This window comes from Ferrimonas sediminum (assembly GCF_900100175.1).
GTDB lineage: Bacteria > Pseudomonadota > Gammaproteobacteria > Enterobacterales > Shewanellaceae > Ferrimonas > Ferrimonas sediminum.
This window is the reverse complement of the sequence record NZ_FNEM01000007.1, coordinates 115,344-173,014: the sequence shown is the minus strand read 5'-3', so window position 1 is coordinate 173,014 and position 57,671 is coordinate 115,344. Positions and strand designations below refer to the sequence as shown.

At 59.3% G+C, this 57,671-nt stretch carries 48 protein-coding genes and 4 tRNA genes (1 of these 52 only partly in view); 26 read left to right on the top strand and 26 right to left on the bottom strand.

Annotated elements, in window-relative coordinates; genetic code table 11:
- Window positions 1-231 precede the first annotated feature (231 nt).
- The 3 genes from BLT77_RS10530 to pepA form a co-directional block, all read right to left on the bottom strand.
- Entirely contained in the window at window positions 232-3,078 is a 2,847-nt protein-coding gene (locus BLT77_RS10530; protein ID WP_090365228.1) for a valine--tRNA ligase, read from the bottom strand.
- A 17-nt stretch (window positions 3,079-3,095) separates the two neighbouring features.
- On the bottom strand, window positions 3,096-3,545 hold the full coding sequence (locus BLT77_RS10525; protein ID WP_090365227.1) for a DNA polymerase III subunit chi: 450 nt from the start codon (window positions 3,543-3,545) through the stop codon (window positions 3,096-3,098).
- Between the two features lie 134 nt (window positions 3,546-3,679).
- Window positions 3,680-5,185 (bottom strand): leucyl aminopeptidase, encoded by a 1,506-nt coding sequence (gene pepA, locus BLT77_RS10520; RefSeq protein ID WP_090365226.1) that lies wholly within the window; start codon window positions 5,183-5,185, stop codon window positions 3,680-3,682.
- 237 nt (window positions 5,186-5,422) lie between these two features.
- On the opposite strand from pepA, the gene lptF reads away from it, so the two are divergent.
- Together lptF and lptG are read left to right on the top strand one after the other, a co-directional pair.
- Complete coding sequence (lptF, locus tag BLT77_RS10515; RefSeq protein WP_090365225.1) at window positions 5,423-6,526, top strand: LPS export ABC transporter permease LptF; 1,104 nt, start codon at window positions 5,423-5,425, stop codon at window positions 6,524-6,526.
- On the top strand, window positions 6,526-7,587 hold the full coding sequence (gene lptG / locus BLT77_RS10510) for an LPS export ABC transporter permease LptG (protein ID WP_090365245.1): 1,062 nt from the start codon (window positions 6,526-6,528) through the stop codon (window positions 7,585-7,587). The genes lptF and lptG overlap by 1 nt, the downstream gene beginning before the upstream one ends.
- Window positions 7,588-7,640: 53 nt before the next feature.
- Here lptG and BLT77_RS10505 read toward each other — a convergent pair whose 3' ends face one another.
- Window positions 7,641-7,886 carry a GlsB/YeaQ/YmgE family stress response membrane protein gene (locus tag BLT77_RS10505; protein WP_090365224.1) on the bottom strand — a complete coding sequence of 82 codons (246 nt, stop codon included), beginning with the start codon at window positions 7,884-7,886 and terminating at the stop codon, window positions 7,641-7,643.
- 83 nt (window positions 7,887-7,969) lie between these two features.
- The gene (locus BLT77_RS10500) at window positions 7,970-8,467 is read right to left on the bottom strand and encodes an RDD family protein (protein WP_090365223.1); all 498 of its coding nucleotides are present in this window, start codon (window positions 8,465-8,467) and stop codon (window positions 7,970-7,972) included.
- Between the two features lie 577 nt (window positions 8,468-9,044).
- On the opposite strand from BLT77_RS10500, the gene BLT77_RS10495 reads away from it, so the two are divergent.
- Together BLT77_RS10495 and BLT77_RS10490 are read left to right on the top strand one after the other, a co-directional pair.
- Complete coding sequence (locus BLT77_RS10495) at window positions 9,045-10,721, top strand: methyl-accepting chemotaxis protein (protein ID WP_090365222.1); 1,677 nt, start codon at window positions 9,045-9,047, stop codon at window positions 10,719-10,721.
- A gap of 106 nt (window positions 10,722-10,827) precedes the next feature.
- A tRNA-Leu gene (locus tag BLT77_RS10490) sits at window positions 10,828-10,914 on the top strand.
- 129 nt (window positions 10,915-11,043) lie between these two features.
- Here the strand turns inward: BLT77_RS10490 and gltS are convergent.
- Entirely contained in the window at window positions 11,044-12,270 is a 1,227-nt protein-coding gene (gene gltS / locus BLT77_RS10485) for a sodium/glutamate symporter (protein ID WP_090365221.1), read from the bottom strand.
- Between the two features lie 349 nt (window positions 12,271-12,619).
- On the opposite strand from gltS, the gene BLT77_RS20610 reads away from it, so the two are divergent.
- The 11 genes from BLT77_RS20610 (at window position 12,620) to BLT77_RS10430 (ending at window position 23,517) form a co-directional block, all read left to right on the top strand.
- Entirely contained in the window at window positions 12,620-16,684 is a 4,065-nt protein-coding gene (locus BLT77_RS20610) for a response regulator (RefSeq protein WP_090365220.1), read from the top strand.
- Window positions 16,684-17,523 carry a CheR family methyltransferase gene (locus tag BLT77_RS10475; RefSeq protein WP_090365219.1) on the top strand — a complete coding sequence of 280 codons (840 nt, stop codon included), beginning with the start codon at window positions 16,684-16,686 and terminating at the stop codon, window positions 17,521-17,523. Before BLT77_RS20610 ends, BLT77_RS10475 begins: the two co-directional genes overlap by 1 nt.
- Window positions 17,524-17,531: 8 nt before the next feature.
- Window positions 17,532-18,110 (top strand): chemotaxis protein CheB, encoded by a 579-nt coding sequence (locus tag BLT77_RS10470; protein ID WP_090365218.1) that lies wholly within the window; start codon window positions 17,532-17,534, stop codon window positions 18,108-18,110.
- A gap of 2 nt (window positions 18,111-18,112) precedes the next feature.
- A complete protein-coding gene (locus BLT77_RS10465) occupies window positions 18,113-19,144 on the top strand; it encodes a diguanylate cyclase (protein ID WP_090365217.1) in 1,032 nt (343 codons plus the stop codon).
- Window positions 19,145-19,237: 93 nt separating this feature from the next.
- The gene (locus BLT77_RS10460; protein ID WP_090365216.1) at window positions 19,238-20,005 is read left to right on the top strand and encodes a DUF4198 domain-containing protein; all 768 of its coding nucleotides are present in this window, start codon (window positions 19,238-19,240) and stop codon (window positions 20,003-20,005) included.
- Window positions 20,006-20,014: 9 nt separating this feature from the next.
- Entirely contained in the window at window positions 20,015-20,626 is a 612-nt protein-coding gene (gene cbiM, locus BLT77_RS10455; protein WP_090365215.1) for a cobalt transporter CbiM, read from the top strand.
- Window positions 20,623-21,159, top strand: a complete 537-nt coding sequence (locus BLT77_RS10450) for a hypothetical protein (protein WP_090365214.1) — start codon at window positions 20,623-20,625, stop codon at window positions 21,157-21,159. Before cbiM ends, BLT77_RS10450 begins: the two co-directional genes overlap by 4 nt.
- A complete protein-coding gene (gene cbiQ / locus BLT77_RS10445) occupies window positions 21,156-21,917 on the top strand; it encodes a cobalt ECF transporter T component CbiQ (protein WP_090365213.1) in 762 nt (253 codons plus the stop codon). The genes BLT77_RS10450 and cbiQ overlap by 4 nt, the downstream gene beginning before the upstream one ends.
- On the top strand, window positions 21,914-22,627 hold the full coding sequence (locus BLT77_RS10440; RefSeq protein ID WP_090365212.1) for an energy-coupling factor ABC transporter ATP-binding protein: 714 nt from the start codon (window positions 21,914-21,916) through the stop codon (window positions 22,625-22,627). Before cbiQ ends, BLT77_RS10440 begins: the two co-directional genes overlap by 4 nt.
- Window positions 22,628-22,748: 121 nt before the next feature.
- A complete protein-coding gene (locus BLT77_RS10435; RefSeq protein WP_090365211.1) occupies window positions 22,749-23,057 on the top strand; it encodes a DUF134 domain-containing protein in 309 nt (102 codons plus the stop codon).
- Between the two features lies 1 nt (window position 23,058).
- Complete coding sequence (locus BLT77_RS10430) at window positions 23,059-23,517, top strand: NifB/NifX family molybdenum-iron cluster-binding protein (protein ID WP_090365210.1); 459 nt, start codon at window positions 23,059-23,061, stop codon at window positions 23,515-23,517.
- A gap of 39 nt (window positions 23,518-23,556) precedes the next feature.
- On the opposite strand, the gene BLT77_RS10425 is transcribed toward BLT77_RS10430, so the two are convergent.
- Genes BLT77_RS10425 through BLT77_RS10415 form a run of 3 tightly spaced genes read right to left on the bottom strand, consistent with a single transcriptional unit; the run spans window position 23,557 to window position 26,053 of the window.
- Window positions 23,557-24,012 carry a MarR family winged helix-turn-helix transcriptional regulator gene (locus BLT77_RS10425; RefSeq protein WP_090365209.1) on the bottom strand — a complete coding sequence of 152 codons (456 nt, stop codon included), beginning with the start codon at window positions 24,010-24,012 and terminating at the stop codon, window positions 23,557-23,559.
- Window positions 23,975-24,991, bottom strand: a complete 1,017-nt coding sequence (locus tag BLT77_RS10420; RefSeq protein ID WP_090365208.1) for a DUF2955 domain-containing protein — start codon at window positions 24,989-24,991, stop codon at window positions 23,975-23,977. Before BLT77_RS10420 ends, BLT77_RS10425 begins: the two co-directional genes overlap by 38 nt.
- Before the next feature lie 12 nt (window positions 24,992-25,003).
- The gene (locus BLT77_RS10415; RefSeq protein WP_090365207.1) at window positions 25,004-26,053 is read right to left on the bottom strand and encodes an HlyD family secretion protein; all 1,050 of its coding nucleotides are present in this window, start codon (window positions 26,051-26,053) and stop codon (window positions 25,004-25,006) included.
- 134 nt (window positions 26,054-26,187) lie between these two features.
- Here BLT77_RS10415 and BLT77_RS10410 point away from each other — a divergent pair, with 134 nt between their 5' ends.
- Together BLT77_RS10410 and BLT77_RS10405 are read left to right on the top strand one after the other, a co-directional pair.
- Window positions 26,188-26,688 carry a hypothetical protein gene (locus BLT77_RS10410; protein ID WP_090365206.1) on the top strand — a complete coding sequence of 167 codons (501 nt, stop codon included), beginning with the start codon at window positions 26,188-26,190 and terminating at the stop codon, window positions 26,686-26,688.
- A 766-nt stretch (window positions 26,689-27,454) separates the two neighbouring features.
- Entirely contained in the window at window positions 27,455-28,219 is a 765-nt protein-coding gene (locus BLT77_RS10405) for a TetR/AcrR family transcriptional regulator (RefSeq protein ID WP_090365205.1), read from the top strand.
- Here BLT77_RS10405 and BLT77_RS10400 read toward each other — a convergent pair.
- From BLT77_RS10400 to BLT77_RS10375, 6 genes are all read right to left on the bottom strand, one after another.
- Window positions 28,216-28,824, bottom strand: coding sequence for a superinfection exclusion B family protein (locus BLT77_RS10400; RefSeq protein WP_090365204.1), 609 nt, complete (start codon window positions 28,822-28,824; stop codon window positions 28,216-28,218). The genes BLT77_RS10405 and BLT77_RS10400 overlap by 4 nt on opposite strands.
- Window positions 28,825-28,932: 108 nt before the next feature.
- The gene (locus BLT77_RS10395) at window positions 28,933-30,597 is read right to left on the bottom strand and encodes a flagellar assembly protein A (RefSeq protein WP_090365203.1); all 1,665 of its coding nucleotides are present in this window, start codon (window positions 30,595-30,597) and stop codon (window positions 28,933-28,935) included.
- 104 nt (window positions 30,598-30,701) lie between these two features.
- A tRNA-Leu gene (locus BLT77_RS10390) sits at window positions 30,702-30,788 on the bottom strand.
- A gap of 103 nt (window positions 30,789-30,891) precedes the next feature.
- A tRNA-Leu gene (locus BLT77_RS10385) sits at window positions 30,892-30,978 on the bottom strand.
- A 17-nt stretch (window positions 30,979-30,995) separates the two neighbouring features.
- A tRNA-Leu gene (locus BLT77_RS10380) sits at window positions 30,996-31,082 on the bottom strand.
- Window positions 31,083-31,181: 99 nt separating this feature from the next.
- Window positions 31,182-32,204, bottom strand: a complete 1,023-nt coding sequence (locus tag BLT77_RS10375) for a methyltransferase (protein WP_176819272.1) — start codon at window positions 32,202-32,204, stop codon at window positions 31,182-31,184.
- 258 nt (window positions 32,205-32,462) lie between these two features.
- On the opposite strand from BLT77_RS10375, the gene BLT77_RS10370 reads away from it, so the two are divergent.
- A complete protein-coding gene (locus BLT77_RS10370) occupies window positions 32,463-34,874 on the top strand; it encodes a putative bifunctional diguanylate cyclase/phosphodiesterase (RefSeq protein ID WP_176819271.1) in 2,412 nt (803 codons plus the stop codon).
- A gap of 63 nt (window positions 34,875-34,937) precedes the next feature.
- Here the strand turns inward: BLT77_RS10370 and gshB are convergent, their stop codons facing one another.
- From gshB to metK, 7 genes are all read right to left on the bottom strand, one after another.
- Window positions 34,938-35,888, bottom strand: coding sequence for a glutathione synthase (gene gshB / locus BLT77_RS10365; RefSeq protein ID WP_090365200.1), 951 nt, complete (start codon window positions 35,886-35,888; stop codon window positions 34,938-34,940).
- A 12-nt stretch (window positions 35,889-35,900) separates the two neighbouring features.
- The gene (gene rsmE, locus BLT77_RS10360; RefSeq protein WP_090365199.1) at window positions 35,901-36,632 is read right to left on the bottom strand and encodes a 16S rRNA (uracil(1498)-N(3))-methyltransferase; all 732 of its coding nucleotides are present in this window, start codon (window positions 36,630-36,632) and stop codon (window positions 35,901-35,903) included.
- A 10-nt stretch (window positions 36,633-36,642) separates the two neighbouring features.
- Window positions 36,643-37,320, bottom strand: coding sequence for an endonuclease (locus BLT77_RS10355; protein ID WP_090365198.1), 678 nt, complete (start codon window positions 37,318-37,320; stop codon window positions 36,643-36,645).
- 64 nt (window positions 37,321-37,384) lie between these two features.
- The gene (locus BLT77_RS10350) at window positions 37,385-37,864 is read right to left on the bottom strand and encodes a SprT family zinc-dependent metalloprotease (protein WP_090365197.1); all 480 of its coding nucleotides are present in this window, start codon (window positions 37,862-37,864) and stop codon (window positions 37,385-37,387) included.
- Complete coding sequence (locus BLT77_RS10345) at window positions 37,864-38,682, bottom strand: ion transporter (RefSeq protein ID WP_090365196.1); 819 nt, start codon at window positions 38,680-38,682, stop codon at window positions 37,864-37,866. Before BLT77_RS10345 ends, BLT77_RS10350 begins: the two co-directional genes overlap by 1 nt.
- 19 nt (window positions 38,683-38,701) lie before the next feature.
- On the bottom strand, window positions 38,702-39,847 hold the full coding sequence (locus BLT77_RS10340) for a hypothetical protein (protein WP_090365195.1): 1,146 nt from the start codon (window positions 39,845-39,847) through the stop codon (window positions 38,702-38,704).
- A 111-nt stretch (window positions 39,848-39,958) separates the two neighbouring features.
- Window positions 39,959-41,113 carry a methionine adenosyltransferase gene (metK, locus tag BLT77_RS10335; protein WP_090365194.1) on the bottom strand — a complete coding sequence of 385 codons (1,155 nt, stop codon included), beginning with the start codon at window positions 41,111-41,113 and terminating at the stop codon, window positions 39,959-39,961.
- A 551-nt stretch (window positions 41,114-41,664) separates the two neighbouring features.
- Between metK and speE the strand changes: the two genes are divergently transcribed.
- The 3 genes from speE to tkt all read left to right on the top strand — a co-directional run bounded on the left by speE (window position 41,665) and on the right by tkt (window position 46,581).
- The gene (gene speE, locus BLT77_RS10330) at window positions 41,665-42,525 is read left to right on the top strand and encodes a polyamine aminopropyltransferase (RefSeq protein WP_090365193.1); all 861 of its coding nucleotides are present in this window, start codon (window positions 41,665-41,667) and stop codon (window positions 42,523-42,525) included.
- A gap of 13 nt (window positions 42,526-42,538) precedes the next feature.
- Entirely contained in the window at window positions 42,539-44,437 is a 1,899-nt protein-coding gene (speA, locus tag BLT77_RS10325) for a biosynthetic arginine decarboxylase (protein ID WP_245709919.1), read from the top strand.
- 152 nt (window positions 44,438-44,589) lie between these two features.
- Window positions 44,590-46,581, top strand: a complete 1,992-nt coding sequence (gene tkt / locus BLT77_RS10320; protein WP_090365191.1) for a transketolase — start codon at window positions 44,590-44,592, stop codon at window positions 46,579-46,581.
- A 68-nt stretch (window positions 46,582-46,649) separates the two neighbouring features.
- On the opposite strand, the gene BLT77_RS10315 is transcribed toward tkt, so the two are convergent.
- Window positions 46,650-47,126 carry a DUF2947 family protein gene (locus BLT77_RS10315; protein WP_090365190.1) on the bottom strand — a complete coding sequence of 159 codons (477 nt, stop codon included), beginning with the start codon at window positions 47,124-47,126 and terminating at the stop codon, window positions 46,650-46,652.
- Window positions 47,127-47,319: 193 nt separating this feature from the next.
- Between BLT77_RS10315 and BLT77_RS10310 the strand changes: the two genes are divergently transcribed.
- From BLT77_RS10310 to BLT77_RS10290, 5 genes are all read left to right on the top strand, one after another.
- Window positions 47,320-49,686, top strand: a complete 2,367-nt coding sequence (locus BLT77_RS10310) for a phosphoketolase family protein (RefSeq protein ID WP_090365189.1) — start codon at window positions 47,320-47,322, stop codon at window positions 49,684-49,686.
- A 285-nt stretch (window positions 49,687-49,971) separates the two neighbouring features.
- Entirely contained in the window at window positions 49,972-50,985 is a 1,014-nt protein-coding gene (gene epd / locus BLT77_RS10305) for an erythrose-4-phosphate dehydrogenase (RefSeq protein ID WP_090365188.1), read from the top strand.
- 31 nt (window positions 50,986-51,016) lie between these two features.
- Entirely contained in the window at window positions 51,017-52,195 is a 1,179-nt protein-coding gene (locus tag BLT77_RS10300; RefSeq protein WP_090365187.1) for a phosphoglycerate kinase, read from the top strand.
- Window positions 52,196-52,281: 86 nt separating this feature from the next.
- Window positions 52,282-53,349, top strand: a complete 1,068-nt coding sequence (gene fba, locus BLT77_RS10295; RefSeq protein WP_090365186.1) for a class II fructose-bisphosphate aldolase — start codon at window positions 52,282-52,284, stop codon at window positions 53,347-53,349.
- A gap of 192 nt (window positions 53,350-53,541) precedes the next feature.
- Window positions 53,542-54,270, top strand: a complete 729-nt coding sequence (locus BLT77_RS10290) for a DUF481 domain-containing protein (protein WP_090365185.1) — start codon at window positions 53,542-53,544, stop codon at window positions 54,268-54,270.
- Here the strand turns inward: BLT77_RS10290 and BLT77_RS10285 are convergent.
- The 3 genes from BLT77_RS10285 to srmB all read right to left on the bottom strand — a co-directional run.
- Entirely contained in the window at window positions 54,245-56,344 is a 2,100-nt protein-coding gene (locus BLT77_RS10285) for a PAS domain-containing protein (protein WP_090365184.1), read from the bottom strand. The genes BLT77_RS10290 and BLT77_RS10285 overlap by 26 nt on opposite strands.
- A gap of 83 nt (window positions 56,345-56,427) precedes the next feature.
- Complete coding sequence (locus tag BLT77_RS10280; RefSeq protein ID WP_090365183.1) at window positions 56,428-57,024, bottom strand: TatD family nuclease-associated radical SAM protein; 597 nt, start codon at window positions 57,022-57,024, stop codon at window positions 56,428-56,430.
- Between the two features lie 46 nt (window positions 57,025-57,070).
- On the bottom strand, window positions 57,071-57,671 hold the end of the coding sequence (gene srmB, locus BLT77_RS10275; protein ID WP_090365182.1) for an ATP-dependent RNA helicase SrmB. The gene runs 614 nt beyond the window's last position; only the last 601 of its 1,215 coding nucleotides appear in the window; its start codon lies off the right edge, out of view; the stop codon is at window positions 57,071-57,073.

Here is a 57,671-nt window from a genome sequence, read left to right as displayed (position 1 = left end):
CCTTGCGAACGCGAGGGCCCAGCGTCTTTGGTTTTGGTTTTGGTTAAGAAAGCCACTGGATTCTCGCCTACGCAAGAATGACGAAAGGCACAGCCACTGGGTACCCGCGTGCGCGGGCACGACGGAGGGAAGGCCTGTCGCCCTTGCGAACGCGAGGGTCCAGTGTCTTTGGTTTTGAGCAATAAAAAAAGCCACCGTATGCGGTGGCTTTTCTGTATCTGGAGTTAGAGCTTACAGCGCTTTGAGCTGTTCTTTCTGCTCTTCCAGCTTGCTGATGTCGCGCTTGGCTTCATCCAGCTTGGCTTGCTCCTTGGCTACCACAGCTTCAGGCGCCTTGGCCAGGAAGCCCTGGTTGGAGAGTTTTTTCTCCACTCGCTCGGCGTCCTGAGCCAGCTTGGCGATCTGCTTGTCGATACGGGCCATTTCGGCAGCCACGTCGATGAGGCCGGCCATAGGAATCAACAGCTCCATTTCGCCAATCAGCTGAGTGGTGCACATCGGCGCGTCACCGGACAGCACCTCGATGGACTCCAGGTTCGCCAGACGGTTGAGGAAGGTGCGGTTGGTTTCCACCCGGGTCAGATCCTGCTCGCTGGCGTTCTTCAGCAGTACGTTCAGCGGCTTGGACGGGGCGACGTTCAGTTCGCCACGGATGTTACGTACCGCGACAATGAACTGCTTCACCCACTCCAGATCCGCTTGAGCGTCGGCGTCCACCAGGGCGGCGTCGAAGCTTGGGAATTCACGCAGCATGATGGTGTCGGCTTCGATGCCCACCAGCTTGGAGACGGTCAGCCAGATCTCTTCGGTGATGTACGGCATCAGCGGGTGCAGCATTCGCAGCATCCCTTCCAGCACGGTCAGCAGGGTGTGGCGGGTGCCACGCTGCTGGGCGTCGCTGCCGGAGCTCAGAACCGGCTTGGTCAGCTCCAGGTACCAGTCACAGAACTGGTTCCAGGTGAACTCGTAGGCGATGTTGGCGGCGATGTCGAAACGGTAGCCTTCCATCGCTTCGCGGATGTTCTTCACGGTGTCGTTGTACTGGGCCAGAATCCAGCGATCCGCCAGAGACAGTTCCAGCTCGCCACCGTTGAAGCCACAGTCGTGCTCTTCGGTGTTCATCAGCACGTAACGGCTGGCGTTCCACAGCTTGTTGGCGAAGTTGCGGTAGCCTTCCAGACGGTTCATGTCCCAGTTGATGTCACGACCGGTGGAGGCCATGGCGGCCAGGGTGAAGCGCAGGGCATCGGTACCGTGAGGGGCGATGCCGTCAGGGAACTGTTTGCGGGTGCTCTTCTCGATCTTGGCGGCCAGCTGAGGCTGCATCATGTTGCCGGTACGTTTCTCAACCAGGGATTCCAGGTCGATGCCGTCGATCATGTCCAGCGGATCCAGGACGTTGCCCTTGGACTTGGACATCTTGTCGCCGTTTTCGTCGCGAATCAGGCCGGTCACGTACACGGTTTTGAACGGTACCTGAGGCTTGCCGTCTTCATCTTTGATGAAGTGCATGGTCATCATGATCATTCGGGCAACCCAGAAGAAGATGATGTCGAAACCGGTTACCAGTACGTCGGTGGGGTGGAAGGTCTTCAGATCTTCCAGGTTGTCCGGCCAGCCCAGGGTGGAGAAAGTCCACAGGGCGGAGGAGAACCAGGTGTCCAGCACGTCGTCGTCCTGACGCAGTACGGCGTCGGCGGCGATGTCGTTGTTGGCGCGCACTTCGGCTTCGTTGCGGCCGACGTACACCTTACCGGATTCGTCGTACCAGGCCGGAATGCGGTGGCCCCACCACAGCTGACGGGAGATGCACCAGTCCTGAATGTCGCGCATCCAGCTGAAGTACATGTTTTCGTACTGCTTTGGCACGAACTCGATGTCGCCGTTCTCTACCGCTTCGGTGGCGGTTTTGGCCAGCGGCGCGGCGCGCACGTACCATTGGTCGGTCAGCATCGGTTCGATCACCACACCGCCACGGTCGCCGTAAGGCACCTGCAGCACGTGGTCTTTGATCTCTTCCAGCAGGCCCAGCTCTTCAAACTCGGCAACCACGGCGCGACGGGCGGCAAAGCGCTCCATGCCGTGGTATTTGGCCGGCAGTTCGTCGCTGTAGCACTCGGAGGCTTCACCGTTGAAGTCGAACACTTCGGCGGCGTCACGAATGTCGCCGTTGAAGGTCAGGATGTTGATCATCGGCAGCTTGTTGCGCTTGCCTACTTCGTAATCGTTGAAGTCGTGGGCCGGGGTGATCTTCACACAACCGGTGCCCTTCTCCATGTCGGCGTGTTCGTCGGCGACAATCGGGATGCGACGGCCAACGATGGGCAGCAGCAGCTCTTTGCCGATCAGATCTTTGTAGCGGGGATCTTCCGGGTTCACGGCCACACCGGTGTCGCCCAGCATGGTTTCCGGACGGGTGGTGGCTACGACAATGTAGTCTTTGCCATCGGCGGTGGTTACACCGTCGGCCAGTGGATAGCGGAAGTGCCACATGAAGCCCTTCTTTTCCTTGTTTTCCACTTCAAGGTCAGAGATGGCGGTGTGCAGCTTAGGATCCCAGTTCACCAGGCGTTTGCCACGGTAGATCAGGTCGTCTTCGTACAGGCGCACAAACACTTCCTGAACCGCTTTGGACAGGCCTTCGTCCATAGTGAATCGCTCGCGATCCCAGTCCACGGAGGCACCGAGGCGGCGCAGCTGTTTGGTAATGGTACCGCCGGACTCGGCTTTCCAATCCCACACCTTATCGATGAAGGCGTCACGACCCAGTTCCTGGCGAGTCTGGCCCTGAGCGGCCAGTTGGCGCTCTACCACCATCTGGGTGGCGATGCCGGCGTGATCGGTACCGACCTGCCACAGGGTGTTTTTGCCCTGCATCCGCTGGAACCGAATCATGGTGTCCATGATGGTGTCCTGGAAGGCGTGACCCATGTGCAGGCTGCCGGTAACGTTCGGCGGCGGGATCATGATGCTGTAGGCGTCTTTGCTGGTGTCGCCGTGAGGCTTGAAGTAACCCGCATCTTCCCAACGCTGATAATGGCGCTGTTCAATCGAGTTAGGATTGTAAGTCTTATCCATGGGTGTTCCGAAATCAGTTAAAACGAAAGCGGCTGCTTGGCCAGGTCATGGGTGGTCAGGGCCACCTTAAGCTGTCGGTAGGCGCGAAAGCGCTCCCGAGCCTGAACCTTGGCATCGTCTGCAGCCGGCACAAAATCGAAAATTTGGGCAAATTCTACCGCAAATTGCGGCACAGTGGCGGACAGGTTTATTAAAACTGGCCGTTTTTTTGAGCTGAACTGGTCATTATGACCGATTTCCACCGGAGCGCCACCCCTGGGGCCCTCGCCAACCAGGTTATGGGGCACGAACCGCTGCGGGTCAAATTGCCACAACTTCTCGTCGATCTCATGGCTCTGGCTCTGATCCTGGCAGTGAATGTACACCGGCTGGCCGCGGCGGTAGCAATCGGACGCCAGCAGACAGGCCAGGGTCAGGTGATCCGGCTCGGCATCGGGCGCCAAAACATAGAAGGTGGCATTGGCCATGATCGGTGGGCTTCCTCTGTGGTGAAGGCGTTATTCTACCCGGTTCATGCGGCCAGGGACAGGCGGTCGCTCCGGGCTGCCATGATGATAAAAAAAGGGCGCCCAACGGCGCCCTGATTCGGTGTCGCGACCGCTTACTCGGCGTCGAGTTCGCCGGTCTTGGACAGCAGGAACTGGGTCAACAGCGGTACCGGACGACCGGTAGAACCTTTGTTGGCGCCACTTTCCCAGGCGGTTCCGGCGATGTCCAGGTGCGCCCAGCTGTACTTCTTGGTAAAGCGGGACAGGAACGCGGCGGCGGTAATGGTACCGGCCGGGCGGCCACCCAGGTTGGTCATGTCGGCAAACGGGCTCTTGAGCTGGTCCTGGTAGTCGTCCCACAGCGGCATACGCCAGCAGCGGTCACCGGCCTGATCGCCGGCGTGTTGCAGGTCGTGAGCCAGGGAGTTCTGGTTGGACAGCAGGCCGGAGGCGTGCTTACCCAGGGCGATGACGCAGGCACCGGTGAGGGTGGCGGTGTCGATCACCAGCTCAGGGTCGAAACGCTCGACGTAGGTGAGGGCGTCGCACAGCACCAGGCGGCCTTCGGCGTCGGTGTTGAGCACCTCCACCGTCTGGCCGGACATGGTGGTAAGAATGTCACCGGGACGGTAGCTCTTGCCATCGGGCATGTTTTCACAGCCGGCCAGCACGAACACGATGTTGGTGTTCAGGCCCAGCTCGCACACCGCCTTCATGGTGCCCAGCACCCCGGCGGCGCCGCCCATGTCGTACTTCATCTCATCCATGCCTTCCCCGGGTTTCAGGGAGATGCCGCCGGAATCGAAGGTCAGGCCTTTGCCCACCAGTACGATGGGGCGCTGATCGTCGCTGCCGCCCTGGTAGTGGCATACGGTCATCAGCGATTCGTTTTCACTGCCGCGGCCCACGGCCAGGTAGCTGTTCATGCCCAGCTCGGCCATCTGCTCTTCGCCAATCACTTCCACCCGCAGGCGGTCGTACTGTTCTGCCAGCTGGCGGGCCTGGCTGGCCAGGTAGGCTGGGTTGCAGATGTTGGGTGGCATATTGGCCACGTCGCGGCACATCTTGCTGCCGGCGGCCACACCCAAGCCATGGGTGATCGCCTTTTCGCCGATGGTCAGCTCGCGGCGGGTCGGTACGTTGAACACCATCTTGCGCAGCGGCCGGCGGGTTTCGTCCTTTTTGCTCTTCAGGGCGTCAAAGGTGTACAGGGTGGATTGGGTGGTCTCAATCGCCTGGCGCACCTTCCAGTAGGTGTCGCGTCCCTTAACGTGCAGTTCGGTCAGGAAGCACACCGCTTCCATGGAGCCGGTCTCGTTGAGGGTGTTGATGGTTTTGGCGATGATCTGCTTGTACTGGCGCTCGTCCAGCTCCCGCTCTTTGCCACAGCCAACCAACAATACGCGCTCGGACAGCACATTAGGTACATGATGCAACAGCAGCATCTGACCGGGTTTTCCCTCCAGGTCGCCCCGTCGCAGTAGGTTGCTGATGTAGCCGTCGCTGATGCGATCCAGCTGCTCACCTACGGCGGACAACCTGCGCGGTTCAAATACGCCTACGACGATGCACGCGCTACGTTGCTTCTCTGGGCTACCGCTTTTTACACTGAACTCCATGCCATCTCCCGGTTTCGTAAAGACAAAGCGTGTTAATTGTTAGATAATGGTCCCTTTATCGGCTTCTGAAAGCTCCATTGCAAGATGAGTTTTGCTAAACTCCTTGCGGCGTTGCTTGTTCCCTTCACTGGGATCAGAGGGCCCGGGCTGGTTACAAAAACATCTGAAAGTAACCAGTTTACTTAAATAACTTCTCGTTTCCAGAGAAATTACAAGTTTGCAAGTTGAGCTCCGACTTTGATTATCTTTCGCTACTTGTTGAAGGAAGCGTTTAGAGCACAGATTGCCGTATTGGCTGTGCTGGTTTCCATTTTTGTTAGTCAACAATTTGTCCGCATTCTGGCGGATGCCGCCGAAGGCCAGTTGCCAGGGAAGCTGATTGCTACTCTGGTGGCTTTGAACATGCCTGAATTGTTGTCGTTAATCCTACCATTGTCGCTGTTTTTGGGGATTTTGCTTGCCCATGGCCGTCTGTACGCCGACAGCGAGATGACCGTGTTGCACGCGGTGGGGGTGTCCGAGTGGTACGTTACCCGGGTGACCCTGGTGCTGGCGGTGATCATGGCCATCCTGTCCGGGGTGATCGCCATTAACGTGGCGCCCTGGGCCAAAGAGACCGAGTATCAGGTGCTGGAGAAGGCGGAATCGGAAGCCGGACTGGCGGCGCTGGTGCAGGGCCGGTTTCAGCAGGCGTCCAATGGCAAGGCGGTGATCTACGTCGAAGGTTTGTCCAAGGGCAAGCTGGAGAACGTGTTCGTGGCCATGCTGCCGCCCAACGACAAGCCCGACAGCGAAACCTCCATCGTGATTGCCGAAGCCGGATCCATGGTGGAGGAGCGCAACGGTTCGCAGCGGCTGCAACTGAGCCAGGGTACCCGTTACAACATGTTCTCGGGCACGCCGGAGTCCAACCAGATCACCTTTGATACCTACCAGATGGAGATCAAAGAGCAGGAGGTGGACAAGAAACGGCGCAAGTTGTCGGCCTACTCCATGACCCAGTTGTTCGAAGAGGGCACCCCCCACGCCTGGGCCGAGATCCACTGGCGGCTGGCGGTGCCGTTGGCGATTCCGTTGCTGACGTTGATCGCGGTGCCCATGGCCCGCACCAACGTGCGCCAGGGTAAATTTGCCAAGATGATGCCGGCGATCCTGATGTACCTAGGCTATTTCGCCCTGATGATGGCCGGTCGAAAGGCCATCGAAGATGAGGTGATTCCCGCCACCGTTGGCATGTGGGGCATCCATCTGGCGGCGTTGGTTATCGGCATTATCCTCATTGGCCGCGGTCGCCCAACGGGCAAGAAGATCGTCGCTAAGCTGGTGGGGGGCAAGTCATGATCAAGATCCTTGATATGTACATTGGTCGCACCATTATCAGCACCTCGGCCCTGTGCCTGCTGGTGCTGACCGGTCTGTCCGGCCTGATCAAGTTTGTCGACCAGTTACGTTACGTCGGTCGCGGCGATTTCGACATCTTCGATGTTGGCCTGTATGTGCTGTTTCTGGTGCCCCGGGACATCGAGATGTTCTTCCCCATTGCCGCCATGCTGGGAGCGTTGATCGGCGTCGGCATGCTGGCCTCCAGCTCCGAGCTGGTGGTGATGCAGGCGGCGGGGATGTCCAAGTTTGAGATCACCATGTCGGTGATGAAGACCGCCATCCCGCTGATGTTGACCATTATGCTGGTGGGCGAGTACGTGGCGCCAGCCTCCGAGGCCACCGCCAGAGAGATGAAGGCACAGAAGATCTCCGGCGGGGATCTGATTGGCGGTGCCCGCGGCTCCTGGGCCAAAGATGGCGACAGCTTCGTCAACATCGGCCGGGTGCAGGACACCGGCCATCTGGCCAACATCACCATCTACCACTTCGGCAAAGACAAGCACCTGGATGAGGTCACTTTCGCTAAGCAGGCGGTGTTTGACGGCGATGCCTGGCGCATTATCGACATCACCGATACTCGGCTGACCAAGCCGCAGGTGACCGTGACCCACCGGGAACAGGGGCGCTGGAAGTCGACCCTGACCCCGGACAAGCTGCAGGTGGTAACGGTACATCCGGAGTCGCTGTCCATCAGTGGGCTGCTGGATTATCTGGATTACCTCAAAGTGAATCAACAGGATCCGACCCGCTATCAGTTGGCGCTGTGGCGCAAGGTGGGTCAGCCGGTCACCGTGGCGGTGATGATGCTGTTGGCACTGTCGTTTATCTTCGGTCCGCTGCGTACTGTGACCATGGGCGCCCGGATTTTGTTGGGGGTGATTACCGGCTTCGGCTTCTACCTGACCAGTGAGATTTTCGGCCCCATGAGTCTGGTGGCCAACTTGCCGCCGTTTCTGGGGGCCTTTCTGCCGGCGATGCTGTTCGCGGCGGTGGCCATCTACCTGCTGCAGAAACGCTAGCGATACGCATCACTCCAAAAAAGGCGCCCCGAGGCGCCTTTTTTGTGGCTGGGCTATTTCATCTTGTTGTAGATAAACAGCACCAGCAAGGCCCCGAGGGTGGCGACCACCAGGCTGTTGATGTTGAAGCCGGTAACGGCGCCAAATCCCATCAGGGTGGCCAGGAAGCCGCCGACCACGGCGCCGACAATCCCCAGCAGGGTGGTCATGATAATGCCACCGCCATCTTTGCCAGGCATGATCCACTTGGCCAGTATGCCCACTGCCAGCCCCAGTACGATCCAGGTCAGTATGGCCACGGTATTTTGCCTCCCTGCGTTGATTTTCCTCTACTAAGAGTAGTCGAGTGCCGCCCCGGTAAGGGGAAAACGGTGCCTGAGGATTACTGCCCCAGACGGGCTCGGTTCTGCTCGATGCTCAGCTCCACCAACTCGGTGTGGCTCCACTTATCGTGCAGGCTGCGTTTGTCGTCGCTGAACACCATGGTCAGGGCCATCAGCCCACAGCCGGAGGTGATGATGCGGATCAGCGCCTGGTGCCAGCTGATCAGGCTGCCATCGATGTTCTGCAGCTTCAGCCGCCAGGCGCGCATGCCGATGGTCTGGCCGCTTTTCTGCCAAAAATAGCTGAAAAACAGCATGACGCCGGCCCACTTAAAGCCCTCGTTGGCCAGGGTCCAGCCGGTGCTGCTCTGCAGTATGTCGATGGCATGCTGTTGTTCTGGGTTACTGATGATTCCCTGAGACACCAGGGCGCCAAACACCATAAAGAACACCGCGCCAAACGCCATATACACCGCCAGGCCCAGCAGGCTGTCGTAGAGCAGGGTGGCCAGGCGGCGCTTGAGACTGGCTCGGGGGGCGTTGGCGTGTGGGTGCATGGGAAAACTTCCTTATTACTGAACTGACCGCAGTGTATCAGAGTTCGTCGCCGAGCCTGAAATTGTGGCGGAGATCACGCCGGCTGGTGAGGGTTTGGCCATATTGAGCACGGATTGGAGCTGTTCTGCGAGATGGGTTCAAAGTCACCGGTGATTCCGGGCGATTCGCTTTTAGTCGATGACAATTTTGTGACAAATTACACTCGCCCCATTAAACGGTCGCTTTGGGAGATGGATGACTTATTAACGCGCTTTTTTTGAGTTTTTTAGCCGTTCTTGGCTCGAATCGGTGATCTAAGATTTATTTCTTTTTTTCAATGAATTAAGTTTTTTTGCGACGACATGGCCAGGGGGAAGAGCGGCGCCTTGCGGCCAAACTGGCCGGATCTGTATCAAGTTCATCGCCTGCCGGTCGATAACAAAGCTATTACCAGGACAGGGAGATCTGGAAGTCAGAATCACAAGGTTGTGAAGTTCAGGCACCCCGCATTTTTTTTTGCGAGCGGGGCAGGGCAACGGTTGCCATCAAAGGGTATAGACCCGCACAGCATAACTATGTGGTTAATGGAGAAAGTGTATGAAACGACTCGGATTAATGGGCAAGATGTTGTTATTGGCGGCGTTGCCGTTAATTCTGACCATCGTGGTCGTTTCGGGCAGCTCGGTGTACTTCAAGGCTCAGACTCTGGAAGAGCAGGTGGCCACCTTCACTCAGGACCTTCGTGACCAGAAGATCAAGCAGGTGGAAGATGCAGTGACCATCGCCGTTGGCGTGGTCCGCAATCAGATTGCCGCCCAGCCGGGTCGCGACCCGCTGGAAGTGGTCAGTGAAACCCTGGCCAAAATCGAATTTGGTGATGGCGGTTACTTCTTTGTGTACGACATGGGCGGCACTAACCTGTTCCATGGCCTGAAACCCGAGGTGGAGGGCAAAAACCTCATTCACCTGAAAGATCCCAACGGCACCCCTTTTATTGTTGAGCTGATCAACGCCGCCAAGCGTGGCGGCGGCACCTCCTCCTATTTCTACCAGAAGCCCGGTGTGGCCAACCTGGTTGAGAAGATCAGCTATGTGAAGCCCCTGGATGAGTTCGGCTGGTGGTTGGGCACCGGTGTCTACGTGGACGAAATCGATGCCGCGGTGGCGTCGTTCAAGTCCGATGCCGAGGCCATGGCGCAGAAAGAGACCACCACCAACATTCTGGTGTCCGTGGTCATCATGGCGCTGGCGGTGGTGGGCATCATCATCATCTCCCGTCGCACCGTGCGTCCGGTCAACGACATGCTGGTTAACCTGCAGGAGATTGCCCAGGGTGAAGGCGATCTGACCAAGCGCCTGGAGGTGACCGGCGAGGATGAGATTGCCCAGTTGGGTCAGGCCTTTAACCAGTTCACCTCCAAGCTGCAGGAGACCATCAGTCAGGTGGCCGATGCCACCGAGCAGGTGGGCATGGCGGTGGACAACATCAATAGCCAGACCTCCACCATTACTCAGCAGTTGGCGGTGCACAACGACGAAACCGAGCAGGTGGTGACCGCGGTGACCGAGATGAGCACGGCGGCGGCGCAGATTGCCGGCAACGCCAACCAGGTGGCCGATGCCACCCAGGCGGCCACCGACGACGCCAACACCGCTCAGGATAAACTGGGTAACTCGGTGAACTCCATCAATGAGCTGGTGGGCGAAGTGGACCTGGCGGCCCAGCACATCGACCGTCTCAGCGAGCAGTCGTCCAAGATTCACAGTGTGCTTGGGGTGATTGGTGACATTGCCGATCAAACCAACCTGCTGGCGCTGAACGCCGCCATTGAAGCGGCCCGGGCCGGTGATCAGGGGCGGGGCTTTGCGGTGGTGGCCGATGAGGTGCGTGGACTGGCCAGCCGTACCCAGACCAGTACCCTCGAGATTAAAGAGATGCTGGATGAGCTGCATCAGTCGGTATCCAAAGCGGTGGTGACCATGGGCAACAGCCAGTCCAACTGCGAAACTACGGTGCAGTCGTCGTCGGAGATCACCACCAGCCTGAATGCGGTGTCCGGTGCGGTGACGGAGATCAACGACATGACCAGCCAGATCGCCACGGCGGCCACGGAGCAGAGCTCGGTGACCGAGGAGATCAACCGTAACATGGTCTCCATCCGCGACATCGTTACTGAACTGGTGCACGCCAGCGAAGAGTCGGCGCAGATCTCCGAGCAGCTGGGTCACTCCGGTAATCAACTGCGCCAGCTGGTGGGGCAGTTTAAGGTATAGGGAACGGCTGAGCGGGGCGTGGGCCCCAGTTCGGCGGATTTCTATGCAATTGAATCAGCAAGGGGTTGCGCTGGACGCTGAGCTGTCTATAATGCAACTCCACTAAGCCGAGGTGGCGGAATTGGTAGACGCAGCGGATTCAAAATCCGCCGGTGGTGACACCTTGAGGGTTCAAGTCCCTCTCTCGGTACCAAATTAAGGGAAAGGCCCAGTCGAAAGACTGGGCCTTTTTCGTTTCCGACGTTTATGCCGAAAGACCGGCGGTGGCCTGCGGCCAGCCAGATGTCGTCCTGACTCCTTTCCCCCCTGTGGGTTCAGTTCCTTAAAAGTGATTCAAGAAGTAGGGGATCATCAGGGCGTTGGCCAGGTCAATAAAGAAGGCGCACACCAGCGGCACCACAATAAAGGCCAGCTGCGAGTTGCCGTACTTGTGAGAGACCGCCGACATGTTGGCCATGGCGGTGGGCGTGGAGCCCAGGGAGATGCCGCCGAAGCCCGCACACACCACGGCGGCATCGTAGTTTTTGCCCATGGCCGGGAACACCACCTGCAGATTGATGGCGATGGCCACCAGGAACTGCGCCGTGAGTATGGCGAAGATGGGGCCGGCCAGGTCCACCAGAGTCCACAGCTGCATGCTCATCAGCGACATCGCCAGAAAGGTGCCCAGGGAGAGGTCGGCGATCAGCGCCAGGGCAGGCTTGCGTGCCGGCCACTGAGTTCCGGTGATGCGGGGAAAGCCGTTGGGCATCACGTTGGTGATCAGGATGCCGGCAAACAGGCAGGTGACAAACAGAGGCAGTTGCAGACCCAGTTGCTCAACCCCCTCGTTCAGCAGGAAGCCGGCGATGATGCACATGTGGATGGCAAAGATGGCGTCCAGAAAGTCGAAGGCATTGATGCTGCTTTCGTCATCCGTTGCCAGGCCGACATTGGGCTGTTCGTGTTTGGCTGGTTTGAGGTGGTGTTTTTTGATCAGGTATTTGGCAATGGGCCCCCCCATAAGGCTGGCGAGGATCAGGCCAAAGGTGGCGCTGGCGATGCCGATCTCCATGGCGTTGCTGATGCCGAACTGTTCGCCAATGGAGGGCGCCCAGGCGATGGCGGTGCCGTGGCCACCGATCAGAGAGACGCTGCCGCCCAGCAGGCCAACCGGGGTCCCTAAATCAAACAGGCCGGCGACGCCGATGCCGGTGAGGTTCTGCAGCACCATGTAGCCTATGGTAATGGCCAACAGAATCAGCAACGGTTTACCGCCTTTAAGCAGGTCGCTCAAGCTGGCGTTGATGCCGATGGTGGTAAAAAAGTACACCAGTAACACATCCCGGGAACCGAGGGAGAACTCTATCTCCACCGAGGTGAGGGCGTAGATCAGCGCCAGCAACACTGAGCAGAGCAGGCCGCCGGTTACCGGCTCAGGGATGCTGAACTCCCTGAGTGCGGCGATGCCGCTGTTGAGGCGTCGGCCGATAAACAGCACGAGGATGCCGATGGTGATGGTGAAAAAGGGGCTGATGGTCAGGGTGTTATCATTTAAGACCAAGTCCATGCTGACATTCCTTTGTTAACTTGCTGGCGTCGGTGGTAAGTGTAGACGTCGCCCTTTGTCGCCGTTGCCGGCCGGACTGCTCCCAACTCTGTCTCGCGTCGTGAGGCATACCAACAGGCGTAATTATTCGGAAAAAACGACCTGTGTTGCCTATTTTGTTTAACATTCTGTTTTGGCTCACAGATATTCAGTTCCCAGTGAGTTAGTTTCCCCTAATATGGCCCAGTTTCACCTTTTGGCCACCCGGCGAGGTGATCTTGAGTGTAGAACGGGCCTCAGACACTACGGCAGAGGGGGCCCCGCGGCGGCGCCTCCTGCCTCAGAAGAGACCCGCCGCGGGGGGGAACCCATGAGCCGTCTGGCTGCGTTACGAATTCGTCCCAAACTGATCGGTTTGCTGTTTATCACCGGGTTGATCCCCATGGTGGTGGTCACCTTCATTGCCAGCCGGTTGGCCAGCGAGGCGCTGATCCACCAGTCCTTTGCCCAACTTAACGCGGTACAGTCGATTCGCAAGGTCGACATCGAGTCCTACTTCCACGAACGGCTGGCGGACATTCGGGTGCTGGCGGAGTCAGAGCGTATCTCCGAGCTCAGCGACTGGCTGATGTCGCCCGAACAGAGCCGCGATCCACTGGAGCGGCTCACCTTTGACGGTGCCCTGCAGGGGTACCTGCAGGCTTACGGCTACACCAACCTGTTCCTTATCGATGCCAACCGTGGAGAGGTTCAGTTTGCCGTCAATCACCGTGAACTGGAGGGGCGCCAACTAAACCTCGGCCTGCTGCAGGACAGCGGCCTGGCCCGGGCCTGGATGCAGGTAACCGCCAGCAACAGCGTGGCGCTGATTGATTTCGCCCCCTTTGAGTCGGACCAGGGTAGGGAGACCGCCTTTCTCGCCTACCCCATCTCCGCCGATGACGGCTCGGTATCGGCGGTGCTGGTGTTGCAACTCTCTCCCGAACTGGTCACCCGTATCGTCGACTCCCGAGAGGGGATGGGCGACACCGGCGAGTCCTACCTGATGGGGGTCAACGGCGACGGCGGTCGGTTCGAGTTCCGAAGCAATATGCGCACCATGGGGGAGGGTCGCTTCGTGGTGGGCTATGCCCTGTCCCAGCCGCTGGACTACTGGCAGCAAGCGGTGGAGGCGGATATCCAGGGGGACTCCGATATCTTTATCGACAGCGCCGGGGTGCCAGTGCTGGTCAGCTTCAACCGCCTGGAGATCCCCGGGTTGCAGTGGTACCTGATCTCCAAGGTGAACCAGGATGAGGTTACCCTGCCGATTCTCGCCATCTACACCCAGGTGATCCTGATGGCAGGCCTGGTGCTGCTGTTTATCGCGGCGGCGGCCTGGCTGTTCGCCCGCACCCTGACCCAGCCGCTGATCGACGGCATGGAGTTTGCCCAGTCCATCGCCGCCGGCAAGCTGGGCGCCAACCTGCCGGAAACCCGCAACGATGAGCTGGGTGATTTGGCCCGGGCCCTCAACGGTATGGCCAGGGATCTGCGCGACCAGCACTGGCTGGGCTCCGGCAAGGAGTCCCTGGATGACCAGCTGCGGGGTGACCTGCAGGTGGAGGAGCTGGCGGGGCGCTTTATCACCCTGTTCAGTAAGCACCTGGACTGTCAGTTGGGGGCGCTCTACCTGCTGAATGAGCAGGAGCAGCTGCTGGAGCTCAAGGCCAGCTACGCCTTCACCGACCGCCAGGGCAACTTCAACCGCATCCAGCTTGGTGAGGGGATGGTGGGCCAGGCGCTGCTGGAGGAGGAGGTGATTTGCTTCTCTCGGGTCAGCGAGGGTCCCAGCCTCAACTACGGCGCCGGCGAACTGGTGCCGGAACACTTTATGGCCATTCCCCTTGCGGTTGATGAGCACAAGTTGGGGGCGGTGCTGCTGGGGTCTGTTGCGCCCTTCACCGAGCTGCAGCGGCGCTTCATCGAGCAGGTGATGACCAACATCAGTGTCCTGTTCAATGCTGCCAACGCCCGCCGGGTCATCGATGAGCTGTTGGCCCAGGCCCAGGATCAGCAGCAGGCGTTGAAGGTGACCAACGAGGAGCTGGAGGAGCAGACCGAGGCGCTGCGCCGTTCCGAAGGGGAGCTGCAGGCGCAGCAGGAGGAGCTGCGGGTGGCCAACGAGGAGTTGGAGGAGCAGGCCAAGGTACTCAAGCAGTCGGAGGCGGAGCTGCAGGCCCAGCAGGAGGAGCTGCGGGTCACCAACGAGGAGCTGGAGGAGCGCACCAAGGCGCTGGAGGAGCAGAAGGGGGCGATGGAGGCCAGTAACCAGGGGCTGTTGTCGGCCCAGGAGGAGGCCAGGGTCAAGGCGGTTCAACTGGAGGAGGCCAGCAAGTACAAGTCGGAGTTCCTGGCCAACATGTCACATGAGCTGCGCACGCCGCTGAACTCGATCCTGATCCTGTCCCAGCTGTTTGCCAACAATAAAGAGGGCAACCTCAACGACAAGCAGATCGAGGCGGCCCGGGCCATCAACTCCTCCGGCTCTGACTTGCTGGAGCTGATCAACGAGATCCTCGACCTGTCCAAGATCGAGGCGGGCAAGGTGGAACTGGTGGTGGAGCAGGTGGGGATCGAGTCGCTGTTCACCGACCTGGAGCGGCTCTATAGGGAGATCGCCTCCGATAAGGGGCTGGAGTTCCAGCTCAATGTGGCGGAGGAGGTGCCGCGCACCCTGACCACCGATTCCATGCGCCTGCAGCAGGTGCTGCGCAACCTGCTGACCAACGCCTTCAAGTTTACCCATCATGGTGGGGTCAGCCTCAACCTGTCCCGTCCCGACCCACTGTGGTGCCGGGAGCGGGGGATCAGCGCCGAGGGCTGCATCGCCTTCTTGGTGCAGGATGACGGCATCGGCATCTCCGCAGACAAGCAGCAGGCGATCTTCCAGGCGTTCCAGCAGGCGGACGGCAGCACCAGCCGCAACTACGGCGGTACCGGCCTGGGACTCTCCATCACCAAGGAGCTGACCCGGTTGCTCGGTGGCAGCATCCACCTTCATAGCGAGGAGGGCAAGGGCAGCTGCTTTACCGTGGTGCTGCCTGAGAAGGGGCCGGTTGTGGCCGGGGAGAGCGAGCCTGCGGACGCCGAAGAGATCGAAGTGGTGCCGGCGCCCCCCCAGCCGAAACAGCCCGAGGTGTCATCCGTCAGCGGCGGAACCCTGGAGGCGCCCGGCGAGGAGAGTGAATTTATCAGCGACGACCGTCGCTCGCTGGCCGACGGCGAGCGCAGCCTGTTGATCATCGAGGATGACAAGGCGTTTGCCATGGTGATGCGCGATTTCGGCCGTGACCGCGGTTTCAAGTGCATCGTCGCCGCCGACGGCGAGACCGGCCTGCATTTCGCCGATTACTACAAGCCCAGCGCCATTATCCTGGATATCGGCCTGCCGGGGATCGACGGCTGGACGGTGATGGAGCGGCTCAAGGAGAATCCGGATCTGCGCCACATACCGGTGCACTTCATGTCCGCTAATGACAGCACCCTGGACGCGATGCGCATGGGTGCCATCGGCTACCTGACCAAGCCGGTCAATCTGGACCAGATGGAGTGCGCCTTCGGCAAGATCGAGGAGATCATCTCCAAGCCGGTACGCCGGCTGTTGCTGGTGGAGGATGACGATCTGCAGCGGCAGAGCATCGAGGAGCTGATTGGCGACGGCGACGTCAGCACCACCGCCGTCGGCTCCGGCCGTGCCGCCCTGGAGGAGCTGGAGCAGCACAGCTACGACTGCATGGTGCTGGACCTGGGGCTGGAGGATATGAGCGGCTTCGAGCTGCTGGATCGCATCCGCCAGAGCGAGACCGCCGCCCGGGTGCCGATCATCATCTATACCGGCCGCGACCTGGCCCGGGAGGAGGAGAAGAAGCTCAACCGCTACGCCGAGAGCATCATCATCAAGGGGGTGAAATCCCCTGAGCGGCTGCTGGATGAGTCCGCCCTGTTCCTCCACCGGGTGGAGGCGGACATGCCCGAGGAGAAGCGGGGGATGCTGAAGGCGATCCACCAGAAGGAGGGGGCCCTCAGTGGCAAGCGCATCCTGCTGGTGGACGACGACATGCGCAACGTCTTCGCCCTCTCCAGCGTGCTGGAGGAGAAGGGGATGGAGGTGACCATCGCCCGCAACGGTTTCGAGGCGCTGGAGAAGCTGGGGGAGATGGAGCAGGCCGATGGCGTGCTGATGGACATCATGATGCCGAAGATGGATGGCTACGAGGCGATGCGGGAGATCCGCAAGCGCAGCCACTGGGCCAAGCTGCCCATCATAGCCCTCACCGCCAAGGCGATGAAGGGGGACCGCAGCAAGTGCATCGAAGCCGGGGCCAGTGATTATCTGGCCAAACCGGTAGATACCGACAAACTGCTGTCGATGCTGAGAGTATGGTTGTACTGATGAGTGAGATGACAGAGGTTGCCGACGAGCAACTGGAGATCGAGCTGCTACTGGAGGCGATCTTCCGCAAGTATGGATATGACTTCCGCGATTACGCCGGCGCCCACACCAAGCGCCGGCTGGATCTGCGTCGGGCCCGCGAGGGGCTGACCAGCTTCTCCGAGATGCAGCACAAGGTGATCCGTAACCCGGATTTCTTCGACCAGCTGTTGCTGGATCTCTCCATCAACGTCACCGAGATGTTCCGTGACCCCTGGTTCTACCAGAAGGTGCGGGAGGTGATGGTGCCTCACCTGCAGACCTACCCCTTTATCAAGGTGTGGCACGCAGGCTGCTCCTCGGGACAGGAGGTGTACTCCATGGGGATCCTGCTGGAGGAGGAGGGGCTCAAGGAGCGGGTGCAGATCTACGCCACCGACTTCAACGAGCGGATCCTGAACAAGGCGCGCCAGGGGATCTACCCGATGAACCTGGTGCGGGAATACACAGCCAACTACCAGAAGGCGGGCGGCACCCAATCCTTCTCCGATTACTACACGGCGGACTACGACAGCGCGGTGATCAAGAACCGGTTGCGGGACAAGGTGCTGTTCTCCTCCCACAACCTGGTCACCGACAGCGTGTTTGGCGAGATGAACGTCATCTTCTGTCGTAACGTGCTGATCTACTTCAACCGTGAGTTGCAGAGCCGGGTGTTGCGGCTGTTCTACGACAGCCTGTGTCCCGGTGGTTTTCTCTGTCTCGGTTCCAAGGAGAGCATCCGCTTCTCCGAGGTGGCGGATATGTTCGAGGTGGTGTCAGAGCGGGAGCGGATCTACCGCAAGAAACGTCTTATCTAGGAGTGATCATGGATGAGGGTCGTAACTACCAGGCCATAGTGATTGGCGTTTCCGCCGGCGGCATGGCTGCCCTGGAGCGGATTCTGCCGAAGCTGTCGAGGGGGTTTCCGCTGCCGGTGCTGATTGTCCAGCACATCGGCGCGGTGGCGGATAGCTATCTGCCCATTCACTTCAGCATGCGTTGCGAGCTGCCCGTGTATGAGGCGGAGGACAAGCAGCCCATCGAGGCGGGGGTCATCTATTTTGCCCCGCCCAACTACCACCTGATGGTGGAGCGACAACACACCCTGGCACTGTCGACGGAGGATCGGGTTAACTTCTCCCGCCCGGCGGTGGATGTGCTGTTTGAGACCGCAGCCGATGCGTTCGGACCGGGGCTGGTGGGGGTGGTACTCACCGGCTCCAACGGCGACGGCGCGGTGGGGATGGTCAGGATTCGGCAGCGGGGCGGCTTGCTGGTGGTGCAGACGCCCGAGAGCGCCGAGGCGCCGCAGATGCCGGAGGCGGTGCTGGAGCACACGGAAGTAGACCGGTTGTTGCCGCTTGATGAGATCGGCAATTTTTTGAATTCACTGAGTGAAAAATAGTTATGGGTATACCCAAGATACTGATAGTCGATGACCGGCCGGAGAACCTGCTGACCCTCGAGGGGCTGCTGGAGGGGTTCGTGGTGGACCTGGTCCGGGCCACCTCCGGGGAGGAGGCACTGGCCCATACCCTGGATCACGACTTCGCTCTGATCCTGCTGGATGTGCAGATGCCGGGGATGGATGGTTTCGAGGTGGCGGAGCTGATGCGCGGCAACCGCAAGACCAAGCATATTCCCATCATCTTCGTCACCGCCTCCTACAAGGCGTCGGAGCACATCTTCAAGGGGTATGACTCAGGGGCGGTGGATTACCTGCTCAAGCCGCTAAACTCCAAGGTGTTTCGCAGTAAGGTGGGGGTGTTTATCGAGCTGTATCAGCAGAAGGAGGCCCTCAAGGATAAGACCGTGGAGTTTGACCGCAAACTGGTGGAGCTGGAGGAGCTGCAGCAGCAGCTGGAGGAGACCAATGAGCAGTTGCTGATGCTCTCCACTACCGACGGTCTCACCGGCCTGCTTAACCGCCGCCGTTTCGACGAACTGCTCAACGAGGAGTGGAAGCGAGGCAGCCGCACCGGTCGCTCCCTCTCCCTGGTGCTGATGGACATCGACCACTTCAAGGCCTACAACGATACCTATGGTCACCAGGTGGGGGATGATTGCCTGAGGGAGGTAGCCTCCACCCTGATGGAGATTCCACTGCGGGTGATGGACAAGACCTCACGCATCGGCGGCGAGGAGTTTGCCGTGCTGCTGCCGGAGACCGGCCGCCAGGGGGCGATGGAGGTGGCCAACCGGGTTCGCGAGTGCGTCGATCGCCTGCAAAAGCCTCACCATAGCTCACCCACCGCCGGCAATGTCACCATCAGCATCGGCGTGGCCAGCCTGGTGCCTGCCCTGGATGATCCGGCCCGCAAGCTGCTGGAACTGGCGGATATCGGCCTGTACCGGGCCAAGAGCCTCGGTCGTAACCGCTGCTGCTACCATGAGAACGAGGCGGTTTCGGCTCCTAAGGTTGCGGTAGATCAAACTTAATGGAGTTCACCCCGGGGGACGGGGTTTTGTTGATTGTATGACGATTTTCGAAAGAGTAATATTTTGCTCACTTGATAGTCGATGGAGTGTCCTATGCCCCCGTTTCTCCGAGCCGGTCTGCTGACCGCGTCCCTGCTGGCCGCCTCGGCCTCTGCCCATTTCCAGGAGCTGATCCCCTCTTCGAGTCTGGTCACTGATCAGGGACCGGCTGAGTTGGAGCTGGCTCTGACCTTTACCCACCCGATGGAGCGTGGCCCGGCCATGGCCATGGGACAGCCGGTGCAGTTCGGCGTGCTGGGCCCGGCCGGGCACCAGGATCTGCGTGATCGGCTGGTGCTGCATCAGGTCGACGGTCAGCCCAACTTCCTGGCTCGTTACCGGATCACCCGTCCTGGTGATTACCTGTTCTACGTCGAGCCGGCGCCGTATTGGGAGCCGGGAGAAGGCAAGATGATCGTCCACTACACCAAGGTGGTGGTGGACGCCTACGGCTACCAGGAGGGCTGGGACGCCGATGTGGGCTTCCCGGTGGAGATTGAGCCACTGGTGCGGCCGTTTGGTTTGTGGACCGGCAACCTGTTCCAGGGCATCGTCAAGCAGGATGGTCAGCCGGTGCCCTTCGCCGAGGTTGAGGTGGAGTGGAAAAACGACGGCAGTGTCGAGGCCCCGGCAGACGCCTTTGTCACCCAGGTGATTCGGGCCGATGCCAATGGCCTGTTCAGTTACGCCATGCCCCGAGCCGGCTGGTGGGGCTTTGCCGCGCTGCTGGAAGCCGAGACGCCGATGACCAATCCCGAGGGGGATAAGGTACCGGTGGAGCTGGGGGCATTGATCTGGGTGAATGCCCGCGACATGAAGTAGGAGACAACCATGGCACACATACCAGACGGGGTATTGTCGCTGCCGGTGTTGATCACCGGCGCCGTGGTGACTGTGGCCACGGTGGCGGTAGCCACCCGGCGCATGGATTACGATCGTATTCCCCAGGCGGCGGTGCTGGCGGCGGCGTTTTTTGTTGCCTCCCTGGTCACGGTGCCGGTGGGGCCCTCCAGCGTGCACCTGGTTCTGAATGGCCTGATGGGAGTGCTGTTGGGCTGGGCGGCGGTGCCGGCGGTGTTGATTGCGCTGCTGATGCAGGCGATGTTCTTTGGTTATGGCGGCCTGATGGTGCTGGGGGTGAATACCGCCAACATCGCCCTGCCGGCCTTGCTGTGCGGGGCCTTGATCGCACCGCGGCTGCATGCCAGCGAGGGCCGTGCCACCCTGATGTGGGGCGCGCTGGCCGGGGGCCTGGCAGTGGCCCTGACTGCGGTGATGGTGAGCCTGTCGCTGCTGCTCAGCGGCCCGGAATACCTGCCTGCGGGTAAGGTGGTGGCCGTGACCTATCTGCCGTTGATGGTGGCTGAAGCGGCGGTGACCGCGGCGGCGTTGAGCTTTATGCAGCGGGTGGCACCGGAGTTGCTGCTGGCGGGGAGAGTATGATGAAGCGACCAAATTTCATGGTGGCCTTGCTGTTGATGCTGGTCAGTGGTGCCTGTCAGGCCCACCTGCTGAAGGTGTTTGCCTATGTGGAGGGCGAGGCCCTGCACGGAAACGCCTACTTTGCCGGCGGCGGCCCGGCCACCGGTGCCCGTATTGAACTGCACAACAGTAAGGGGGAGCCGGTGGCGACGCTGGCGCCTGACGCCAATGGCGAGTTCACCCAGCTGTCGTTACCCGTCGAGGTGACTGAAGTGGTGGCGGTGATCGGCGATGGCCATCAGGCCCGCTGGCCGTTGCAGCGCAGCGCGGCGCCAGCCTTGCCGGCGCCACAGCCGGTAACGCCGGTGAATGAGGCGTTGGACGCCGATGCGTTGGCCAAGTTGGTGGAGCAGGCGGTGGCACGTCAGGTCGGGCCGTTGCGCCAGGAGTTGCAGGCCAGTGAGGCCCGGGCTCGTCTGTCCGACATCGTCGGCGGCCTGGGGATGATCTTCGGCATCGCCTTTGGCCTGATGTGGTGGCGCGGACGCCGATGAGCCTGCTGCCCGCGTCCGGGACGTCGAGCTGGCCCGCCTGGGCCGCGGCGCGGGATCCGCGCCTGCCGACCCTGTGCGCGCTGATGGCGGCGGTGACAGCCGTCAGCCTGAGTCAGTTGTCGGCCCTGCTGCTGCAGCTGGCGCTGATGTTGGTGTTGGCGGCGGTGCTGGGCACCTGCTGGCGCACACTGGGACGGCGGTTGCTGGCGTTGGAAGGATTGATGATCATGCTGCTGCTGACCCTGCCGTTTACCGTACCCGGCGATCCTCTGTGGCAATGGCACAGCCTGACGTTGAGCCTGCAAGGACTGGAGCGGGCGGCGGTGGTGGCCTTGCGGGCCAACATCGTAGTGATCGCCATGGTGGTGTTGCTGGGGGCGCTGGCCCCGGAGCAGCTGGGCCATGCACTGGGGCGGCTGCGGTTGCCGGATAAGCTGGTGCACCTGTTTCTGTTTACCGCCCGCTATCTGGTGGTGTTGCAGGAGGAGTACCGCCGTCTGCGCACGGCGATGCGGGCGCGGGGATTCGTGGCCCGTTCCAATCGCCACAGCTGGCGCAGCCTGGGCTGGCTGGTGGGGATGCTGCTGGTTCGCTCCATGGAGCGATCGCAGCGGGTCACTCAGGCGATGAAATGCCGTGGCTTTAAGGGCCGGTTTTACCTGCTGAATCCGCAATCCTGGTGCCCGGCCGAGACCGGGTTATTGTTGTCCTTTGGGGGCCTGATGTCGCTGCCGCTGCTGCTGGAGTACCTGTTATGACCGAGCCGTTGATCCAACTTGAGGAGATCGCCTTTGGCTACGCCGGCCGCCCGGTTTTCTCCGGCGTGAATCTGGCCCTGCAGGCCGGTGAGCGGCTGGCGTTGGTGGGTGGCAATGGCGCCGGTAAGTCGACCCTGCTGGAGTTGATGGTGGGGCTGCGCCAACCCAGCTTCGGGTCGGTAAAGTTGCTGGGGCAGAACTGTGCCAGCGAGGCGGAGTTTCAGCCGATGCGTGGTCAGGTGGGTCTGCTGTTTCAGGACTCCGATGACCAGCTGTTTTGCCCGACGGTGCTGGAGGACGTGGCCTTTGGGCCCCTGAACCAGGGGCTGGACGAGGCTCAGGCCAAGGCGGTGGCGATGCGCACCCTGGCGAGCCTGGGGATGGAAGCCTTTGCCATGCGCATTACTCATCGCTTGTCCGGAGGCGAAAAGCGCCTGGTGGCCCTGGCTTCGGTGTTGGCGATGCAGCCTAAGGTGCTGCTGCTGGATGAGCCCACCAATGGCCTGGACGATAACGCCCGTCAACGGTTGCTGGCCCACCTGCTGAGCCTGCCCCAGGCGATGATTCTGGTGTCTCATGACTCCGGCGTTATCGGTACTCTGGCCACCCGGGCGGTGCTGCTGCAGGAGGGCACCCTCACCGAAGGGATGCTGCACCGTCACCCCTATCAACACAGCCACAACCAACTGCATATCCACCCCACTCCCTGAGGTCGGAGCGGGCCGGTCACTGAACCAGGCTCGTGGCGCCGATCACTAAAACCATCTTATAACTGGCATATGCCATTAACTGGGCGTAGAGTAATTGGCAAATGCCAATTACGAGGTGGTTATGCCAAGACCAAAACTGACCCGAAACGTGCGCTGTCGGGCTCCCTACAGTCTGTATAAGCCCAACGGCGTTCCCGGTAAGCAGCTGCAAAAAATCGATCTGGGTGCCGATGAGCTGGAAGCGATGCGACTGGCGGATATGGAGGGGATGAGTCAGCAGCAGGCCGCCGACGAGATGGGCGTTTCACGACAAACGTTAGGCAACATACTGGCTTCAGCGAGAAAGAAAGTGGTCTGCGCCCTGGTGCAGGGTCACGCCCTGGAGATGGAGTCGTCGTTGCCCTACCCACAAGATTCAAGTGAGGAATAACATGACTCTAGCGATTGCTGTAACCCCGGACTTCCGGGTTGCCGGACACTTTGCCAAGGCCCCCGGGTTTGCCATCTACGACGCCAGTGGCGCTCTGGTGGAGACCCTGGATAACGACGCCAATGCCAGCGGCTGTCAGCAGAAGAAAAAAATGATGGCCCGGTTTCGTCAACTGGGGGTGTCCCGGGTGGTGTTGAAGAACATCGGTGAGCGTTCACTGGCCCGCCTGCTGGGCGCCGGCATTCAGGTGGACAGTGTCCGTGGTCGGGCGACGGTATCTGAGGTGTTGGCCGGTGCGGTGTCGGTATCGACCCTGACCGACGCGTCTCAGGGCCGCCCCTGCAAGCCCAAGTCGTCGTCGCATAAGTGCTGCGGCAGCCACAGTCACGACAATAAGATCATCAGTGGCGGGCAGGCCAAGGGCGACGCCAAACTGAAACGGCTCTCCCTGAGTCTCTGAGTCTCCCCGAACGGTTGGCACCAGGACGGTGCCGGCCGATCAGTCTACCCTGACGTCGTTACGCACCAACTTTTTCAGAACCCCCATCAACTGCTGCTGCTCCTGCGGCGACACGACGGCAAAAAACTCCTTTGAGATGGCGTTGATCACCGGCGTACAGGCCTCGTTGATTCGTTGCCCCTCGGCGGTCAGGGACAGCATCCGGGCTTTCTTATTGGTATCGCTTTTGCTGGCTTCAATCAGCCCGCGTTTAATGCAGTTGTCCACCAGGCGTTTGACCACCGAGCGGTTGCGTTTCAGTACGTCCGCCAATTGCTGCTGAGGAATGCAGCCCAGCTGTTGCAATACCCGCATCGCCCCCACCATCTCCAGGCTGATGTCGAATTCCGCCATCAGTCGCTGGGTGCACAGGGCCCGGTATTGTTTCTGGGCCAGGCCCATCAGAAAGGTGATGCTGTTATCCAGTGCGGTGATTGAGGTGATGCTCTGTGTCATGGTGTGTGCGTCCGTAAATCAGCCCGCTCAGGGCCAGTAGCAAAAACAGGGTCACTGACAACTGCCAGCCGCGCAGGAAGGTGCTCTGCAGGCCGATGTCGGCGGTGCCCATGTACAGCTGAATCGGTAAGGCTATCCCAAGCAGGGCGTCACCGTGAAGCTCTTTTTCTGCTCCCTGACTGCGGCCGATGAGCCAGGCCAGGGTTAAAACCAGTACAAAGATGCTCAAACTGTAAAGCGGCAGCAGGTGCTGATGCCCCAGCAGCAGCAACTGAAACACCATGGCCAGGGCGCAGCCGCCTACCTGGGCAATAAAGCGGGCCCGAATGACCGCCAGGTAGCCTGGTTTGCGGGTCTGGGCGGCGGCGATGATCACCGGCACCATGCAGAAGGTGGCCGAGATCATATCGACGATCATTAGAAACGCCAACCCGCCTCCCAGTAACAGCAGGTACCAGAATCGATCCCGATGGCCGACCGGTTGAGGTGGTGGCCCGGCGGCGACACACTGGCTGGTGCGAGGGAACAGGCCGTTCATCGCTTTCATTACCACGATGGTGATCACCAGACTCAGGGCGATCTCCCGAATCCGGTCCGCCATGACGAAGCTGGGCTGCTGGGCAAACACCACAATCAGTATCCAGTTGAAGGTCGGCAGAATCATGCCGCCGAGCTTGGCCGGGGTGGTGGCCCGGCGCCGAAGCTGATCAAACCCCAGCAGGCTCAGACTCCAGACGATGAACGGATGATCGCTGAACAGCTCCACCGTCAACAGAGCCAGGGTGGCGGAGACCACCACAGGCAGAAACATCTTAATCAGCCCGGACCAGCGGTAATCGCGGGCCTTGGTGACCGATAGAATCGGAAACAGGGCCAGGTACACCGGGGAGCCCAGGTGCAGGTAGCGGCCCGCCAGCATACACAGGGTCACGGTGCCGGCGATACGACCCACTTCGTTCCAGTCGGTGGTTTGGTTCATTTGCTATGCCCTTCAGTACAGGTAGCGGAAGCCGCTGACTACCCGCATCCACAACCGGGCGCCGACGCCCCACAGGCTGTCGGGGCGGTGAATCATGATGCTGGCCCGGGAGCCAGAGAACAGGCGGGGATCCAGTTGCGGCACCTGGATGCGGGTGCGAACCTTCTGCTGCTCGCGAATCCAGCGGCTGTCGTTGGTGACGTCTGCCAGGCCGCTGGTTTCGGAGGAAGCGTCGTAGATGGCCTGCTCGCGACTGTCAATGGCGCCTTCAAACAGCTGGCCGGGAATGGCATCGAAGGCCACCAGTACCTTGGCACCTGGCTGCAGTAACGCCAGCCCTTTCTCGTTGAAGTCGGCGTTGATCCAACTGTCGTTGTCGTTGACCAGAAACAGTACCGCGCTGCCGCTGCTGACATAGGTGCCGGGTCGCAGTTGCAGGTTGGTGATGATGCCGTCGGTGGGGGCGGTGATGAGGGTACGGGCCAGATCCAGCCGGGCGGTTTCCAGCTTGGCTTGCGCCAGTGCCACGGCGGCGTTGCCATCCTGCTCGGCCACCTGCACCCGCAGGCGCTGAATGTCTGCCTGAGCGGCGATCACGGCTGAGTCGGCCACCGCCGCGGCATTGAGGCTGTCATCGACGCTTTCCTGAGTCACCAGCCCTTGGGTCACCAGAATCTGGTGGCGGTGCAGTTTCAGCTGGGCATTGCCCGCCTGCTGCCGTTTCTGAACCAAGGTGGCTTCGGCGACATGCAGTTCCTCAAACTTGGCCTGGTGATCCTGGCGGGCCTGCTTGAGTTCTGCCTCCGCTTGCTTGAGGGCCAGCTGGTAGCGACTGTCATCCAGTTGCATCAGCAGCTGTCCCCGGTGGACGCGGTCGCCGTTGCTGACGGCGATGGCGGTGATTTCCGCCGACACTTCCGGGGCGATCTTGGCGATGGATTTATGGACTTCGGCCTGGGTGGTAAAGGGGGCCTGGTTATCGGAGCTGATCAGAAACAGCGAAAAAACCAGAGTGCTCCCCAGCACCAGGTACAAGCCCCATTGATAGATGTATCTGCTCATTATGTTTCACCTGCAACAATACTCTGGCTAAGGATAGCAAATATTGTTTCATTGGCAACAAAAATATTGATTGGCGCAGGACGCCGGCCGAGGATTCGGCTATGGTGAAGTTTTCACCAGCAGGGAAAGGCGAGATGAATAAAGCTCTTATCTTCGGAGCGCTGTTGCTGTTGACGGGATGCAGCACGCTCAATACCACCTTTAATCGCCCCTATGCGGAGCCGGAATCGGCCCCGGCTGCCGAGCCGCCGCCTGAGCCGTTATCGCAGACTCGCGCCGAGGCCGGTGAGGTACAGGTGACGGCAATGCTGGGAATGACGCCGCAGCGGCAGATGCGGTTGCAGTTGGCGTCGTCGGCCCCGGAACAGTGGGTAATGCTCATAGACGTGGATTTACCCGGGCTCAGTGACACCTGCCCGCTGGAGAGGAACCTGGCTCGCGGGCTGACCCATTGGTTGCAGCAGCAACTGGGCGATGGTGCCAGCCTGGTACTGAGCCAACAGCAGCGCAGCGGCGAACGCACGCTGCTGGCCCGGGCTCGTCTCGATGGCCGGGATCTCGGCCCGCTGCTGGTCGTGGAAGGGCTGGCTCTGCCCTTGGGTAGCGGCCGCTGGTGCCCGCCGCCGTCCCCCTAGGCCCACAACAGCCGGAACTGGAACTCGTTGTCCTGTTGAAGGCCTCAATCTGGCGGCGATGATGACGGTTTCGATGGCGGCGGCAGTCAGGGTCAGCAGGGTGACCGGTGCGAGGGGATGGTCAGGGTTTCCGTCCCCTGAGTTAAGGTTGAGCTCGGCCTGGGGGGAAACCTTAATAAGGTTTCATTGAGTTATCACATGTTGGTCCCGGTGTGCCAGGCTGGTAGCGGCCGCCGATTATAGGGTGGATTATTATTACGGAGGGGCTGGAGAGGGTGGTGAATTATCCCAGCAATACAGTGGTTAACCATTATGAGAATAAAAAGGGTATGCTGAGTTTGGCCGAAAAAAACAAATTGGCCGGCATTTTATAATTGCAGATAATTAGATTTACTCTTGGTTAAGAAACGGAAAAAGTTGTTAATGAGAGCGGTGAGTTTCTATTTCTATTACTGCGGCTAAATGTGTGGAGCTGTGCTCGTGGCCGCCTCCGCCAGATTGAGATCAACCGCATGTTGCTGTGGTTCAGCTGTGTGAGGTGGCATGGATTCTGTCTTGAAAGAGCGTCAGGCGGCGGATTACGCGGCTTGGGATTGTTGCCTTTCGGATGCTGGATTTCGCCAGTGAGGGCGAATTGTCGTTATTGAATGTGCGGGCCTTCAAAATTTTCGTTACTGGCTTTCATTAAACGTGGTGTAGCTAACATTCGGTTTCAGTTTAGAGGCGTACAGTTGCTTTAGATTCAAAAATTAAGGAGTTCTAGTATATGGAGCAGGAAGCCAAGTCAGGGCTTAACTCGAGCCATTGGGCTTCGCCTGTGCATGCGCGTTTCCGACAACGGGACCAGGCACTGCTGAGATTGGGAGAAAGCCTGGTTAAAGAACAGGGCATTGTTTCATTTCGATTCTCCGAATTGGCACCCCGCGCGGGATGCAGTGCCGGCACTCTGTATAAACATTTCAACTGCAAAGAGGATTTGCTGGTGGCGATCTTCGCCAAGCACGTTGAGTTGTTAACAGAGCGTCAGCCCGAACTGATGAGCGCAGACCTTAACCATGCCGAGCGTTGGCTGGCGATGCACCTTTACGGTGCCATGGCCGTCAAACAAACCAGCTGGACCCTGGGGTTCAATGCGCTGGCGGGTGCGCACGGCATCGTCGATAAGGTCAGTGACTATCGACTGCAGGAGATGCAGATGTTCGTTGAGCAAGCCTGCTCGACGGCGAAACGGGTAGTGGAAGCGGCGCGAATTGAAGGGCAGTTGGTGTCTGACGATTCGGAAATCGAGGTGGCCCATGCCACCATGGTGGCCTGTCAGCGCGGCGCGACGACCATGATCAACAATCCAATGATCGCCAAGAATCTGAATTTCGAAGAGATGGCGAAGCTGTATCAGAGCCTGGCGCTGATCACCAACACCTTGAACTGGCGAGTCGGTTTGACCAGCGAGTCCTGTGAGCGGGTCATCAAGGCGGTGGAGGAGCAGTTATTGGCTCTGGAACAGGAGCATGAACTGGCCGCAGCCTTTTAAGCGGCGTGGCGGCCACTGCGATTGAGGTTCGCCGCAAATTCCGGTCGACTGGCCAGCAGGCGTTCCCGCTGCTGGTCGCTCAACTGCCCTTCCGGTAACCGCAGTACTTTGCGGGTCAACTTGGTGCGTGCCGCCGCGGTGATCTTCAGTGGCGCAACCGGCCCTTCAATGGCGTACTCTTCTACTGCACCCGCCCGGGTGAGAATTCCAGACTCAATCAACTCGTTGACACCGTGATGGTTCAGCGGCATGGCAATGCTGCCTTTGCCCTGTAGCACGAATTCGCGCAGGATGGCTCGCTCGGTGTTATCGAGGGTGAGGATCTTATCCGCCACTTTCTGTCGAACCTGCCCCTGATAACGCTGGTTGAGCATCTGGCCAAACACCAGCCTCAGCCCCAGAGTCGCCAGGTAGGCGGCGCTGGCGACGGCGGTCAGACCGATCCAGGAGGCGTAGCTGTTGATCCACTGCTGCAGGAACAGCGACTGGGCCAGCTTCAGAGGTAACCACAACAGGGCGCAACTGGTGATCAGCAGCCACAAGGCCAGCGTGTGGCTTGAGGCGAACCGGGTTGGCGAGTGAAGCAGGGTGTTGCGGCTTCCCATGTCAGGGTCCTCGTGTCGAAATTTTGGCGGTGTGGATCGATGCCAGTGTAAAGCAATTCCGGTGCCAGCTGAAAACTGCAACACCGGAATTGAGGCCTGCCTGCGGGTCTAGCCGGTAATGGCGTCGATTTTCAGATGGTTGCCATCATTGCTGACCTTGGATGGGCCATATTCCCGATCGGTGGTCAGGCTCTGCAGGCCGATCTCCATCTCCACTTGAGGAAACAGGCTGTGGCTGGCGCTGATGCTGACCCGGGAGAAGAAGGACTCAATCCGCTCTTCGGTTTCCGCCAGCAGCAGTTGGACCTCACTGAGTTTGGCGCTGTTCTGTTGCTGGGCCAGGGTAAACTGTTGCACCAGCTTTTGACGTGCCTCGTCGCTTTTGTCGTTGGCCATGGTGGCTTTGTTGACTGCCTGCCTGAGTTTGTAGCTCTGGGCCAGCAGCGTTTGCTCGCGCTGCTGATACTCTTTGGCAGTCTGGCGCAGGCGGCTGATGCCGGCACCGGCGCGGACGCTGCTTTGTGTGGCTGCCCGGGAGCCGAGGTTGATGGTGCTGAGTGAGTGAACCACGATGGCGCGCCCGCCCACCAGGTCGCCCTTTTTGCCATTGGCAACACCGACGGTGAGGTTATCCCCGCATTGGGTATGGCAATGAATCAACTGGGTCTGCACATGGATGTCGCCCGCTGATTTGAGGCTGGCGTACTGGGCGAAGCTGACGTGAATCTGCCCCTGGGCTTCCAGGGTGGTGGTCAGCGACTCATCCGGGCGCTGGCGGCCGATGACGCCTTTGGCGACGATGATGTCGCCGCCGGCCTTGAGGGTGGCGTTGTCGACAAAGCCATTGACGGTGATGTCGCCGCCGGCGGTCACCTCCATATCTTCTTCAATGTTGCCCTGAATAACAATGGCGCCATGGTACTGGATGTGGCCGGTGCCGATGTCGACGTTTTTCAGAGTCAGCACTTCGACAATCTCCAGCCCGTCTTTGGTCTCTTTGGGCTGACCGTCGGTGGTGGCCAGCAGCAGGTTGTGATCCTGCTTGGCGGTGATGGTACCCTTGCCGGCTTTGAGTTTGCGATCTTTGCCGGACTTGGCTTTGAGTACTTCACCGATGACGTTGTAACCGTCGATGCCGGGGCTGGGGGCGTGTTTGCGCATCACCTCGTCGCCGGCGCTGACGGTGATGATCTCGCCCAGGTCACGCATGTTGACCTTGCCGTTGTCCAGCACCTTGGGCTTGAGCAGTCGTTCCCGGGACAGCTTGACCAACCGTTCTAGCTTGGCGTCGTTACCATGAACCGGGGGTTTGCCTTTGGCGATGGTCGCACTGACGCTTTCACCGGGGATACCGCGGTCGGCTTTTGCCAGCAGGGTGTTGATGTTGTTACTGAGCAGGCCATTTTTGATCGCCAGGCGCTGCAGCTCCTGCACCAGTTCGGCGAAGCCGATTTTGCTGCCGCCCTGGGGGCTGGTAAGGGTGGCGGTAACCTGCATCTTGTCGGTGGACAGGCTCAACTGGCAGCTGCCGTCAATCTGCTGGGCTATGGGGATTCTCTGGGACTGCCCTTTGTTGGCGCCTTTGGCCTGATGCTTGAGCATTTGCAGCGCTTTGCGCACGTCGAGTTCCAGAAACGCGAAGTCGCGATACTGGGATGAGTGGTGCAGCTGCTGCAATTCATGCAACTCAACCAGTGCGTGGCGTTCTGGTATCAGGTCCACGCAAAGCAGTTGATGCTCATGATCAAAATAGAGTAAATCGGTTCCTATCATCGCGCCGGTACTTATGATTATTTGGCGAGTCTAGGGAGTATACCGGATTGAATTAAAACGGAAATAGCAAAAAGCCCCGACCAAAAGGTCAGGGCTCTGAAATTTGGTGCAGATGGAGAGACTTGAACTCTCACGTCCTTGCGGACACTAGCACCTGAAGCTAGCGCGTCTACCAATTCCGCCACATCTGCGTATTACATTTTTTGCTCGCTGTCAGAGAACATAGCTGAACTCTCACGGGTTGCGATACCAGAGTCAAACTCCGGTGGGTCTATCATACCACTCAAAAAAGAGTGGTGCAGAAAGAGAGACTTGAACTCTCACGTCCTTTCGGACACTAGCACCTGAAGCTAGCGCGTCTACCAATTCCGCCACTTCTGCATCGTGACATCAATGAGTGGTGCAGATGGAGAGACTTGAACTCTCACGTCCTTGCGGACACTAGCACCTGAAGCTAGCGCGTCTACCAATTCCGCCACATCTGCTCTGCATTTACTCATTGGTACGGGGGCGCATTATAGAGAGATTCCGTTGGCCGTCAACACCAATATTCAAATCATTTTCCGTTCGGCCAAAATTTAAGCTTAAACTCTGCGATCCGCATAGATTTTGAACTTTTTGTCCTGGGCAATGATGTTGACCCGGCCAAAGGCGGCCTGCAGCGCATCGCCATAGGGAAGGTGATGGTTGGCGACAAACACCAGCTGACCACCGGGTTTCAGATGCCTGCGGGCGTGGGCAATGAAATGCTCGGCGGTGGCAAAGGTCTGTTTGCCGGCGTGATGGAACGGTGGGTTGGACACAATCAGGTCGAATTCACCCTCAATGTCACTGAAGCCATCGGACGGATAGACCCTGGCGTCGAGGTTGCTGGCGGCCAGAGTGGCTTTACTGCAAGCCAGTGCAAAGGCATTGATGTCCACCATCTCCACTTCGGTCTGTGGGGCCCGCTGCTTGATCAGTGCGCCGATGACTCCGGCACCGCAGCCAAAGTCCAGTACCCGGCCGGCCAATGGTGGCAGATGTTGCAGTAGCAGTTTGGTTCCGGCGTCCAGCTCGCCCTGGCTGAAGACGCCGGGCAGGGCACACAGAGGCAACTGGCCTAGGTGGGTGTCGATGACCCGGGGGTGGTCGCTGACCAACCTTGGCGCGTCAACGGGCTGACTTAAGCCGGCTATCATCTGGCAGTGGGCGCCGCTGGCAAATTTACTCACCTGATCGAAATGCACCGACATCGCTTTGGTGGCACTTTTGATGCCCCCCTTGTTATCGCCAACCAGGTAGGTGGGGGTATTGGCAGGCAACACGCTGGCCAGCCATTGCATGAGATGAGCGGCCAGGGCCTTAGCCTGGGGCAACACCAGGATGGCGGCGTCGAGCCGGCTTAGATCGCCCAGTTGCGGTTGGCAGCCAAAATGCAGCGGCGTGACATGCAGCTGACTCAGGTGGCGCTGCACCAGGTAGTCGTGGCTGCAGGCGATGACTTCGATGCCCTCGCTGTTCAGCTCCGGGATCAGGCCATCGGCCATGGGGTTTAGGATCAACAGTCGGCGGCCGAGATCGTCGGCGTATTTACGGATTAAACGGCTGGGGTTGGTCAGAGTCATGGTAGGGCGTCCAAAAAGCGATGGCGGCAGTATACCAACCCCGGCCTTCCCTTGACCAACTTTCCCCGGATGGATCCATCCGGTGTTAAAGCCCAGCTGTTCTACACTTGAAGTGACTTGGACGTTTTCAATTGCAGGTACAGTTATGGAACAGCGAAAAAGCCTGCGAGCTGGGCTGGGAATGGGTCTACTTTTTCCGGGGGGATGCTGATGGCACCACTCCCCTTGCCTTTTGTCAGCTTGCGCTGGAAATTTGTGATGGCCTTGATGGTCATGATGGTGGTGCTCAGTGTTTTTCTCGGTCATCTGGCGTTGCAGCGCTTTGACCGTCAGATGAACGTCATGCTGGTGCAGCGGGCGGATTTTTTAAAGCAGGATTATGAGGAAACCCTGAGCATCATCGAGCGCCGGCTTGGGGTGGTGGCTCAGGAGCTGGTGCAGTTGCTGAATGGCGCCAAGGGGCAGTCGGTGGACGGGACGCTGCGCACCGAGTGGCGCGAACTGAAACCGCTATGGGGGCTTGCGGGACTGTCACTGTATGACATGGATCTGAATCTGGTGGCTCGGGTTGGCAGCCATCCCCTGCCCATCGACGGCTGGTTGGGAGGCATCGAGTCGTCGGATCAGCACCTGGGCCGGCAACGCTGTCGTCAGAGTTGCGTGCTGGATGTGGCTTTTCCTGTGGTGCTTAATGGCCAGCTGCATCTGCTGGTGCTGGTGACGCCGCTGGATGAGGTGCTGACCATCATCAATGAGCATCATGGCTCGGAGATGGCGATTTTGGGCCAGGCCCGGCCCAGTAACCTCAACCCCTGGGGTCGATCCATCCTGAGTCTGACCAATCGCGATGACAACTACCCCAGGTTGCTGGCGGCGTCCGGTCAACTGGAGTTTGAACAGCTGCTGCAAGGGCCGAAGGCGGTGGCACTGAGTGATCAGTACTGGAGTTTTGTGGTGTGGCCGCTGGATCCGTTTCACAGCCTGCTGCTGTTCTCCGACGTCAGTGAACTGGAGCAGGGGCAGCAGGCTTACCTGAGGGATCTGGCCGGGTTGGTGTTTATCTGTATCGTCGTGGCCGGGCTGGTAGGCGGGGTGCTGTTCTGGCGGCCATTAAGCCGGATTCAGCAGCTGCAGAAGTTGCTGCCACTGCTGCCAAGCCGGGAGTTTACCCAGGTCAAGGCGCAGTTGAAGCGATCGCATATCGGCTTCCCTGACGAGGTGGATCAGTTGGAGCAGGCGGCCGAGGACGCCGCCAATCAGCTGGAGCAGCTGCACGAAGAGGTGGATCGTTATACCCACGAGCTGGAACGGTTGGCAATGATGGATACCCTTACCGGCCTGCCCAATCGCACCATGATGCACCACGAGCTGAGCAAGTCCCTCAGTAGCCTGGGGCGTACCGACGACAAGATCGCCCTGCTGTTTCTGGATCTGGATGAGTTTAAGCGCATCAACGACACTCTGGGTCATGATGTCGGTGACGAGTTGCTCAAGACCGTGGCCAACCGGCTGAAGAAGAGCGTTCGCTCCATGGATACCGTCTGTCGCCTCGGCGGTGATGAGTTCACCATCATCATTCGAGGTTTGGGAGAGGGTACCAACATCCACCGCATTATCCATCAGATCTTTGTCTCCCTGCAGCAGCCGGTGCAGTTGGGGCGTCACACCCTGATTGTGACCACCAGCATCGGAGTGGTGTTCTGTGATAACCCGATGCTGAGACCGGAAGAGCTTCTAAAGCGGGCGGATCTGGCCATGTACCAGGCCAAACAGGCGGGTCGCTCTAATTACCGGGTGTTCGATGAGCAGATGCTGGAGTTGGCCAGCCGTAAGCTGATGCTGGAAGCAGACCTTCGAGTGGCGCTGGAGGAGGGGCAGATTGCCATCAGCCTGCAACCCATATTGTCCATCAAAGATCAGCGGGTGGTAGGGTTCGAGTCACTGGTGCGCTGGTACCACCCCAGCCGAGGCTTGTTGATGCCGTCGGAGTTCATCAATGATCTTGAGGGTAGCAGCGAGATTCTGGCCCTCAGCGACTGGGTCATTCAAAAAAGCATGCAGCTGATGTTGAAGCTGAGCAAGCTGTCGGGAAATCAGCAGTTCTACATCGCGGTGAATCTGTCGCCGCACCAGTATTTGCATGCCAGCCTGGGCCATCGCATCGAGCAGTTGTTGAATGAGCTGCAGGTGCCTGCGAACCGGTTGCTGCTGGAGCTTACTGAGGAGAGTCTGATTAAGAACCTGGATCAGGCTCTGAGCACCATGGAGCGTCTCAAGGGGATGGGAGTCAAAATTGCCATCGACGACTTTGGTACCGGCTACTCGTCGCTGAGCTACCTGAAGCAGTTACCGTTCGACATTCTAAAAATCGATCGCAGCTTTGTCCGTGACCTGGACAGTTCTGATGTCGACCGCAACATCGTCAGTTCGGTGATTGATCTGGCCCATAACTTGCGCCGTACGGTCATTGCCGAAGGGGTGGAAAGTCATGACCAGTTGCAGTACCTGATCAAGTCCGGCTGTGATCATGCCCAGGGTTATCTGTTCTCGCCGGCGCTGGATGAGCAGCAGGTGGTGGAGTTGATTCGGCAGATAGGACCGCAGATGGAGTGGGCCAACATCGAGTCGTTGCAAGCCGTGTTTCATCCCCTCAGTGGTAACCGTGGCTGAGTCCAGCCAAGCCAACAAAGATACAGGCCGCCGAAGGGCGGCCTGTGTGCGTTAGGCTGGGGATTAAGCCTGAGCCAGGCGGGCTTCGATGGCGTCGTACAACATGGCGGTGATGTCCACCTCGAACGCGGCTTCAATTTCGCGAATGCAGGTGGGACTGGTGACGTTGACCTCGGTGACCTTGTCGCCGATGACGTCCAGGCCGACGAAGATCAGGCCGCGACGCTTCAACTCCGGGCCGATGGCGCGGGCGATGGCCCAGTCGCTGTCGGACAGGGGCCGGGCTTCACCGCGGCCGCCGGCCGCCAGGTTACCCCGAGTCTCGCCACCCTGGGGGATACGGGCCAGGCAATAGGGCACAGGTTCGCCGTCGATGATCAGGATGCGCTTGTCACCATCCTTAATCTGGGGCAGGTAGTTCTGCACCATGGTGTAGCTGCTGCCGTGGGCGGTGAGGGTCTCGATGATCACCCCCATGTTGTCTCCCCCCGGCTTGATGCGGAAGATGGACGCCCCCCCCATGCCATCCAGCGGCTTGATGATGATGTCCTGATGCTTGGCGTGGAAGCGGCGGATGCGCTCGGCGCTGCGGGTCACCAGGGTGTCGGCGGTGAACTCGCTGAACCAGGCGGTGAACAGCTTTTCGTTACAGTCCCGCAGGCTCTGGGGCTTGTTGACGATCAGGGTGCCGAGCTCTTCGGCCCGCTCCAGCATGTAGGTGGCGTAGATGTATTCGGTGTCAAACGGCGGGTCTTTGCGCATCAGTATCACGTCCAGATCCGCCAGGGGACGCTCCACCCCTTCACCCAGATCGAAGTGGTTGCCCTGCTCGTTGCGTACGGTCAGGGGGTGCATGCTGGCCATGGCCTGACCCTGTTCCATATAGAGATCACTCATCTCCATGTAGTGCAGCTCATAGCCGCGTTGCTGGGCGGCCATCAGCATGGCAAAGCTGCTGTCTTTTTTAATGTTAATGGACTCGATGGGGTCCATTACGATGCCGAGTTTGATCACGGGTTTCTCCTTTTAGCCCAGATCGCCGAAGCGGGTTTGCAGGGCGGTAATGGCGGTCAGGGAAGCGGTTTCGGTACGCAGTACCCTGGGCCCCAACAGTATGTCGACAAAGTCGTGTTCGCGGGCGGCGGCAATTTCGTCGCTGCTCAGGCCGCCTTCGGGGCCGATCAGCAGCCGTGCCCGGGTCATGGGCTGGGGCAGAGTCTGTATGCTGTAATCGGCCCTGGGGTGCAGATTCAGCTTGGTGGCTTCGGTGGCTTCCTGCATCCACTGCTGAAGCTTCATTACCGGTCGCACCAGCGGCACGCTGTTGCGGCCACATTGCTCACAGGCACTGATGGCAATCTTCTGCCACTGGGCCAGCTTCTTATCCAGCCGATCCCCCTGCAGCTTGACGCCGCAGCGCTCTGACCACAATGGGGTGATGGTGTTGACGCCCAGCTCCACCGACTTCTGAATGGTGAACTCCATCTTGTCGCCGCGGGAGATCACCTGGCCCAGGTGCAGGTTCAGTGGCGATTCGCGGCTGATCTCCTGTTGCGTCAGCAGTTCCACCAGCACCTGTTTTTTGCCGCTGTCGCGAATGATGGCGTCGAACTGGCTGCCGTCGCCGTTAAACAGCTCCAGCGCCTGGCCGGCCTGCATTCGCAGTACCCGGCCAACATGATTGGCACCGTCGGCGTCCAGTGCCACGGTGGTGCCGGCCGTCAGGGGGCCGGGCTGATAGATTCTTGGGACTCGCATGAGGCTCCGTTTATTGACATTGCTGGGCCACGAAGGGGTTGGGCCAGCCTTGCAGCTGGCTCACCTGCCGATGTCGCTGGCACTCCAGTTCGGTAACCGGATAGAGGCGGTTCCAGCTTTGCATTAACTGTAACTGAGATCGGGATAGCTTAACCTGATATTGCTGCTGCATATAGAGGTAAGTGCGGGCGATGGCGCCACGGGCGCGATCGGGCGGCTGCACCTGTTTGGTTTTGAAGTCCACCACCATCTGGCATTGGCCGTATTGGTAGGGAGTCTGCCCCATGTCGCTGAAGCGGTAGTTGGAGCGGTCGCCGTTGACCTCACCAATGGCCGGCACCAGGTTGTGCAGATCCGCTTCCATCCGCTTAAACGTCGGATCTTTACGGCAGTGTTTTCGACCTCCCTGCTGCCAGCACTGCAACTGGTGACCAAAGGCCCAGGCGGGCATCACGTGTTCCCATTCGATTCGCTGTGCCCTGGGCGCCTGTTTGCGCACCTGATAGCCGCAACTGGCCAGGGTAGGGGTCAGCTTTTTACCGGTCTGTTGATAGTCGCAACCGCAATAGAAGGTCTGGGCGGGCAGGTTGGCATAGAGGGTCACCAGTTGTTTTTTTGCGGCCCGAAAGCTGCTGGGCGCGGCCAGGGCTGTGTGGCTGATCAACAGCAAAAGGATCAGTTTTTTCATTACTTTTTTTCTTATACGAGCAGGAGTCGGCGATGGTAATCCGTTGGCGCCGGCGGAGCAATGATCAGGCGGGTATCAGGGCCTGGCCGCAGCGGCGGCATTGATAGTTGGCCTGGCCCCGCTGCACCTTGTTGTGGCGCCTCAGGGTCAGTGGGTGGGTCTGGCAGTCACAGCGGTAGGCAAAGGTGGCCGGGCCCACGGAGCTGACGTCGAAACTGTGTCGGGTGCGGGGCGGGCAGTCAAACACCTCGGCCATCATCCGCTGCCATTCCCTGCCATGGGGCCGAACCCTGCCATGCAGTTGCCACACCAACAGATGCGCCACCTCGTGGGGGACCACTTCGTCGACAAAGGCCTGGGGGTTCTCCTGCAACAGCACAGGGTTAAAGCGCAGACGGTTGTCCGCCAGATGGGCGGCGCCGGCGCTCATCCCCCGCAGGGTGAAGCCGATCTGCGGATAGGGAAAACGGCGGCCGAGGCGGGCTTCGGCCCGGCGGTAGCACCACTGCAGTCTGGCTTCCACCGCCTGAGTCAGCGCTTCCATCACACCTGCTCTTCCAGTTCGGTGCCGCAGTGGTTGCAGAATAGTGCATCGGTGTCATGGCCGCTGCGATCGCAGTTTTCACAGCGGCGCAGATCCCGGTGCAGGTTCATCTCCTGGCTGATCTGGGCGGTAAAGATGCCGGTGGGCACTGCGATGACCGAATAGCCGATGATCATGGTCACCGAGGCGACGAACTGCCCCAGGGGGGTCTGCGGGCTGATGTCGCCATAGCCGACGGTGGTGATGGTGACAATGGCCCAGTACACCCCCTTAGGAATGCTGGTAAAGCCACTGGCCGGGCCCTCGAGCGCGTACATGATGGAACCCATGATGCAGGCCAGCAGCAACACGAAGGTGAAAAAGACGGTGATCTTTCTCAGCGAGGCCTTGATGGAGCGCCACAGCATGTTGGCTTCCGCCAGGTAGCGAATCGCCTTGATGATTCGAAACACCCGCATCACCCGCAGCAGCCTCAGCACCAGCAGATACTGGCTGCCGGGCAGCAGCAGTTGCAGGTAGCTGGGCAGAATCGCCAGCAGATCGATGATGCCGTAGAAGCTCTTGGCGTAGTGGCCGGGCTTGGGAGAGGCCCACAGGCGTAGCAGATACTCGAACGAGAACAGTAGGGTGAACCCCCACTCGGCATAGCGGAACCATTGGCTCCACTGGGCATTGAGGGCGTCGATGGAGTCGAGCATCACCACTACCACACTGAGAATGATGGTCAGCAGCAGTGCCAGGTCGAAGCGCTTGCCTGCGAGGGTGTCGGTGCCAAAGATGACGTCGAAGACTCGCTCTTTTAAGCTGTTGTATTGCATGGAACAGACGGTCTCTCAGTTAAAGGGCTGCCAGGGCCTGGGTCAGCATCGCCTCAATCTGGCGGACGATGGCGGTTTCCGTTTCCCGGTCGTACTGGGCGATGCGCGGCGTATGGATGTGACCGACCCGTGCGGGGCTGCCCAGTTGGTTGGCCAGCAACACGGCACGGTAGCTGATCTCGTTAGAGAGGTAGCCGCCGCCGGAGCCGGATACCGAGGTCTGGCCATCCAGTTGCGCCAGGGAGTCCGGTTGCCATTGGCCTTTCTCCAGGGTGGTGATGTGACGGTTGTCGTTGATGGCCCAGGGGCCGTCTGCCCTTTGCATGGCGGTGACGGGCAAGGAGAACTCCACAAACTCCGGCCCGTTCAGCGGTTGGCCCAGCAGCCGTGGTGGCAGCGGTGCGGTTTTGGTGGCGCCGGTCAGGAGGTTGCGGTTGCCCGGCGCTTCGGCGCTGCGATTGCGACCGGGGAAGCGCTCCAGATCGAAATCGTCCCGGCCCATGGAGATGGTGGCCACCATGTCGACGCTGTGGTCGCGCAGGTAGGGGGTCAGCAGGGACTCAATCATGCCCTGATCGAAGTCGTCGAACCGCACCGGAATCATTGCCGCCTGAACCTGTGCCTTACGGCCGTTGAGGATCAGGGTGCGACCATCCAGTGCCAGTGCCGCCAGGCCGGAGGGGTTGGATTGATTCAGGTGGCGGTCGAGGAAAAAGGGGTCGAAGCCGGTCACCAGGATGCGCATCTGGACATCGTTGTCGAAGTGGATGTCGTTGAACCCTCGGGAGCTGCGCTCAAAGCCGTCGACGGCCGCTTGCCTGTCGGCCTTGCTGGCGTTGAACCCCGGTGCCAGCTGCTTAAGATCCCGCCGCAGTTGCAACCGGCTCCAGTACAGGGGGCGGTCATCCATTCTTCCGGATTGCACCTGTGCCACCGCCTGGCGCCACAACCGCTGGCCGGAGTCGGCCGCCGCCTGGCTCAGGCTGGCGTCGTCCCGGCTGTTGCGATGCTGTACCACACCGGCGTCGTAACTGGTGGCCAGTGGCGTCAGCAGTTCGGGCAGCTGTTGCGCCACATCGGCAACCCGTTGCTCCTCTACATCCAGGGGTAGGGCAGACAAGGGCAGGCTGATGCAGAGGGTCAGCAGGGTGGTAAACAGGCGCATCGGGGGGGGACTCCGTGTCGGGGTGATAACTGAACAGTAAGGGTATCCTAGTTTGCTCTGAAAACGAAAAAGCCCCGGCCGAGGCCGGGGCTTGCTGTTCGCAGGGCCGGATTACAGGCCGGCGTCGGCGCGCAGGGCTTCCGCTTTATCGGTTTGCTCCCAAGGGAACTCGACGCGGCCGAAGTGGCCGTAGGCGGCGGTTGGCGCGTAGATAGGACGCTCCAGCTTCAGCATCTCGATCAGGCCGTAAGGGCGCAGGTCGAAATGACGGCGGACCAGTTCGATCAGCTTCTCTTCCGGCAGTTTGCCGGTGCCGAAGGTTTCGATGCTGATGGAGGTTGGCTCGGCCACACCGATGGCGTAGGAGACCTGAATCTCACAACGGTCAGCCAGACCCGCTGCAACGATATTCTTGGCCACGTAGCGAGTGGCGTAAGCCGCAGAGCGGTCAACCTTGGATGGATCTTTACCGGAGAAGGCACCGCCACCGTGACGGGCCATGCCGCCGTAGGTGTCAACGATGATCTTACGGCCAGTCAGACCACAGTCACCCATAGGGCCACCGATAACGAAACGGCCGGTTGGGTTGATGTGGAACTTGGTGTCTTTGGTGATCCACTCAGTCGGCAGAACGGGCTTGATGATGGTGTCCATCACGCCGTCACGCAGATCGTCGGTGGAGACGCTGTCGCAGTGCTGAGTCGACAGCACCACGGCATCAATGCCAGCAATGGTGCCATCGGCGTTGTAGGCGAAGGTGACCTGAGACTTGGCATCCGGACGCAACCAAGGCAGGGTGCCGTTCTTGCGAACTTCGGCCTGGCGCTTAACCAGACGGTGAGAGTAGGTGATAGGCGCAGGCATCAGTACGTCAGTTTCGTTGCTGGCGTAACCGAACATCAGGCCCTGGTCACCGGCACCCTGCTCACGTGGGTCAGCTCTATCAACACCTTGGTTGATGTCCGGGGACTGCTTGCCGATGGCAGACAGCACGGCACAGGAGTTGGCGTCAAAGCCCATGTCGGAGTGGATGTAGCCGATGTCACGGACGGTCTGACGGGTAACTTCTTCGATATCGACCCAAGCAGAAGTGGTGATCTCGCCACCCACCATCACCATGCCGGTTTTGACGTAGGTTTCGCAAGCAACGCGAGCTTTGGGATCCTGGGCCAGGATCGCATCCAGTACGGCATCAGAGATCTGATCCGCAATTTTATCCGGATGGCCTTCTGATACTGACTCAGACGTAAATAGGTGACGTGCCATGGCAATCAACTCTCAAATTAGAAACAGGGGGCAGATGCTGGAAAGTGACGCTGCGAAACCTCTGTTTCAAGGTCGCAACATTAGACGCATCTACATCTAGACGGCTATTTTATGTGTTTGGATTTCAAAATCCAGTGAAGTACAGCATATTTTTTGCCGAATCTTGGCCGGTTTGTCAGTTTAACTTGCCAGTAGTGCCCAATTGGCCGGGGTTGCGACCGGGTTGATTGGGGTAAAACCGGCGCGGAAAAAATTGCTTCTCAGGGTATGGTGCAAATGGAAAAATGGGAGTATAAAGCGCTCAGTGGCAACTGCCCCAACACTTACGATTAACTGACTGAGGTTTTATGGTTCTCGTGGCATAAGCCGCTCAACCCTGATTGGCGTTGAAGCGGCACCCCGTAGGATAGGAATACATCTATGATCACCTCCCTTCTTTTAGGGCCTGTTCCGGCCCGGTCGCGACCCTTTGCCTCCGTCATATCTACACTGTATTTGTCTCTGTGCCCCGATGTGGGAGCATGGATGTTATCTGGTTCGGAGAGAGCGACATGAGTGACACCCAATATCTGGAGACCCTGTACCCGGGGTATGGCCAACAGTTTGCTATGGACACCGTGTTGTTCCGTGCCCCCACCGAGCATCAGGAGCTGATCATTTTTGATAATGAACGCTTTGGCCGGGTGATGGCGCTGGACGGCATCATTCAGACCACCGAAGCCGATGAGTTTATCTATCACGAGATGCTGACCCATGTGCCGATTCTGGCCCATGGTAGTGCCAAGAGGGTGCTGATCATCGGTGGCGGCGACGGCGGCATGCTGCGGGAAGTGATCAAGCACCAGGCGGTGGAGCGGGTGGTGCAGGTGGAGATCGATCACACGGTGATCGAGATGTGCAAGCAGCACCTGCCCAACCACAGCCAGGGTGCTTTTGACGATCCACGGGTGGAGATCGTCATCGACGACGGCAAGGCGTTCGTGCTGGGGTGCCAGGAGCAGTTCGATGTAATCATCTCCGATTGCACCGATCCCATCGGTCCCGGCGAGGCACTGTTTGAGTCTGACTTCTATAAAGGCTGTAAGCAGTGCTTGACCGAAGGCGGCATCTTTGTGGCTCAGAACGGTGTGCCCTTTATGCAGCAGGGCGAAGCCGAGACCACCTATCAGCGCCTGGCGCCCTATTTTGCGGATCGCCACTTCTATGTGGCGGCGGTGCCCACCTACATCGGTGGTGCCATGAGTTTCGCCTGGGCCAGCGACAATGCCGCTGCCCGGCAGGTGGATGTTGCGCTTCTGAGCCAGCGATTTGCGGCGGCGAAGCTCGATACCCGTTACTACAACCCGGCCATTCATGTCGGCAGCTTTGCACTGCCACAATACCTGGTCGACCGTCTGGCTAAAGTCAGTTAGTTGGAGAGCGCCCGTGAGCTGGAGCGTCCAAGATGCGCAGCATCTTTATAATGTGCCCTACTGGGGACGTGGTTATTTTCAGATAAACGACGACGGGCAGGTTGAGGTGCGCCCCAACCCCGCCGATCCCGAGAGTAAGGTGTCTCTGACCCGATTGGCGGAGCAGTTGGCGACGGAGCGTGGTGCCCAGTTGCCGATGCTGGTGCGCTTTCCGCAGATTCTGCACTCTCAGGTGCAGGGGCTGTGCAGCGCCTTTACCACTGCCATCGAGGATTATGGCTACCAGGGTCATTATCTGGCGGTGTACCCCATCAAGGTCAACCAGCAGCGCACCGTGGTGCAGGAGTTGCTGGTCGGCGGTGGCCAGTCCCTGGGGCTGGAAGCCGGTTCCAAACCGGAACTGCTGGCGGTGTTGGCGATGGCCCAGGACAGCGCGCAGGTGATCGTCTGTAACGGTTACAAGGATCGTGAGTACGTGCGCCTGGCACTGCGCGGACAGCAGCTGGGTTACCAGGTGTTCCTGGTGATCGAGAAGATGTCGGAGCTGAAGCTGGTGCTGGAGGAGGCCCGCGAGCTGGGTGTCACTCCGCTGCTGGGGGTACGCGCCCGCCTGGCCTCCCAGGGCAAGGGCAAGTGGCAGGCCTCCGGCGGTGAAAAGTCCAAGTTCGGCCTGTCGGCGGCTCAGATTCTGAAGCTGGTGGATACCCTGCGTGACGCCAACCGCCTCGACTGCCTGCAACTGCTGCACTTTCATCTTGGCTCCCAGATCGCCAGCATTCGCGACATTCAGAAAGGGCTGACCGAGTGCGGCCGCTTCTATATGGAGCTGCGCAAGCTGGGGGCGCCGATCACCACGGTGGACGTGGGCGGCGGCCTCGGGGTGGATTACGAAGGGACCCGCAGCCAGAGCAACTGTTCGGTGAACTACTCGCTGCAGGAGTACGCCAACAACGTGGTGTACGCCATCGGCGACGTCTGCCGTCAGTACCATCTGCCGCACCCCAGGCTGATCTCCGAGTCTGGCCGGGCCATGACCGCCCACCACGCGGTACTGATTGCCGATGTGATCGGGGTTGAGGCCTATGAGCCTGAGTCTTTACCGGCGCCGGGAACCGGTGCACCGCTGGTGCTGAAAAATATGTGGCAGACCCTGCAGGATGTGCGTGAGCACACCGATGCCCGGGCCCTGGGGGAGATCTACCACGACACGGTGAACGATCTGGCGGACGTGCACGCCAAGTACAACTACGGGCTGCTGGACCTGTCTCAGCGGGCGTGGGCGGAACAGGTGCATCTGCAGGTGTGTTATCAGGTGTCGCGGGAGTTGTCGCCCAAGAACCGCTCCCACCGGCCGATCATCGACGAGCTCAACGAGAAGCTGGCGGACAAGTTTTTTGTCAACTTCTCCCTGTTCCAGTCGCTGCCGGATGCCTGGGGCATCGATCAGGTGTTTCCGGTGCTGCCGCTGTCGGGGCTGGACACCAAGCCGGATCGGCGGGCGGTGATTCTGGACATCACCTGTGATTCCGATGGCACCATCGATCAGTACGTGGACGGCCAGGGGATTGAAACCACCCTGCCGATGCCCACCTGGAGTGCCGAGCACCCGTATCATGTGGCGTTTTTCATGGTCGGGGCCTACCAGGAGATCCTGGGGGACATGCACAACCTGTTTGCCGATACCGACGTGGTGGACATCAAGCTGGATGAGCAGGGCAATGCCGAGGTGGTGGAGTATCTGCAGGGTACTCAGGTCAACGAGGTGCTGGAGTACGTCAACCTGGATCCCCAGTGGATGCTGACCCGGTATCAGCAGCGACTGGAGCAGTGCCAGCTTACCGAGGGCGTGCGTGAGCAGGCACTGCAGGAGCTGGAACAGGGCCTGATTGGCTATACCTATCTGGAATCCTGAGTGAATTTACTCCGGTGACTCGCTGAAATAGCACTATAAACGGCCGAAAGGCCGTTTTTTTATGGGAATGATTTGCTAAGGCAGTCACAAATGGCGAAAATATGCCCCCAGAATTACAGAGCATAACCACCTAGATATAAGTTGGAGCCAAGATGTCATCTCGTAAAGAGCTAGCTAATGCTATCCGTGCCCTCTCCATGGATGCTGTACAGAAAGCCAATTCCGGCCACCCCGGTGCCCCTATGGGGATGGCAGACATTGCCGAAGTACTTTGGCGTGATTTTCTGAAGCACAATCCAGGCAACCCTGAATGGGCCGATCGCGACCGCTTCGTGCTGTCCAATGGCCATGGCTCCATGCTGCTGTACTCTCTGCTGAACCTCAGCGGTTACGATCTGTCCATCGACGATCTGAAAAATTTCCGTCAGCTGCACTCCAAGACTCCGGGTCACCCTGAGTACGGTTATGCCCCTGGCGTTGAGACCACCACCGGCCCGTTGGGTCAGGGCATCACCAATGGCGTGGGCATGGCCCTGGCCGAAAAGGTGCTGGCGTCGCAGTTTAACCGCGCCGGTCACGACATCGTTGATCACAACACCTACGTGTTTATGGGCGACGGCTGCCTGATGGAAGGGATCTCCCACGAAGCCTGCTCTTTGGCTGGTACCCTGAAGCTGGGTAAGCTGGTGGCATTCTGGGATGACAACGGCATCTCCATCGACGGTGAAGTGGAAGGCTGGTTTACCGACGATACCGCCGCCCGTTTCGAAGCGTACGGCTGGCATGTGATTCGTGACGTCGACGGTCACAACCCGGAGCAGATCAAGACCGCCATCGAAGCGGCGCAAGCGGAAAGCGATAAGCCGACCCTGATCTGCACCCGCACCATCATCGGTTTTGGTTCGCCGAATAAATCCGGTTCTCACGATTGCCACGGTGCCCCCCTGGGCGACGCCGAGATCGCTGCGGCCCGTGAATTTTTGAACTGGCCGCACGCGCCGTTCGAGATTCCGGCCGAGATCAAGCAAGCCTGGGATGCCAACGAAGTGGGCAGCGCCCGTGAGTCCGATTGGAACAGCCGCTTCGACGCCTACGCCGCCGCTCACCCAGAGTTGGCTGCCGAGCTGAAGCGCCGTCTGGCCGGCGACATGCCCGCCGACTGGGATGCCAAGGTCGCCGAGTACATCGCCGATCTGCAGGCCAACTCCACCAAAGTGGCGACCCGTAAAGCGTCTCAGAACTGCCTGAATGCCTTCGGTCCGATGCTGCCTGAGTTCCTGGGTGGTTCTGCCGACCTGGCGCCGTCCAACCTGACCATCTGGAGCGGCTCTAAGTCCATCACTCCCGATGACGCCTCCGGCAACTACGTTCACTACGGTGTGCGTGAGTTCGGCATGAGCGCCATTATGAATGGTGTCACCCTGCACGGTGGCTTCAAGCCTTACGGCGCCACCTTCCTGATGTTCATGGAGTACGCCCGTAACGCGGTGCGTATGGCGGCACTGATGAAGCAGCCTTCCATCTTTGTGTACACCCACGACTCCATCGGTCTGGGTGAAGATGGCCCGACTCACCAGCCGGTTGAGCAGATCGCTTCCATGCGTCTGACCCCGAACCTGAGCACCTGGCGTCCTTGCGACTCCGTCGAGTCGGCCTACGCCTGGAAGCACGCCGCCGAGCGTAAAGATGGCCCGACGGCCTTGGTGTTCTCCCGTCAGGGACTGGCGCCGATGGCACGCGATGCCGAGCAGTTGGCCAATGTGGCCAAGGGTGGCTACGTGCTCAAGGACAGCGCGGGTACGCCTGAGCTGATTCTGATTGCCACCGGTTCCGAAGTGGAGCTGGCGATGAATGCCGCCGCCGAACTGGAAGCTCAGGGCAAAGCGGTACGGGTGGTGTCTCTGCCTGCCACCGACGTGTTCGAAGCCCAAAGCGCCGAATACAAAGAGTCGGTACTGCCTGCGGCGGTGACCAAGCGGGTCGCCGTTGAAGCCGGCATCGCCGACTACTGGTACAAGTACGTTGGCCTGAACGGCAAGGTTGTGGGCATGACCACCTTCGGTGAGTCGGCGCCTGCGGATCAGCTGTTTGAGATGTTTGGCTTTACCGTCGCCAATGTGGTCGAGGTGGCCAACTCGCTGTAACGGCGAGCGTCAGCAAAGAAAAAACCGGCCTCGGCCGGTTTTTTTGTGTCTGGTTGTCGGTGCTGCCCTTAGCCGGGACGGTTGCCGATGCGCAGGGTGGTGTCGTCCACAAAGAACAGCGCCTGCTGGCGACGCTTGCCGATCACCAGCGCCGCTTCGTCGGCAAACAGGAAGCACTTCCAGTTGCGACGGAACACTCGCCAGTTGGTTTCCACCACGTGGTCGCTGCCGTAACAGATCCATACCACGGTATTGGGATCCCACTCCAACTGCTCACCGACCGCCTCGGGCAGGGCACTGTCGTCGGCCTCGAAGGCGTGGTCCCACCGGGTCTCGGTGGTCCAGGTGTTCTGGTTTTTGGCCCAGTCGCCTTTTCTCAGGTCGGTGCAGTGGTTGCCGTTCTTGCTGATTTGCGCCTGCCAGAGCTCGTCGGCTGCCCTGGGGGTGAGGGGCTTGATCTGGTCCATATCCACGGGATCCACACCCATGTCGTCGCGTTTAAAAACCCATAGGTAGGGGTAGAGGCTGAAGTCGCTGTATTTCATCTTGGGGTTCCGCAAATCTAATCCCGCTAACTTTACCAGATGGGCTACTCTTATTCAGCAAACATGAAATTCAATGTCCTCTACAAATTTGGCTTGTTTTGTAATTTAATTTCACAAAATCATGCTCTATGTCACAAAATCCGTCCGCTTGTCGGTGTAACTTTAAGCATCACTTGTAAGGGAGCAACGAAACATGGCAACTAAGAAAGAAATTGGTGCACTAAAAAAATTGGTGCGCGCCAGCAACTTTCTGTCTGTAGCACAAATTTACCTGAAGCAGAACGTTCTGCTTCAACGTGACCTGCAACACGATGACATTAAGCCTCGTCTGTTGGGCCACTGGGGTACCTGTCCGGGCATCGCGTTTGTTTACGCCCACATCAACCGCCTTATCTGTAAACACAACCGCCCATTCCTGTATCTGGTCGGCCCCGGCCACGGCTTCCCTGCCGTTCAAGCCAACCTGTTTATCGAAGGTTCTCTGTCTCACTTCTATCCTGACACCATCCCGTACAAAGAAGCGGGCATGAAACAGATTTGTGAGAAGTTCTCCGCCGCTTACGGCTACCCATCCCACGCCAACCCTGAAGCCCCCGGCCAGATTCTGGAAGGTGGTGAGCTGGGTTACTCACTGGCCGTTGGCTACGGTGCGGCTCTGGATAACCCAGACCTGATCAACGTGGTTCTGGTGGGTGACGGTGAGTCCGAAACCGGCCCATTGGCTGCGTCCTGGTACGCCAACCGCCTGATCGATCCTAAGAACTCCGGTGCGGTGCTGCCGATTCTGCACATCAACGGCTACAAAATCTCCGGTCCTACCCGTCTGGGTCGTATGGACGACGATGAGATTCGCATGGAGTTCACCGGTCTGGGCTACGAAGTGCTGTTCGTCGACGATGAGAAAGAGCAGGACGTGTACGAGCAGATGGCTGACGCCATGGATCGTGCCTACGAAATCATCACCGACATTCAGACCCGCGCCCGCAACGGTGAAGACGTGTGCAAGCCGCGCTGGCCTGTTATCGCCATGCGTACTGCCAAAGGCTGGACCGGTACCAAAGAAGCCGATGGCAAAAAGCTGGAAGGCAACTGCGACTCTCACCAGGTAATCATCAACAACTGTGCCAAAGACCCTAAGCATCTGAGCATGCTGAATGAGTGGATGGCCAGCTACGGCTTCGACGAGCTGTACAGCATCGGTGAAGATGGCAGCCTCAAGTTTGACGCTGAAATCGAAGGCCTGATCCCACGTGAAGATCTGCGTATCGGTCGTCAGATTCTGTCTTACGGCGGCGAAGTGGTTCGTCCGCTGAACAAGCCGGACCTGAAAGCCCTGAGCTACGGCTCCGAGACCCCTCGTGGTCAGCGTGGCGTCTCCATGAACAAGATGGGCGAGTGGATGCGTGATGCATTCCGTCTCAACGCCGAGCAGAAGAACCTGCGTATCTTCTCCCCCGATGAGACCTACTCCAACCAGCTGCAGGCGGTATTCGAAGAAACCAGCCGTGCCTGGCAGTGGCCTATCAAAGAGTGGGATCAGGACATGAGCCGCGACGGCCGTGTAATGGAACTGCTGTCCGAGAACCTGCTGTTCGGTATGTTGCACGGTTACACCGTGACCGGTCGTCACGGCATGTTCCCGACCTACGAAGCGTTCGCACAGGTGGTTTCCTCCATGTGTGACCAGTACTGTAAGTACGTCTACGCGTCTCAGGGTGTGCCGTTCCGTAAGCCGGTACCGGCGTGCAACGTGGTACTGTCTTCACTGCTGGAGCGTCAGGATCACAACGGTTATTCTCACCAGAACCCGTCCCTGCTGGGCGCGATGCTGGAGAAGCATCCGACCATCATCTCCGCGTACCTGCCTGCCGACGGCAACAGCACCCTGTGCTACACCGAGAAGGCATTTGACGATCGCGATAAGTTGAACGTGATTGTGGCCGGTAAGAAAGATCTGCCTCAGTGGCTGACTCTGGACGAAGCCAAGAAGCAGTGCGACGAAGGCATCATGACCTGGGACTTCGCCTCTGACGACAACCCGGATGTGGTTCTGGCTTCCTGTGGTGACTACGTGACCCAGGAGTGTATGGCTGCTCTGGTTATCACGCGTGAGCTGCTGCCAACCCTGAAGATTCGCTTCGTGAACATCTCCGAGCTGACTTCTGACGGTATCGGTAGCCTCAAGTACGGTCAGAACCCGACCCTGCTGGATGAGTACTTCACCGCCGATAAGGGCGTGGTCATCAACTACCACGGCTACCCGAACACCATCCACAAGCTGCTGTTCAACTACCCTGGTATTCAGCGTTGCCGCGTTAAGGGCTACGTGGAAGAAGGCTCAACCACCACTCCATTCGATATGGGTGTTCGTAACGGTACTTCCCGTTACCACCTGGTGATCGACATGGCGTACAAGGCCTTCCAGCAGGGCGTGATCACCGATGCTCAACACGTCGAGATCACTACCGACATGCTGCAGCGTCTGGTTGACCATCGAAACTACATCAAAGAGTTCGGTGTGGATCCTAAGGAAATCACCGATTGGGTTTGGTCTCGCTAATCCCGGTTTGATGCACAGAGAGGGCCCCAGGGCCCTCTTTTTTTATTTTCGCTGCACTACCTTTTTGTTTCTTTATTACGAAATTGATGGCTGACGATGAGACTGGTGACCCGTTGTGGTCAATTGGTGTTATTGGCTTTCATTTGGCTGGGGTAAACTGGTGCCAGGTTTCTTGATTCGGGGCCGGATTGTGGCGGTCTGAGTATCGGAAGCCGCTTAAGCCTTTGGGTGCGGGGCGGTTCTGAGCTAAAATGGCGTCCGCTCAGCATCAACATTAAGTGAAAAATGACAATACGGGTCGCCATTAACGGGTTTGGCCGCATCGGCCGTTCCACCTTGCGAGCGCTCTACGAGAGCGGTTTACGTGAACAGATCGAGGTTGTGGCCATCAATGAACTGGCCTCGCCGGAAGCCATTGCCCACCTGACTCAGTTTGATACGACCCACGGCCGTTTTGGCCAGCAAGTCAGCCTGGGGCAGGACTGCCTCCATGTGGGGGCCGATTGCATCGCCCTGTATCACTGCGACGACCCGGCTGCCTTGCCCTGGGGGCAATTGGCGGTAGACATCGTGCTGGAATGTACCGGCAAGCTCAGCAGCCGCGATGACGCCCGGCGGCATCTGGACGCCGGTGCCGGCAAGGTGCTGTTTTCTCATCCGGCGGCGCCGGATGTGGACGCCACCGTGGTGTTTGGCATCAATGAATCCAGCCTGCGGCCTGAACACCGCATTGTGTCGAATGCCTCCTGCACCACCAACTGCTCGGTGCCGGTGATCACTTTACTGGATGAAGCCTTTGGGATTGAGCGTGGCGCACTGACCACCATCCATTCGGCGATGCACGACCAACAGGTGATCGACGCCTACCACAGTGATTTGCGCCGTACCCGTGCCGCCAGTCAATCCATCATTCCGGTGGACACCAAACTGGCCCGGGGCATCGAGCGCATCCTGCCGCACCTGGCAGACAAATTTGAGGCCATTGCCGTTCGCGTTCCCACCATCAACGTGACGGCCATGGACCTGTCGCTGACCTTAAAGCAGCGAGTCGACATAGCGACCATTAACCGTACCCTGGCCGAAGCCGCCAGCGGCAGATTACGGGGGATTCTGGACTATACTGAATCGCCATTGGTCTCCAGTGATTTTAATCACGATGCGCACTCCAGCATTGTCGATGGCACCCAGACCCGGGTGGCCGATGGCCACCTGGTGAAGTTGTTGCTCTGGTGCGACAACGAGTGGGGTTTTGCCAATCGAATGCTCGACACCTGCCTGGCTATGTCGGCACAGAAGTAGATTTTGATTATGAACTTTACGAGGAAATAAAATGAGCGTTATCAAGATGAAAGAGCTGGCTCTGGCCGGTAAACGAGTTCTGATTCGCCAAGATCTGAATGTGCCGGTGAAAGAGGGCAAAGTGACCTCCGACGCTCGTATTCGTGCGTCTCTGCCGACCATCAAGCTGGCGCTGGAGCAGGGTGCCAAGGTGATGGTGATGTCTCACCTGGGTCGTCCGACCGAAGGCGAGTTTGCCGCCGAATTTTCCCTGCAGCCGGTCGTGGATTACCTCAAAGCCGAGCTGGACTGCCCGGTACGCCTGGCCGCCGACTACCTCGACGGGGTTGAGGTTGCCGAAGGTGAGTTGGTGATTCTGGAAAACGTTCGCTTTAATTCGGGCGAAAAGAAAGACGATGAAACGCTGTCCAAGGCTTATGCGGCTCTGTGTGATGTGTTCGTGATGGACGCCTTTGGTACCGCGCATCGCGCCCAGGCCTCGACCCATGGTGTGGCCAAGTACGCCCCGGTCGCTTGTGCTGGCCCGCTGCTGGCCGGTGAACTGGAAGCCCTGGGCAAGGCCCTGGATAACCCGGCCCGGCCGATGGTCGCCATTGTTGGTGGCTCCAAGGTGTCCACCAAGCTGACGGTACTGGAATCCCTGGCTGGCATCGTTGACCAACTGGTAGTGGGTGGCGGTATCGCCAACACCTTCATCGCCGCTGCCGGCCATCCGGTGGGTAAATCGCTGTTTGAGGCGGATCTGGTAGAGGAAGCCAAGAAGCTGACTTCTGAAGCCCAGAGCCGGGGTGGAGACATTCCGGTACCGACCGACGTGGTGTGTGCCGATAAGTTTGCCGAAGACGCCACGGCGACCTTGAAGCCGGTGGCCGAGGTGTCCGACGAAGACATGATTTTCGATATCGGGCCAGACAGCGCTGCGGCCCTGGCTGAGATTCTGAAATCCGCCGGGACCATCGTCTGGAACGGCCCGGTAGGGGTGTTCGAGTTCGATCAGTTCGGTAAGGGAACCGAGGCCATTGCCCGTGCCATTGCCGAGTCTAAGGCGTTCTCCATCGCCGGCGGTGGTGACACCCTGGCGGCGGTCGATAAGTACGGCATTGCCGATCAGGTGTCCTACATCTCTACCGGTGGCGGTGCCTTCCTGGAGTTCCTGGAAGGGAAGACCCTGCCGGCGGTTGCCATGCTGGAGCAGCGGGCAAAAGCGTAATCTCGTCGCGGCCACACAATAAATATAATCAGGCGCGCAGGAACGCGCGCCTTTAAAAACCTTACATCTATAACAGGAGCCCTTCCATGGCACTAATCTCTTTGCGCCAAATGCTGGATCACGCCGCCGAGCACAACTACGGCGTGCCTGCCTTTAACGTTAACAACCTGGAACAGATGCGAGCCATCATGCAGGCCGCTGAAGCTACCGACAGCCCGGTGATCGTGCAGGCATCTGCCGGTGCCCGTAAGTACGCCCGCCCTCAGTTCCTGCGTTACCTGATGAACGCGGCGCTGGAGCAATACCCGGATGTGCCTGTGTGCATCCACCAGGATCACGGTACCTCTCCGGATGTGTGCCAGCGCTCCATTCAGATGGGCTTCAGCTCGGTGATGATGGATGGCTCCCTGCGTGAAGACGGTAAAACGCCGGCGGACTACGGTTACAACGTTCAGGTGACTCAGCGTACTGTAGCTTTTGCGCACGCCTGTGGTGTGTCTGTTGAAGGGGAAATCGGTTGTCTGGGCAGCCTGGAAACCGGCATGGCCGGTGAAGAGGATGGTGTGGGTGCCGAGGGCATCCTGAGCCACGACCAACTGCTGACCGACCCGGAAGAGGCGGCGCGCTTTGTGGCGGCTACCAAGGTGGATGCCCTGGCGATCGCCATCGGTACCAGCCACGGTGCCTACAAGTTCTCCAAGAAGCCGACCGGTGACGTGCTGCGCATCGATCGCATCAAGGAGATCCACGCCCGCATCCCGGATACTCACCTGGTGATGCACGGCTCCTCCTCGGTACCCCAGGAGTGGCTGGAAGTGATCAACATGTACGGCGGTTCCATTCCGGAAACCTACGGGGTGCCGGTGGAAGAGATTGTCGAAGGCATTAAGCACGGTGTACGCAAGGTCAATATCGATACCGATCTGCGCCTGGCCTCCACCGGTGCGGTACGGAAATTCCTGGCGGAAAACCCGTCCGAGTTTGACCCGCGCAAATTCCTGAAGGCGTCCATGGACGCGATGGCACAGATCTGTACCGACCGCTTTGAAGCCTTTGGCTGTGCCGGCCAGGGCTCTAAGATGAAGCCGCTGTCGCTGCAGGCGATGTACAAGCGCTACCAGACCGGTGAGCTGGACCCGAAAGTCCACATCTAAACCTCTGAGCGATTCGATTGAATAAGCGTCCTGCCTGGCAGGGCGCTTTTTTTATGTCGGAATCAGAAAAGGTGTCTACAAATTCATCATTAGCAGAGGCGTTTGACCTAAGTTGTGATAAATTTGTTGCCATTGAGGCCGGTGGACATTTTTGGCCTCATATTTAGGGAAGCAGTAAAAAAGGAATGCGTGATGAAACAGCTATTTTTGGCCACCGCAATGGCGGCCGTGTCTTGCGGTGTCTGCGCCGCCGATGAGGCCATTGCGCCGTCAGGAAATGTGGAGTTTGGTTTTTCCAGCACCACGGGTAACAGTGAAGTCACCACGGTAAAGGGTAAAGCCGAGTACACCCATTGGCTGGGACAGTTTGAAAACCGTTATCTGCTGGAAGCCCTGTATACGGAAGATGAGGATCAGGTGTCCAAGGAGCGCTATTACGGCGAGGCCCAGACCAACAACCGCTTCAGTGAAACCTCCTACCTGTTTGGCTTCCTGTCCAACGACATCGATAAGTTCTCCGGCTACCGTTACGTGGCCACGGTCGCCGCCGGTTACGGTCATCGCCTCTATCAGGGCGATAAGATGTATCTGGATGGTGAACTGGGTCCTGGTTACAGCTACAAGCGTGTGGATACGGCCCAGGCACCGGATTCGGGCAACGAGTCTTCGGTCATCGCCCGTGCCAACCTGGATTTCTGGTGGGCGTTTTCAGACAACGCCGAATTTAGGCAGAAGTTGTCGTCGGACGTGAGTCTGTCCGGCAATGCCACCATCAGCAAGGCGGAGTCGTCGGTGACGGCCAACCTGGTGGGGGCGCTGGCGATGAAGTTTGCGTTTAACATCAAGCACACCACCAAGCCGGTGGATGACAAAGAGTCTCTGGATACCGAAACTTCTATGACTCTGCTGTATAAGTTCTAGGGCCATTTGGTGGTTGGCGGTCTCCGACCCAGCTGATGGGGTGGCCACTGGGCAGTCGCTTGTTGGCGTCATCCAGCTGTGCCAGCCCTTCCCGCAGGGAGCGGCCCGATGCCAGCCAGGTGGCGCTGATGCGCAGCTCTACCGGTGTGTCCTCGAAGCGTTCGTTGAGCCCTTGGGCCAGGGCCTCTGCCTGACTGGTGCTGCTCTGGCTCAGCAGCACCACCAACTCCTCGCCAAACTGGGCGATGCAGCTGTGGCGTGGGGCCAGCTCCTTAAGGTGCTGCACCACGATGCGCTGATTGATGGCCCAGCTTTGCGGCTGCTGATGGCGGGCGCGGAATTGACGCAGGTTCAACAGTGCTTCCGGCCCGGTGGCGTCCTGATGCATCAACTGCATCTCCCGGAACCCGGCCAGCGGTGGGTTGCTGGCGTCGTCATTGCCTTGCTGAGCCTGTAGGGTGAGGATCAACTGACTCTTATCGTCACCCTGGCTGACGCTGGCTAACCGTGGTTGAATGCCGTGGTGGTGGGTTTTGAGCCATACCGGATGTTGCCACAGGCCGTCGCGGGCGACACTCTGTTGCAGATCGCTGAACTCTATCCCTTCCGGCAGGCTGATCAGTCGGTTCAGTGGTAGCGGCCGATTGTCATCCGCATCCCGCCCCAGACATTCCCTCAAGGTGGCGTTGCACAGCTGCAGATTGAGATCGTTGTCCATCAATGCCAGCCCGACCTGGGTCTGGGTCAGGGAACGGTAGGCGTTCTCCTCGTCAGTAACCGGCTGCAGGTTGGCAATCACCAGCGGGAAGAGGTTATTGCTGCTGCTGTGACGCAGCTCTACCGCCAATGAGCGATCCTGACTGCCCGGCGATAACTGGCCCTGCCACTGTCCTCTTTCCAGGGTGTGTTCCCAGCCGCGCTGGGCGCGATCACTGCCAAACAGCTGATGGAACCACAGCCCCTGGTTGCCGCTGGCTTTGAGTCCCAGCAGGCGGTGGGCCGAGGGGTTGGCCAGAATCAGCTTGCCCGAGGGGGAGAACAGCAGGGTGCTGCCAGCGTGCTGATACAGCTGCTCCGCCACGTCCATCGCCAGCTGGAAGTGGCCCTGCTGTTTCTGCAAACCGTGTTTCTGAATGGTGAGCCAGCACAGGAACAGAATCAGCACCAGCCCCAGGGAGCCGACGATGCGCCGATGGTCCCGGGCCAGCAGCAGCAGTTCATGGTCGTCGAAGTAGCTGACCAGGTAGAAAGGCTCGAAATGACCGGCCTTGATCCTCAGGAACAGAAAGTTGCGATCCTTGATGTTGAGCTGGCCGAACTCCTGCCCCTGAATCTGTGGCCACAGGGTGGCCATCAGCTGCTGATCCTGGTCGCTGAGGCGGGCATTGCCGCCGGTGTGGCTGAGCTTAAAGGCCTTGCCCTCGATGTCGAACAGCAGCAGTGGAATCTCCCCCATCTGGTCGACCCGGTAGAAGGCGCTGAGCACCGGGGTTAGATCGGCGTAGATGGCCGAGTATTCGACCCCATGGGGGTTGGCGGGAACCGGCACCCGCTGCCAGTGGGAGACGCGATGCTGGCCGGTGTCGATCAGCAGTGGCGAGTAGCGGGCCTTGCCCTCCCCCTGGGTTTCCCGGTTGTCTGCCTGGCCCTGATAGTGTGGCCAGGGTGTGAGGGTGCTGGCCACAATCTGATTGTTGCTGTCGTACAGTTCGATGCGTTCAATCGCCTCCAGCTTGTCGGTCAGCCCCTGCAGATAACTCTGTAGCTGCTCGGTATCCAGCTCAGGTGCGTTGAGTAGGAACCGCAGTACGCCGATCTGGGAGATGACCTGGCCTCGGCTCTGCAACGACAGCAGCCGATCGGTGATGCGATCGCTGTACAGCTGAATCTCGGAGAAACGGTGGTTACCCAGCTGCTCTTTCTGAAGCTTGAGGTTGACGCCAAAGGCCCAGCCCAGCGCGACTGCGGTCAGGCAGATGATGATCGCGATCTGTGGCCAGAGCATATCGAACTTGCGGTTGGAGCCGCGCAGTTCCGGCATCGAGTCCAGAAAGGTGGTCAGCTTATGGTTCATTGTTGTTTGCTGTCGACTGAAGGTAGCTCACTGTATCACCAGAATATGCCGTCGGCTATGGGGCCGAATGACGGCGGCGGGGGTCAGCCCACCACGTCCAGGCGGCGGTGTTTGAATTGAACGCCGGCGTCGTCGCAGATGCGCCGGCAGGCGTCGATATCCACGCCTTCAAGTCCGTCGATGGCGGAGACCGAAACCGATTCGATGTAGTTTGGTGCCAGGCGGATAAACTCACGCACGGCGTCGTAGCTGCCCTTGAGTTTGGGCCGGCAATGACGTTCATAGGTGGTTTGATCCTGGGCGTTGAGGGAGACCGACAGGCTGTCGATGCACTCTGCCAGCTCCGGCAGGATGTTGCGCCGGTGGAACAGGTTACCCAGACCGTCGGTATTGAGCCTGGTTTTGCCGCCGGCCTGTTTGATGTGGCGGGCGATGGTCAGCAGCGGTGCCAGATTCAGGGTGGGCTCTCCGTAGCCGCAGAACACGAACTCATCGAACTGGTCGATGGGCGCCAGCAGCGGAATGATCGCCTCGGCGCTGGGTTGATGATCCAGCTTCAACTGATACTGGTGCACCTCGGTGCTGCCGTTGTGTTTGGGGCAAAACTGGCATCTCAGGGTGCAGCGGCCGGTCAGGTTGATGTAGCGGCTGTTGCGAATGTCGTAGACCAATTGGCTCATGGCGGGACCTCAATCGCCCACCGAAGTGGGCGACAATTATAACGAATTACTTTTTCTTGGCTTTTTTGGCTTTCTTCGCCTTGGTGGCCGGCTTTTTCTTCTTCGGTGCACTGGGCTCTTTGGTCTGAGGTTTCAGATCCGGGATCACCCGGCGGCGAATCGGTTCGCCGACATAGCGCTCGATCTTGCCCAGGTAGGGATGATCGTGGGCTTCCACCAGCGAGATGGCACAGCCTTTGGCACCGGCGCGGGCTGTACGGCCGATGCGGTGCACGTAGGTGTCGGCGTGACGGGGCAGATCGTAGTTGAACACATGGGTGATGCCATTGATGTCCAGGCCTCGGGCGGCGACGTCGGTGGCGATCAGTACTCGAATACTGCCATCTTTGAAGCGGGCCACGGCGGCGTCGCGTTTGGCCTGCGGCATTTCACCCTTGAGGCAGTTGGTGCGGATTTTTGCCCGATCCATCTGTGCCACCAGTTTCTCAACCCGCTCCCGGGTGCGGACAAACACCACCGCCTTGGTGCACTCCTCATCCGCCAGCAACCGCTTCAGCAGAGCCAGTTTATGCTGGGCATCGTCGGCCCGGTAGTAGTACTGGATGATCTTCTTGCGCTCGCGGCGTGACGGTTCGGCATCCACTCGC

Bases quoted from the DNA above. Each gene is read 5' to 3' on its own strand.
- BLT77_RS10405 (WP_090365205.1), top strand. From the start codon at position 27,455: ATGGAGCAGGAAGCCAAGTCAGGGCTTAACTCGAGCCATTGGGCTTCG.
- BLT77_RS10285 (WP_090365184.1), bottom strand. From the start codon at position 56,344: ATGAACCATAAGCTGACCACCTTTCTGGACTCGATGCCGGAACTGCGC.
- BLT77_RS10355 (WP_090365198.1), bottom strand. From the start codon at position 37,320: ATGAAAAAACTGATCCTTTTGCTGTTGATCAGCCACACAGCCCTGGCC.
- BLT77_RS10465 (WP_090365217.1), top strand. From the start codon at position 18,113: ATGGGTATACCCAAGATACTGATAGTCGATGACCGGCCGGAGAACCTG.
- BLT77_RS10420 (WP_090365208.1), bottom strand. From the start codon at position 24,991: ATGAACCAAACCACCGACTGGAACGAAGTGGGTCGTATCGCCGGCACC.
- BLT77_RS10300 (WP_090365187.1), top strand. From the start codon at position 51,017: ATGAGCGTTATCAAGATGAAAGAGCTGGCTCTGGCCGGTAAACGAGTT.
- rsmE (WP_090365199.1), bottom strand. From the start codon at position 36,632: ATGCGAGTCCCAAGAATCTATCAGCCCGGCCCCCTGACGGCCGGCACC.
- BLT77_RS10375 (WP_176819272.1), bottom strand. From the start codon at position 32,204: ATGACTCTGACCAACCCCAGCCGTTTAATCCGTAAATACGCCGACGAT.
- epd (WP_090365188.1), top strand. From the start codon at position 49,972: ATGACAATACGGGTCGCCATTAACGGGTTTGGCCGCATCGGCCGTTCC.
- BLT77_RS10440 (WP_090365212.1), top strand. From the start codon at position 21,914: ATGACCGAGCCGTTGATCCAACTTGAGGAGATCGCCTTTGGCTACGCC.
- metK (WP_090365194.1), bottom strand. From the start codon at position 41,113: ATGGCACGTCACCTATTTACGTCTGAGTCAGTATCAGAAGGCCATCCG.
- tkt (WP_090365191.1), top strand. From the start codon at position 44,590: ATGTCATCTCGTAAAGAGCTAGCTAATGCTATCCGTGCCCTCTCCATG.
- BLT77_RS10470 (WP_090365218.1), top strand. From the start codon at position 17,532: ATGGATGAGGGTCGTAACTACCAGGCCATAGTGATTGGCGTTTCCGCC.
- BLT77_RS10315 (WP_090365190.1), bottom strand. From the start codon at position 47,126: ATGAAATACAGCGACTTCAGCCTCTACCCCTACCTATGGGTTTTTAAA.
- BLT77_RS10500 (WP_090365223.1), bottom strand. From the start codon at position 8,467: ATGCACCCACACGCCAACGCCCCCCGAGCCAGTCTCAAGCGCCGCCTG.
- BLT77_RS10495 (WP_090365222.1), top strand. From the start codon at position 9,045: ATGAAACGACTCGGATTAATGGGCAAGATGTTGTTATTGGCGGCGTTG.
- BLT77_RS10370 (WP_176819271.1), top strand. From the start codon at position 32,463: ATGGCCTTGATGGTCATGATGGTGGTGCTCAGTGTTTTTCTCGGTCAT.
- fba (WP_090365186.1), top strand. From the start codon at position 52,282: ATGGCACTAATCTCTTTGCGCCAAATGCTGGATCACGCCGCCGAGCAC.
- pepA (WP_090365226.1), bottom strand. From the start codon at position 5,185: ATGGAGTTCAGTGTAAAAAGCGGTAGCCCAGAGAAGCAACGTAGCGCG.
- gltS (WP_090365221.1), bottom strand. From the start codon at position 12,270: ATGGACTTGGTCTTAAATGATAACACCCTGACCATCAGCCCCTTTTTC.
- BLT77_RS10345 (WP_090365196.1), bottom strand. From the start codon at position 38,682: ATGCAATACAACAGCTTAAAAGAGCGAGTCTTCGACGTCATCTTTGGC.
- BLT77_RS10340 (WP_090365195.1), bottom strand. From the start codon at position 39,847: ATGCGCCTGTTTACCACCCTGCTGACCCTCTGCATCAGCCTGCCCTTG.
- BLT77_RS10290 (WP_090365185.1), top strand. From the start codon at position 53,542: ATGAAACAGCTATTTTTGGCCACCGCAATGGCGGCCGTGTCTTGCGGT.
- BLT77_RS10525 (WP_090365227.1), bottom strand. From the start codon at position 3,545: ATGGCCAATGCCACCTTCTATGTTTTGGCGCCCGATGCCGAGCCGGAT.
- BLT77_RS10450 (WP_090365214.1), top strand. From the start codon at position 20,623: ATGATGAAGCGACCAAATTTCATGGTGGCCTTGCTGTTGATGCTGGTC.
- BLT77_RS10430 (WP_090365210.1), top strand. From the start codon at position 23,059: ATGACTCTAGCGATTGCTGTAACCCCGGACTTCCGGGTTGCCGGACAC.
- BLT77_RS10310 (WP_090365189.1), top strand. From the start codon at position 47,320: ATGGCAACTAAGAAAGAAATTGGTGCACTAAAAAAATTGGTGCGCGCC.
- BLT77_RS10400 (WP_090365204.1), bottom strand. From the start codon at position 28,824: ATGGGAAGCCGCAACACCCTGCTTCACTCGCCAACCCGGTTCGCCTCA.
- BLT77_RS10530 (WP_090365228.1), bottom strand. From the start codon at position 3,078: ATGGATAAGACTTACAATCCTAACTCGATTGAACAGCGCCATTATCAG.
- speE (WP_090365193.1), top strand. From the start codon at position 41,665: ATGAGTGACACCCAATATCTGGAGACCCTGTACCCGGGGTATGGCCAA.
- BLT77_RS10425 (WP_090365209.1), bottom strand. From the start codon at position 24,012: ATGACACAGAGCATCACCTCAATCACCGCACTGGATAACAGCATCACC.
- BLT77_RS10280 (WP_090365183.1), bottom strand. From the start codon at position 57,024: ATGAGCCAATTGGTCTACGACATTCGCAACAGCCGCTACATCAACCTG.
- BLT77_RS10395 (WP_090365203.1), bottom strand. From the start codon at position 30,597: ATGATAGGAACCGATTTACTCTATTTTGATCATGAGCATCAACTGCTT.
- cbiQ (WP_090365213.1), top strand. From the start codon at position 21,156: ATGAGCCTGCTGCCCGCGTCCGGGACGTCGAGCTGGCCCGCCTGGGCC.
- BLT77_RS20610 (WP_090365220.1), top strand. From the start codon at position 12,620: ATGAGCCGTCTGGCTGCGTTACGAATTCGTCCCAAACTGATCGGTTTG.
- cbiM (WP_090365215.1), top strand. From the start codon at position 20,015: ATGGCACACATACCAGACGGGGTATTGTCGCTGCCGGTGTTGATCACC.
- BLT77_RS10460 (WP_090365216.1), top strand. From the start codon at position 19,238: ATGCCCCCGTTTCTCCGAGCCGGTCTGCTGACCGCGTCCCTGCTGGCC.
- BLT77_RS10435 (WP_090365211.1), top strand. From the start codon at position 22,749: ATGCCAAGACCAAAACTGACCCGAAACGTGCGCTGTCGGGCTCCCTAC.
- BLT77_RS10410 (WP_090365206.1), top strand. From the start codon at position 26,188: ATGAATAAAGCTCTTATCTTCGGAGCGCTGTTGCTGTTGACGGGATGC.
- BLT77_RS10475 (WP_090365219.1), top strand. From the start codon at position 16,684: ATGAGTGAGATGACAGAGGTTGCCGACGAGCAACTGGAGATCGAGCTG.
- BLT77_RS10350 (WP_090365197.1), bottom strand. From the start codon at position 37,864: ATGGAAGCGCTGACTCAGGCGGTGGAAGCCAGACTGCAGTGGTGCTAC.
- BLT77_RS10415 (WP_090365207.1), bottom strand. From the start codon at position 26,053: ATGAGCAGATACATCTATCAATGGGGCTTGTACCTGGTGCTGGGGAGC.